The sequence below is a fragment of the Streptomyces meridianus genome (genome assembly GCF_023703325.1).
Taxonomy (GTDB): domain Bacteria; phylum Actinomycetota; class Actinomycetes; order Streptomycetales; family Streptomycetaceae; genus Streptomyces; species Streptomyces meridianus.
The window spans coordinates 57,672-114,241 of sequence record NZ_JAMQGM010000016.1 but is presented as its reverse complement, the minus strand read 5'-3'; the positions used below and the strand labels follow the sequence as shown (position 1 = coordinate 114,241).

The 56,570-nt window shown below is 70.9% G+C and carries 52 protein-coding genes and 1 pseudogene (2 of these 53 cut by a window edge); 18 read left to right on the top strand and 35 right to left on the bottom strand.

The genetic code is table 11. The annotated features are described in order from the left end of the window. The 10 genes from M1E25_RS07590 to M1E25_RS07545 form a co-directional block, all read right to left on the bottom strand. Positions 1–270, bottom strand: the 5' end (the start) of a protein-coding gene (locus M1E25_RS07590; protein WP_251411638.1) for a S1 family peptidase. The gene continues 612 nt to the left of window position 1, outside the view; only the first 270 of its 882 coding nucleotides appear in the window; its start codon is at positions 268–270; the stop codon falls past the left edge of the window. Positions 271–463: 193 nt separating this feature from the next. Then, positions 464–1,723 (bottom strand): Tm-1-like ATP-binding domain-containing protein, encoded by a 1,260-nt coding sequence (locus M1E25_RS07585; protein WP_251411636.1) that lies wholly within the window; start codon positions 1,721–1,723, stop codon positions 464–466. A gap of 78 nt (positions 1,724–1,801) precedes the next feature. Further along, entirely contained in the window at positions 1,802–2,278 is a 477-nt protein-coding gene (locus M1E25_RS07580) for a (2Fe-2S)-binding protein (RefSeq protein ID WP_251411632.1), read from the bottom strand. A 10-nt stretch (positions 2,279–2,288) separates the two neighbouring features. Then, entirely contained in the window at positions 2,289–4,625 is a 2,337-nt protein-coding gene (locus tag M1E25_RS07575; RefSeq protein ID WP_251411630.1) for a molybdopterin cofactor-binding domain-containing protein, read from the bottom strand. Between the two features lie 187 nt (positions 4,626–4,812). Next, on the bottom strand, positions 4,813–5,853 hold the full coding sequence (locus M1E25_RS07570; protein ID WP_251411627.1) for a M36 family metallopeptidase: 1,041 nt from the start codon (positions 5,851–5,853) through the stop codon (positions 4,813–4,815). A 98-nt stretch (positions 5,854–5,951) separates the two neighbouring features. Continuing rightward, entirely contained in the window at positions 5,952–6,125 is a 174-nt protein-coding gene (locus M1E25_RS07565; RefSeq protein ID WP_251411624.1) for a hypothetical protein, read from the bottom strand. A gap of 213 nt (positions 6,126–6,338) precedes the next feature. After that, positions 6,339–9,173, bottom strand: a complete 2,835-nt coding sequence (locus M1E25_RS07560) for an NHLP bacteriocin export ABC transporter permease/ATPase subunit (RefSeq protein WP_251411697.1) — start codon at positions 9,171–9,173, stop codon at positions 6,339–6,341. Between the two features lie 64 nt (positions 9,174–9,237). Beyond that, positions 9,238–11,523 carry an NHLP family bacteriocin export ABC transporter peptidase/permease/ATPase subunit gene (locus tag M1E25_RS07555; RefSeq protein ID WP_308290401.1) on the bottom strand — a complete coding sequence of 762 codons (2,286 nt, stop codon included), beginning with the start codon at positions 11,521–11,523 and terminating at the stop codon, positions 9,238–9,240. Beyond that, positions 11,520–12,323 (bottom strand): HlyD family efflux transporter periplasmic adaptor subunit, encoded by an 804-nt coding sequence (locus tag M1E25_RS07550; protein ID WP_251411621.1) that lies wholly within the window; start codon positions 12,321–12,323, stop codon positions 11,520–11,522. Before M1E25_RS07550 ends, M1E25_RS07555 begins: the two co-directional genes overlap by 4 nt. 224 nt (positions 12,324–12,547) lie before the next feature. Further along, positions 12,548–12,772 carry a type A2 lantipeptide gene (locus M1E25_RS07545; RefSeq protein ID WP_251411618.1) on the bottom strand — a complete coding sequence of 75 codons (225 nt, stop codon included), beginning with the start codon at positions 12,770–12,772 and terminating at the stop codon, positions 12,548–12,550. A gap of 847 nt (positions 12,773–13,619) precedes the next feature. Between M1E25_RS07545 and M1E25_RS07540 the strand changes: the two genes are divergently transcribed. Beyond that, the gene (locus tag M1E25_RS07540; RefSeq protein ID WP_251411616.1) at positions 13,620–14,450 is read left to right on the top strand and encodes a ferritin-like domain-containing protein; all 831 of its coding nucleotides are present in this window, start codon (positions 13,620–13,622) and stop codon (positions 14,448–14,450) included. After that, positions 14,447–14,965, top strand: a complete 519-nt coding sequence (locus M1E25_RS07535) for a hypothetical protein (RefSeq protein WP_251411612.1) — start codon at positions 14,447–14,449, stop codon at positions 14,963–14,965. The genes M1E25_RS07540 and M1E25_RS07535 overlap by 4 nt, the downstream gene beginning before the upstream one ends. 218 nt (positions 14,966–15,183) lie before the next feature. Here M1E25_RS07535 and M1E25_RS07530 read toward each other — a convergent pair whose 3' ends face one another. From M1E25_RS07530 to M1E25_RS07520, 3 genes are all read right to left on the bottom strand, one after another. Beyond that, on the bottom strand, positions 15,184–17,142 hold the full coding sequence (locus M1E25_RS07530; protein ID WP_251411610.1) for an ABC transporter permease: 1,959 nt from the start codon (positions 17,140–17,142) through the stop codon (positions 15,184–15,186). Positions 17,143–17,155: 13 nt separating this feature from the next. Next, positions 17,156–17,869, bottom strand: coding sequence for a molybdate ABC transporter substrate-binding protein (gene modA / locus M1E25_RS07525; protein ID WP_285830512.1), 714 nt, complete (start codon positions 17,867–17,869; stop codon positions 17,156–17,158). 142 nt (positions 17,870–18,011) lie between these two features. Beyond that, positions 18,012–18,416 (bottom strand): TOBE domain-containing protein, encoded by a 405-nt coding sequence (locus M1E25_RS07520; protein WP_251411605.1) that lies wholly within the window; start codon positions 18,414–18,416, stop codon positions 18,012–18,014. Between the two features lie 213 nt (positions 18,417–18,629). On the opposite strand from M1E25_RS07520, the gene M1E25_RS07515 reads away from it, so the two are divergent. After that, the gene (locus tag M1E25_RS07515; protein WP_251411602.1) at positions 18,630–19,052 is read left to right on the top strand and encodes a TOBE domain-containing protein; all 423 of its coding nucleotides are present in this window, start codon (positions 18,630–18,632) and stop codon (positions 19,050–19,052) included. 91 nt (positions 19,053–19,143) lie between these two features. On the opposite strand, the gene M1E25_RS07510 is transcribed toward M1E25_RS07515, so the two are convergent. Then, the gene (locus M1E25_RS07510) at positions 19,144–20,169 is read right to left on the bottom strand and encodes a polyprenyl synthetase family protein (RefSeq protein ID WP_251411599.1); all 1,026 of its coding nucleotides are present in this window, start codon (positions 20,167–20,169) and stop codon (positions 19,144–19,146) included. A gap of 206 nt (positions 20,170–20,375) precedes the next feature. Here M1E25_RS07510 and M1E25_RS26005 point away from each other — a divergent pair. Continuing rightward, positions 20,376–20,649, top strand: a pseudogene (locus M1E25_RS26005) (IS5 family transposase); the annotation flags it as partial. A gap of 24 nt (positions 20,650–20,673) precedes the next feature. Here the strand turns inward: M1E25_RS26005 and M1E25_RS07500 are convergent. The 3 genes from M1E25_RS07500 to M1E25_RS07490 all read right to left on the bottom strand — a co-directional run bounded on the left by M1E25_RS07500 (position 20,674) and on the right by M1E25_RS07490 (position 23,829). After that, positions 20,674–21,204 (bottom strand): GNAT family N-acetyltransferase, encoded by a 531-nt coding sequence (locus M1E25_RS07500; RefSeq protein ID WP_251411596.1) that lies wholly within the window; start codon positions 21,202–21,204, stop codon positions 20,674–20,676. 192 nt (positions 21,205–21,396) lie between these two features. After that, complete coding sequence (locus tag M1E25_RS07495; protein WP_251411593.1) at positions 21,397–22,977, bottom strand: IS1182 family transposase; 1,581 nt, start codon at positions 22,975–22,977, stop codon at positions 21,397–21,399. A 69-nt stretch (positions 22,978–23,046) separates the two neighbouring features. Further along, positions 23,047–23,829: a phosphodiesterase gene (locus M1E25_RS07490; protein WP_251411590.1), complete on the bottom strand. Its 783-nt coding sequence runs from the start codon at positions 23,827–23,829 to the stop codon at positions 23,047–23,049. An 88-nt stretch (positions 23,830–23,917) separates the two neighbouring features. Here M1E25_RS07490 and M1E25_RS07485 point away from each other — a divergent pair, with 88 nt between their 5' ends. Continuing rightward, positions 23,918–24,625 carry an RNA-guided endonuclease InsQ/TnpB family protein gene (locus M1E25_RS07485; protein WP_505016599.1) on the top strand — a complete coding sequence of 236 codons (708 nt, stop codon included), beginning with the start codon at positions 23,918–23,920 and terminating at the stop codon, positions 24,623–24,625. 34 nt (positions 24,626–24,659) lie between these two features. On the opposite strand, the gene M1E25_RS07480 is transcribed toward M1E25_RS07485, so the two are convergent. The 7 genes from M1E25_RS07480 to M1E25_RS07450 all read right to left on the bottom strand — a co-directional run bounded on the left by M1E25_RS07480 (position 24,660) and on the right by M1E25_RS07450 (position 31,132). Beyond that, positions 24,660–25,910 (bottom strand): cytochrome P450 family protein, encoded by a 1,251-nt coding sequence (locus M1E25_RS07480; protein ID WP_251411588.1) that lies wholly within the window; start codon positions 25,908–25,910, stop codon positions 24,660–24,662. Next, entirely contained in the window at positions 25,907–27,139 is a 1,233-nt protein-coding gene (locus M1E25_RS07475) for a cytochrome P450 (protein ID WP_251411691.1), read from the bottom strand. The genes M1E25_RS07480 and M1E25_RS07475 overlap by 4 nt, the downstream gene beginning before the upstream one ends. A 41-nt stretch (positions 27,140–27,180) precedes the next feature. After that, positions 27,181–27,789: a GTP-binding protein gene (locus M1E25_RS07470; protein ID WP_251411585.1), complete on the bottom strand. Its 609-nt coding sequence runs from the start codon at positions 27,787–27,789 to the stop codon at positions 27,181–27,183. Beyond that, a complete protein-coding gene (locus M1E25_RS07465; protein ID WP_251411582.1) occupies positions 27,761–28,108 on the bottom strand; it encodes a DUF742 domain-containing protein in 348 nt (115 codons plus the stop codon). Before M1E25_RS07465 ends, M1E25_RS07470 begins: the two co-directional genes overlap by 29 nt. Further along, a complete protein-coding gene (locus M1E25_RS07460; RefSeq protein ID WP_251411579.1) occupies positions 28,105–28,497 on the bottom strand; it encodes a roadblock/LC7 domain-containing protein in 393 nt (130 codons plus the stop codon). Before M1E25_RS07460 ends, M1E25_RS07465 begins: the two co-directional genes overlap by 4 nt. After that, positions 28,494–29,924 carry a histidine kinase gene (locus tag M1E25_RS07455; RefSeq protein ID WP_251411576.1) on the bottom strand — a complete coding sequence of 477 codons (1,431 nt, stop codon included), beginning with the start codon at positions 29,922–29,924 and terminating at the stop codon, positions 28,494–28,496. Before M1E25_RS07455 ends, M1E25_RS07460 begins: the two co-directional genes overlap by 4 nt. A 266-nt stretch (positions 29,925–30,190) precedes the next feature. Continuing rightward, positions 30,191–31,132, bottom strand: a complete 942-nt coding sequence (locus M1E25_RS07450) for a 2-hydroxyacid dehydrogenase (RefSeq protein ID WP_251411573.1) — start codon at positions 31,130–31,132, stop codon at positions 30,191–30,193. Positions 31,133–31,336: 204 nt separating this feature from the next. On the opposite strand from M1E25_RS07450, the gene M1E25_RS07445 reads away from it, so the two are divergent. Then, a complete protein-coding gene (locus M1E25_RS07445) occupies positions 31,337–32,503 on the top strand; it encodes a methyltransferase (RefSeq protein WP_251411570.1) in 1,167 nt (388 codons plus the stop codon). A gap of 43 nt (positions 32,504–32,546) precedes the next feature. Here M1E25_RS07445 and M1E25_RS07440 read toward each other — a convergent pair whose 3' ends face one another. Further along, a complete protein-coding gene (locus M1E25_RS07440; RefSeq protein ID WP_251411567.1) occupies positions 32,547–32,873 on the bottom strand; it encodes a plasmid stabilization protein in 327 nt (108 codons plus the stop codon). Between the two features lie 181 nt (positions 32,874–33,054). Between M1E25_RS07440 and M1E25_RS07435 the strand changes: the two genes are divergently transcribed. Continuing rightward, positions 33,055–33,687 (top strand): HhH-GDP family DNA glycosylase, encoded by a 633-nt coding sequence (locus tag M1E25_RS07435; RefSeq protein ID WP_251411564.1) that lies wholly within the window; start codon positions 33,055–33,057, stop codon positions 33,685–33,687. Between the two features lie 46 nt (positions 33,688–33,733). On the opposite strand, the gene M1E25_RS07430 is transcribed toward M1E25_RS07435, so the two are convergent. Beyond that, positions 33,734–34,714, bottom strand: a complete 981-nt coding sequence (locus M1E25_RS07430) for an SDR family NAD(P)-dependent oxidoreductase (protein ID WP_251411562.1) — start codon at positions 34,712–34,714, stop codon at positions 33,734–33,736. A gap of 154 nt (positions 34,715–34,868) precedes the next feature. Here M1E25_RS07430 and M1E25_RS07425 point away from each other — a divergent pair, with 154 nt between their 5' ends. The 3 genes from M1E25_RS07425 to M1E25_RS07415 all read left to right on the top strand — a co-directional run bounded on the left by M1E25_RS07425 (position 34,869) and on the right by M1E25_RS07415 (position 38,311). Continuing rightward, complete coding sequence (locus tag M1E25_RS07425) at positions 34,869–36,053, top strand: zinc-dependent alcohol dehydrogenase (protein WP_251411559.1); 1,185 nt, start codon at positions 34,869–34,871, stop codon at positions 36,051–36,053. A gap of 90 nt (positions 36,054–36,143) precedes the next feature. After that, complete coding sequence (locus tag M1E25_RS07420; RefSeq protein WP_251411556.1) at positions 36,144–37,295, top strand: carboxylate-amine ligase; 1,152 nt, start codon at positions 36,144–36,146, stop codon at positions 37,293–37,295. Next, positions 37,292–38,311: an iron-containing redox enzyme family protein gene (locus M1E25_RS07415; protein ID WP_443735586.1), complete on the top strand. Its 1,020-nt coding sequence runs from the start codon at positions 37,292–37,294 to the stop codon at positions 38,309–38,311. The genes M1E25_RS07420 and M1E25_RS07415 overlap by 4 nt, the downstream gene beginning before the upstream one ends. Here the strand turns inward: M1E25_RS07415 and M1E25_RS07410 are convergent. The 3 genes from M1E25_RS07410 to M1E25_RS07400 form a co-directional block, all read right to left on the bottom strand. Further along, a complete protein-coding gene (locus M1E25_RS07410) occupies positions 38,294–38,485 on the bottom strand; it encodes a CDGSH iron-sulfur domain-containing protein (protein WP_372500537.1) in 192 nt (63 codons plus the stop codon). The two genes, M1E25_RS07415 and M1E25_RS07410, sit on opposite strands and share 18 nt — an antisense overlap. A 112-nt stretch (positions 38,486–38,597) precedes the next feature. Beyond that, positions 38,598–39,281 (bottom strand): HemK2/MTQ2 family protein methyltransferase, encoded by a 684-nt coding sequence (locus M1E25_RS07405; protein ID WP_251411553.1) that lies wholly within the window; start codon positions 39,279–39,281, stop codon positions 38,598–38,600. 39 nt (positions 39,282–39,320) lie between these two features. Next, positions 39,321–39,857, bottom strand: a complete 537-nt coding sequence (locus M1E25_RS07400) for a cysteine hydrolase family protein (protein ID WP_251411550.1) — start codon at positions 39,855–39,857, stop codon at positions 39,321–39,323. Positions 39,858–39,957: 100 nt separating this feature from the next. Here M1E25_RS07400 and M1E25_RS07395 point away from each other — a divergent pair, with 100 nt between their 5' ends. After that, positions 39,958–40,977 (top strand): TAXI family TRAP transporter solute-binding subunit, encoded by a 1,020-nt coding sequence (locus M1E25_RS07395; protein ID WP_251411547.1) that lies wholly within the window; start codon positions 39,958–39,960, stop codon positions 40,975–40,977. Here M1E25_RS07395 and M1E25_RS07390 read toward each other — a convergent pair. Together M1E25_RS07390 and M1E25_RS07385 are read right to left on the bottom strand one after the other, a co-directional pair. Further along, complete coding sequence (locus M1E25_RS07390) at positions 40,916–42,325, bottom strand: sensor histidine kinase (RefSeq protein ID WP_251411544.1); 1,410 nt, start codon at positions 42,323–42,325, stop codon at positions 40,916–40,918. The genes M1E25_RS07395 and M1E25_RS07390 overlap by 62 nt on opposite strands. Positions 42,326–42,327: 2 nt before the next feature. After that, the gene (locus M1E25_RS07385; RefSeq protein ID WP_251411541.1) at positions 42,328–43,002 is read right to left on the bottom strand and encodes a response regulator transcription factor; all 675 of its coding nucleotides are present in this window, start codon (positions 43,000–43,002) and stop codon (positions 42,328–42,330) included. Between the two features lie 122 nt (positions 43,003–43,124). Here M1E25_RS07385 and M1E25_RS07380 point away from each other — a divergent pair, with 122 nt between their 5' ends. The 4 genes from M1E25_RS07380 to M1E25_RS07365 all read left to right on the top strand — a co-directional run bounded on the left by M1E25_RS07380 (position 43,125) and on the right by M1E25_RS07365 (position 48,749). Next, the gene (locus tag M1E25_RS07380) at positions 43,125–45,311 is read left to right on the top strand and encodes a TRAP transporter permease (RefSeq protein ID WP_251411538.1); all 2,187 of its coding nucleotides are present in this window, start codon (positions 43,125–43,127) and stop codon (positions 45,309–45,311) included. Positions 45,312–45,342: 31 nt separating this feature from the next. Continuing rightward, positions 45,343–46,344: a TAXI family TRAP transporter solute-binding subunit gene (locus M1E25_RS07375; RefSeq protein WP_251411535.1), complete on the top strand. Its 1,002-nt coding sequence runs from the start codon at positions 45,343–45,345 to the stop codon at positions 46,342–46,344. A gap of 93 nt (positions 46,345–46,437) precedes the next feature. After that, positions 46,438–47,616: an acyl-CoA dehydrogenase family protein gene (locus M1E25_RS07370; protein ID WP_251411532.1), complete on the top strand. Its 1,179-nt coding sequence runs from the start codon at positions 46,438–46,440 to the stop codon at positions 47,614–47,616. Then, complete coding sequence (locus tag M1E25_RS07365) at positions 47,613–48,749, top strand: CaiB/BaiF CoA transferase family protein (RefSeq protein ID WP_251411529.1); 1,137 nt, start codon at positions 47,613–47,615, stop codon at positions 48,747–48,749. The genes M1E25_RS07370 and M1E25_RS07365 overlap by 4 nt, the downstream gene beginning before the upstream one ends. A gap of 52 nt (positions 48,750–48,801) precedes the next feature. Here the strand turns inward: M1E25_RS07365 and M1E25_RS07360 are convergent, their stop codons facing one another. Further along, positions 48,802–49,914 (bottom strand): N-acetylmuramoyl-L-alanine amidase, encoded by a 1,113-nt coding sequence (locus M1E25_RS07360; protein WP_308290400.1) that lies wholly within the window; start codon positions 49,912–49,914, stop codon positions 48,802–48,804. A 583-nt stretch (positions 49,915–50,497) separates the two neighbouring features. Between M1E25_RS07360 and M1E25_RS07355 the strand changes: the two genes are divergently transcribed. After that, on the top strand, positions 50,498–52,552 hold the full coding sequence (locus M1E25_RS07355; protein WP_251411526.1) for an elongation factor G: 2,055 nt from the start codon (positions 50,498–50,500) through the stop codon (positions 52,550–52,552). A 313-nt stretch (positions 52,553–52,865) separates the two neighbouring features. On the opposite strand, the gene M1E25_RS07350 is transcribed toward M1E25_RS07355, so the two are convergent. The 3 genes from M1E25_RS07350 to M1E25_RS07340 form a co-directional block, all read right to left on the bottom strand. Continuing rightward, positions 52,866–53,531, bottom strand: a complete 666-nt coding sequence (locus M1E25_RS07350; protein WP_251411523.1) for a DUF3995 domain-containing protein — start codon at positions 53,529–53,531, stop codon at positions 52,866–52,868. Positions 53,532–53,576: 45 nt separating this feature from the next. Beyond that, positions 53,577–53,765: a hypothetical protein gene (locus M1E25_RS07345; protein WP_251411521.1), complete on the bottom strand. Its 189-nt coding sequence runs from the start codon at positions 53,763–53,765 to the stop codon at positions 53,577–53,579. Between the two features lie 127 nt (positions 53,766–53,892). After that, positions 53,893–55,074, bottom strand: a complete 1,182-nt coding sequence (locus tag M1E25_RS07340; protein ID WP_251411518.1) for an ROK family transcriptional regulator — start codon at positions 55,072–55,074, stop codon at positions 53,893–53,895. 120 nt (positions 55,075–55,194) lie between these two features. Between M1E25_RS07340 and M1E25_RS07335 the strand changes: the two genes are divergently transcribed. Then, on the top strand, positions 55,195–56,355 hold the full coding sequence (locus M1E25_RS07335) for a Gfo/Idh/MocA family protein (RefSeq protein WP_251411515.1): 1,161 nt from the start codon (positions 55,195–55,197) through the stop codon (positions 56,353–56,355). Further along, positions 56,352–56,570, top strand: partial view of a sugar phosphate isomerase/epimerase family protein gene (locus tag M1E25_RS07330; protein ID WP_251411512.1) — the beginning only. It continues 702 nt past the right edge of the window; the window shows 219 of its 921 coding nt (coding positions 1–219); its start codon is at positions 56,352–56,354; its stop codon lies off the right edge, out of view. Before M1E25_RS07335 ends, M1E25_RS07330 begins: the two co-directional genes overlap by 4 nt.

Sequence of the window (56,570 nt, the reverse complement as noted above, 5' to 3'; positions counted from 1 at the left end):
TTTCGCCTTCTCGGCGCCGGACACGGTGCTGTCGACGGTCACGACGACGCGGCCGGACTTCTCGTCCACGTGCCAGGCCGTTCCGCCGACATCCGCACGCTGCACCGCATCACTCACGCGCTGGAGTTGGTCCGCACTGTACGTCGCGCCCGATGCAGCGTTGGCGCTGGGAACCCCGAACGCCGCGACCGCCACGAGCCCGGCTGCCGCGGCAAGAAGCCCGGCGCTCCGGGAGACACCTGAACGAGAAGTGCTGCGCTGGATCCTCACTGCTGTCCTCCTCAGACATGGGAGGGCCCGGGGGGTGAGAGGCCCGTGGTGCCGTGCGCAGGCGGGAGACGCCGTTACGAAAACTGGCGTGCTCCTGACAGGCGCTGTTGGAGTATCGGCCGTGCAGCCCGCTCGCACAAGAGGGCAGGAGCACGGTGCGGGACGCGAGGACGGCGCCCCCGTCACCCCCGCATCAGAAGGCTCCCGGAGCCCCCTCGGTCTCACCGATCATCGCGTGCAGCCGTTCGGCCGCTGCCCGGCCGAACTCCGGATCATTGAGGTCCGTGTCCATCGACGTCACCTCGACCGGACTCCCGGACAGGCCCTCGCGGAGTGCCGTGAAGAGGGCTTCGTCGGCGTCCGCGTCATGGTACGGGCCGCCGGGCGCCCCCAGGGTGGACAGTCCCCGCAGCGGAAGACGCAGGGCCGTCGCCCCCTTCGCCTCCCGCAGTTTCGCCGCGACGTGCCTTCCGAGCCGGGCGCATTCGTCCGCGGACGTCCGGATCACCGTGATGGAAGGGTTGTGCACCAGAACGCGACGGTCGCGGACGTGGTCCGGAAGGGAGTCCAGCGGCCCGTACTTCACCATGTCGAGCGCACCCGGCGCTGTCACCTGCGGAATACCCCGGCGCCCCGCGGCGCGCAGCCGGTCCGGGCCGGCGGAGAGCTTGCCGTCCAGCAGATCGTCCGCGATCTCGCAGAGCGTCAGGTCCAGCACGCCGGCCAGCAGCCCCTGATCCGCGAGAGCTTCCATCGACCGGCCGCCGGAACCGACGGCGTGGAAGACCAGTACCTCGTAGCCGAGTTCGACGAGCCGCTCCCGCGCCGCGTCGACGCCCGGGGTCGTCACGCCCGCCATCGTCGCCGCCACCAGCGGTCTGCCGTCCGAGGCGAGGTCCACCGACCGTTCGGCGCGAGAGGCGGCGTAGCCCCGGGCCATTCCGGCCATCGCGTCCGCAGCGTTGGCGAGGATCGGCGCCGAGACCCGGTTGACGCCGGCGATGTCGACGATGCTGAACATCATCGCGATGTCGCTCGCCCCCACGTACGGCGCCACATCGCCGGAGACCATCGACGACACCATCAACTTGGGTACGCCCAGAGGGAGTTCGCGCATCGCGCGGGTGGCGATCGACGTGCCGCCGCTACCGCCGAGCGCCAGGAGCCCGTGCAGGCCGTCCGCTGCGTGCAACCGGCGGGCGATCTCCGCTGCGCCCCGCGCCATGACGGTCACCGCTGCCCCGCGGTCCCCGTCGGCCCGCAGCACTTCGACGTCGGCGCCCGCGGCGCGGGCCACCTCGCCGCGCTCGATGTCGGGCCGCACCCGCGGCTCCCCGTAGGTGCCGGCATCGATGAGGACCGTGCGCACCCCGGCGGCGTGCAGACGGTCCCTCAGCCAGCCGTACTCCACGCCTTTGGTGTCCATGGTCCCCACGAGCGCAACGATCGCCATGACCCGTAGTGTTCGGGATCTTCCCGAACGTGACAAGGGTGCCGTCGACCCCGCCCCGGACGGCGCGGCCGACGGGTGTCACATGTTCCTTGCGCCCTCCACGATGGCCTCGCGGATCCGGTGGTAGGTACCGCAGCGGCAGATGTTGCGGATCGCGTCGAGATCCGCCTCTCCGACTTCACGGCCCTCCTCCCTCGCCTTCCTGACCACGGCGACGGCCGTCATGATCTGGCCCGGCTGGCAGTAGCCGCACTGTGCGACGTCCCGTTCCAGCCAGGCCCGCTGCATCGGGTGCAGTTCCTGGTCCGAGGTGTCCGCGAGACCCTCGATGGTGGTGATCTCGTCCCCGGGGTCGACGTCCTGGACCCGTACCGCACACGGGTTGAACGCCTTGCCGTTGATGTGGCTGGTGCAGGCCCGGCAGACCTCCAGTCCGCAGCCGTACTTGGGCCCGGTGACGCCGAGGATGTCCCGCAGGACCCAGAGCAGGCGTACGTCGTCCTCGGCTTCGACCGTGACCTGCTCGCCGTTGAGTGTGAAGGTGTGGGTGGGCACGGCTTGCTCCTCAGTGGGCGTGCTCGAGTCCGTCGGTGGGCGACTGCGGGATCGGGGGCTGGACCGGCTCCGGCTCGAAGGCGAGTTCGTCGTCGTGGTTGATGGGGAACGTGGTCGGCATCGTGCCGGTGGCCCTGGCATAGGCACAGGCGACGGCAGCCATGGCGGCGGGAACTCCCAGCTCTCCGGCGCCGCCGGGCTTGCCGGTGGTCGGCGGCATCACGATGATCTTCAGCTCGGGCGGTGTGTTCCACTGGCGGGTGTAGAAGTAGTTGTCCCAGCTGCCCTCCAGGAAGTACCCGTCCTTCAGATGGAGGCTGGAGGTGAGCGCCAGCGCGATCCCGTCCATGATCCCGCCCATCATCTGGGCCTCCAGGCCACGGGGGTTGACCGCCAGACCCACGTCGACGGCGCACACGACCTTGGTGACCCGCGGCCCGGTGACTCCGTCGCGCACCTCCCGGTCCGTCGTCTCGGGCCGGCAGTCCATCTCGACGAGCGCCGCGACGACGCCGTGGTACTCGGGGTGCACGGCGATGCCCTGCGCCGTGCGGGACGGCATCGTACGGCCCCAGTCACCGGCCTCGGCCACCTTCTCGAGCACGGCGAGGGCGCGCTCGTCCTTGAGGAACTCACGGCGGAACCGGTAGGGGTCCTTCTTCATGCCCGCGGCGAGCCGGTCCACGACGAGTTCCTGGGCGACGCGGACGTTGGGCGAGTAGATGTTGCGCATGCTGCCGGTGTTGAAGCCCTGGTCGACCTCGGACAGCAGCTGCGTGGTGGCGCCGAACCGGTAGGGCGACTGCTGGGTGAGCGTGAAGATCGTCTCGGCGAAACCGAGGTTGCCGGCCGGCAGCTTGGATGCCATCCGCGTGATGATCTCGCCCAGCCCGTGCGTGAAGTCCGTCGAAATGCTCGTGTGCCGCTGCTCGTAGCTGAGCACGTTGCCTGCGGCGTAGGTGGCCCGGACCCGGGAGGTGCACATCGGGTGGGTGCGGCCCTGCCGGAAGTCGTCGGTGCGGTGCCACATGAGTTTGACGGGTTTGCCCATCTTCTGCGAGATCTCGGCGGCCTCGATCGCCGCGTCGAAGAACAGCTTGCGCCCGAACGAGCCGCCGCCCTCGGTGACATGCACGGTGACGGCGTCCTGCGGCAGCCCCAGCTTCTTCGCGATGGTCTGCTGGGCGACGATCGGCGACTTGAGCCCGGACCAGATCTCGGCGCGGTCGCTGCGGACGTCGGCGACGGCGGAGTTGGGTTCGAGGGCGCTGTTGCTGGCGAAGTGGAAGGTGAAGTCGCCCTCGACCGTCTTCGTCAGCGGGCCGAGCTTCGGCACGGCCGGCGGGATCTCGGCCTTCCGCAGCTCGCTCAGCACGGAGGCGTCGGACTTGCCCTCCGCCGATCCCGGGCCCCAGGTCACCCGCAGGGCGCGGACGGCGTCGATGCACTGGCCGAACGTCCTGCCGCGCACCGCGACACCCGTGCCGACCACGGCGACGTCGGTGATCCCCGGCATCGCCTCGACCTCGGCCCGGTTGCGAACGGACTCCACTGTGCCGTTGATCGTCGGCGGGCGGCACACCATGGTCGGCAGCGCGCCCTCCACCCGGAGGTCCGTCGCGAACTTCTTGCGGCCGGTGACGATGTCGACGGCGTCGATCCGGCTGCGCGGGGTGCCGATGACCGTGAAGTCCGAGCGTTCCTTCAGCTCGACGGACACCTGCTTCGTCGCGACGCTCGCGGCCTTCTTCGCCAGCGACCCGTACGTGGCGCGTCGTCCGCCCTCGGAGGTGATGACGCCGGCGCGGCCGGTCAGCCGGGACACGGCCTCGCCGAACTCGGCGGCGGCGGCCTCCAGCAGCCGGCCCTTGGCCAGGGCGGCCGCCACCCGGATCGGGGTGTAGGTGGAGATGGTGGTGTTGGACGCGCCGGTGAGCTGGTTGAACAACAGCTCGGGGCGGGCGTCGGCGAGGGTGATGCGGACCTTGTCCAGCGGCAGGTCGAGCTCCTCGGCGACCAGCATCGCGCTGGAGGTGGTGATGCCCTGGCCGACCTCGGCACGCGGCAGGTCGAGGGAGGCCGTGCCGTCGGAGTGCAGCCGGACACTGATCAGGTTGGCCGTCGGCAGGGCCGCATCCGTGAGCATGTCGTTGAGGTCGTACAGCTCGGGCGGCTGGGGAGGCGTGGGGATCGCCGCCTGGGCGGTGCCGGCAGCCGGCCCCCAGTCCCCCAGTTCCGCTGCGGCGACCAGGGTCGGCGCCGCCAGCAGATAGCCGAGGAACCGGCGTCGGCCGCTGCCGGCCGGCTGGGACTCGTCGGGCGGAGGTGTGGGGGGCGGGGTGCCCATGGGGGATCCTCTCGACGGACCTGGAGGCGCGGATCCGGAGGACACGGCAGTCGGCCCACCCGGAGCGCGCAGCCATGATGCGCAGGCCGACGGTCCGGAGTACACCCACGGAACAGCGATTTTTCGGGTGGGCGACGGGAGCGGCGTCCCCGGGAAGGTCCCGGGGACGCCGGTGTCGGGCCGGGGATCAGACGCCGGGGATGCCCCGATCGGCGAACGCCTGCCGGACCGTGTCGGCCTTCCGGTCCCCGTACATCTCACGGGCCGTGGCGATCGTCTGCCGAGCGGCGGCGGCGAAGCTCGTGTCCGGGGCGAACCCGAACTGCGCGTTGACGATGATCCGGTCGGCGGTGCGGGCCCCCAGGGCGCCCCGGATGTCGAACAGCGCCCGGGACCAGATCTCCCCGTCGGCGTGCACGCTGCCGGTCCGGTCCGCGTACACCTTGTCCGTGTCGGTCCGGCGCAGGCAGTGCGGGGCCGCGGAGGTGTAGCTCACCGAATCCCAGTCCGCGACGCAGGCCAGGTCGGCCCGGCGCGGCCACCCGTACGCCGTGCGCGCGTGCTCCCCGACCGTGACGGCGAGGTAGTCGCCGAAGCCCTCCCCGATGGAACCGGCCTCCACGGACGTTCCGAAGCCGGGTACCTGGGCGTGGTGCACCGCGTGACCGTACTCGTGGACGATCACCTCCGCGTCCTCGGCGTCGTCCACCCCGCCCTTGCCCAGCCGGATCTCTGCCTTCTTGTCGGTGAAGAAGGAGTTGTCGGCTCCCCACTGGTTGATGCGCACCGGCTGCTGCCGGGCGTTCGCACCGGGCAACTCGCTGCCGAAGCCGAGGCCTTGCAGGTACTCCTGCGCCTCGTTGACCCAGAAGTACGCCATGACCTGCTCGAACTGGTCGGCGGACCGGTCGTACGCGTAAGCGCCGCCGACGGGCCGGGCCGGTGCGCCGGTCTCGGAACGTATGGAGACCCATCTGCCGTCGAGCGCGCCGCTGCCGTCGAGGTTGCGCAGCCGCGCCGTGGCGTAGGCGGTGGCCGGTACCGCGTCGGACGCGTCCTTGCCGTCGGTCAGTTGCTGGTCCCCACCCGACTGCACCGGGTTGACCATGAACACCTGCGCCGACGGGTCGCCGTCGGCCGAGGCGACACCCGCCGGCGGACCGAGGGTGGTGAGCGCCAGTGCGCCGATCGACGCAGCCAGCAGGCGGCGGTTGATGCGGTGGAACATGCTGTCCTCCGTGTGACCCGGGTGGGGGGTGGCTCACGCAGCGGAAGCATGCCTCGGGCGGGCCCTGTTGACCAGGGTGCGCCCCTCCCGGGGCGGGCTCAGGCCCGGGGACGGCCGCTCTGGCCGGAGTCGCGCCGGCTCCAGTCCAGAAGTTCGCCCGCCGTGCGCTGCGTCTCGTCGGCCGTCGCTCTGGCGGCGGCGACCACGTCCCCGTGCTCGTGCACCAACTGCTGGTAGATGGGCGATTCGACGTCTGCGAGTGTGCTGTTCACGCTTCCTGCTTCCTTCGTGGGTCGGGGGCTCGCCTGCTCCGAGCCGGAGTTCCCGTCGCGGGCCGGTGCCGTCCGCCGGCAGCCGTGGGGTGTCGATCCGGCGATCGCATTCCCTGGCCCCGGGTGTTCATGCGGCAGTGGGGATGCGGTGTGCGCCACGGGCCGACCTGCGGACCAGCACTTCCGCGGCCGGTCCGGTACCGGACCGGCGGATCAATGGATCTGGCGGCGGACCAGCTCGTGGAACATGCCACCGGTGTCGGCCAGCAGGTCGTCGGGCCGACCCTGCTGGAGGACCCGGCCCTCCGACATGACGACCACCCGGTCGGCGTCCATGACGGTCGACAGCCGGTGGGCGATCACCACCCGGGTCGCCTGGAGCTTGCGGGTGCTCTCGATGACCACGCGCTGCGTCTCGTTGTCCAGCGCGCTGGTCGCCTCGTCGAAGAACAGGATGCGGGGCTTCCTGATGAGTGCCTGGGCGATCATGAGGCGCTGCCGCTGGCCGCCGGAAACGGTGCCGCCGCCGTCGGAGAGCATGGTGTGCATCCCCATCGGCATGGCCTTGATGTCCTCCGCGAGGCCCGCCATGGCCGCGGCTTCCCACGCCTCTTCCAGCGAGAACATCTCCGATCCGCAGATGCAGTCGAGGATCGACCCGGTGAAGGGCTGCGAGTTCTGCAGCACCACGCCGCACTGCCGGCGTACGGCGGCCTGGTCGAGGGCCGTGAGGTCCTGGCCGTCGTAGGTGACGTCGCCCGAGGTGGGCCGGTCGAAGCCGATCAGCAGACGCAGCAGGGTGGACTTGCCGCAGCCGCTCGCCCCGACGATGGCGACGAACTCGCCCGGCTGGACGCGGAACGACACGTTGTCGAGGACCAGCGGGCCGTCGTCGGAGTAGCGGAAGGAGACCTGCCGTGCCTCGATCGCCCCTGACAGGGTGCCGGGCTGGGTGCTGCCGCCCTTCACCTCGGGGAGCTCGTTGAGCACCGGCTTGATCTGCTCGAACATCGGCAGGACGGCCGCGGCCGAGATGAGCGCGCCGGTCAGCTGGGTGACGGAGGTCAGCATCATCGTGACCGAGGTGTTGAAGGTGAGGAACGCGCTCGGCGACAGGCTTCCGCGGGCCGGCCCCGCGAGCAGCATGAACATGATGAGCGCGCAGAGCGGCAGGTAGACCGCGTTGACGACCGTGATGATGTTGCGGATCCGGCCGACCCGTTGCTGGAGTTCGCGGCTGCGCGCGAACTCCCCGGCCCAGGCGGCGTAGGCGAAGCTCTCCGCGGCGGCCACCCGGAGCTTGGGAAGACCCCGCAGCGTCTGGAACGCCTTGTTGTTGAGCTTGTTGTTGAGCTCGACCAGCTTGCGCTGCCACCGCAGCTGCCACAGCCCCATGCCGAGGAAGACGGCTCCGATGACGAGCAGCATGGCGATGGCCGTCAGGGCGAGCGGGACACTGAACCAGAGCAGCAGCACCAGGTTCACCGCGCCGACCGTGCCCGACTGCACCGCCACCGAGCTGATGCCCGACAGCACCCGGCGGATGGTGCTGATCCCCATGGCGGCCTGGGCCAGTTCGCCGGTGGAACGCCGGCTGAAGAACCGGGTCGGCAGCCGCAGCAGCCGGTCCCACACCGCCGGTTGGAGGGTGGCCTCGATGCGGCCCTCCATGCGGAGGATCGAGACGTTCTGCATCAGCCCGAACGCGGCCGCGGCGATGCTCGTGATCACGATCGAGAGGGAGACCTGCACGATCAGGTCCGTCTCGGCGTTCGGCACGTAGACGCCGAGCACCTTGCCGGTCGCGATGGGCACCAGCGCGCCCAGCAGGACCGTGACGAGCCCGCCCAGCACCAGGTTCCGGACGTCCGTGCGGGTACCGCGCAGGCTGAAGCGCAGCAGCCGCCGCATGCCCACCGGCTCGTCCGGCAGGGGGCGGTAGAACATGACGGCGCGAGGCTCGAACGCGTTCGCGTTGTCCTTGTCGATTCTTCGCCGCCGGCCCGAGCCGGGGTCGACCGCGTCGTAGCCGCCGCGCCGCCACATCAGGGCGACGGGGGCCCCGGTCTCCTCCAGGTAGCCGACCAGCGGGCCCGCGTACTCCCGCCACCAGCGGTCCGAGAGCTTCACCACCCGAGTGCGGAACCGCGAGCTCAGTGCGATGCGTTCGACGGGGCTCAGCCGGCTGCTGAGGCTGCCGCCGTCGGTGGGCGGCGTGAACGCGATACCGGACTCCTCGGCCACCATGCGGCAGACGGCGATGGTGGCGTCGTCGGCGCGGGCGCCACGGCGGGAAGCCGCGCCGGCGGACTTGTTGATCGAGGCCAGCAGAGCCTGGTCGGCCTGGGCGCGGACGGCCTTGCCGGCCCGGATGCCCTCGGCGGCGCGGTCCTCGTGGGCGCGCTCGAGCTGCTCGATCCAGTGGTCCAGCGCGAACAGCAGCCGGGACTGCTGGTTGACCATGCGCTGCCAGGTCGATCCCTCGACGAGCAGGTCGGCGGCGGCGTCCGCACTGTACGCGGCGCCGTACTGGACGCTGCCCGGGTCCAGCGGCATCCACTGGATCTCGTCGTCCGGCGAGTCGTAGTCACCGCCCGCCAGGGCACCGCCCGGCGCCGCGTCGCCGGGGCCGCGTCCGTGCCGTCCGTCGGCCGGGGCCTCGAAGAGCACCCGCATGCTGCGCCCGATACCCCGGGCGAACGCCTGCTCGAGGGGGCTGAGCATGCCGTCGGCCCCGGTGAAGGACCAGGCGCCGGTGTCGTCGACGCCGTACTCGTGCTCGGGCCGGTACAGCTCGCGCAGCTGGATCCGGCGCAGCACCAGGCCCTGGAGAGGCCGTGCGGCGAGGGTGTGCTGGGGGCCCTCGACCGGGCCCATCAGCAGGGTTCCGGTGCGGAGCCGGCCGAGGAAGTGCCAGTGCCCCTGCTGGGCGGCGTCGATCGCGAACAGGTCCATCGCGCCGTCGACGACGAGCCACAGGACGTGCGGGCCCTCCAGCGAGAAGCTGCGCAGGCCGGTGCAGTCGATCGACTCGCCGAGGCCCCCCATGGCGCCGACCACCACATCGCCGGGACCACCGCCGGCGGCCACGGGATGGTGAACGGATGTCACGTCAGTGCTCCTTGACCAGTTCGGCGTACGCCCCTCCGGCGGCGACGAGGTCCTCGTGCCGGCCGCGTTCCACGACCGTTCCGCTGTCGAGGACGACGATCTCGTCGCTGTCGCGGACCGTGCTCAGCCGGTGCGCGATCACCACGCAGGCGCAGCCGCGCCGCCGGAGGTTGTCGATGATGGTCTGCTCGGTCTCGGCGTCGAGGGCGCTCGTCACCTCGTCGAGAACGAGGATGCTGGGCCGCCGCACCAGGGCCCGCGCAATCTCCAGGCGCTGTCGCTGGCCGCCGGAGAAGTTGCGACCGTCCTGTTCCACCCGGCTGTGGATGCCGCCGGGACGTCGGGAGATCGCGTCGTGGATGGCGGCGTCCTTCAGGGCGGCGACGACGGCCTCGTCGGTGATCGAGGGGTCCCACAGTGCGACGTTGTCGCGGACGGTCCCCTCGAAGAGGAAGACGTCCTGGTCGACGAAGGAGACAGAGGCGGACAGCGCGCTGCGGGAGATTTCGTCCAGCCGCTGGCCGTCGATGCGGATGACGCCCTCCCACGGACTGTAGAGGCCCGATATGAGGCGGGAGACCGTGGACTTGCCGCTGCCGGATCCGCCGACCAGGGCGACCTGGTGCCCCGGCCCGACCGAGAGCGAGAAGTCGGTGAGAAGGGGCTTGTCCAGCGGGTTGTAGCCGAACGTGATGTTCTCCAGCGTGACGTGCCCCTTGAGACGGCGCGTGCTCGCATCGGGTTCGCGCCGGGTGTAGAGGGCGTCGACGGGGAAGCTCTCGACGTCCTTGAGCCGGGCGACGTCTGCGGCGAAGTCCTGGATCCGGCCGGCCACGCCGTTGAGCCGGGTGATCGGGGCCGTGAAGCTGGTCACCAGTGCCTGGAAGGCGACGAGCAGACCGACCGAGAGGTGGCCCTCGACCGCCCGCATGCCGCCGATGAGCAGGATCATCGCGCTGTTGAGGGCCGCGAGTGTGGGGGCGACGACGGCCAGCACGGCGCTGGGCACGCCGAGTCGCTGCTGCGTGTCCAGGGTGGTGGCGTGCTGCCCTGCCCAGCGGCGGAAGTAGCCGTTCTCGCCGCCGGTCGCCTTCATCGTCTCGATGAGCTGGAGCCCGCTGTAGGACGTGTTGGTCAACTGGGCGCTGTCCGCCCGCAGTTTCTGGGTCCCGGTGGCCCTGATGCGGATCACGATGCGCATCGCGACCACGTTGAGCAGGGCGATCAGCACGCCGACCACGGTCAGCTGCGGGTCGTAGGTCCACAGCAGGAACGCGTAGAGCACGACGACGACGGTGTCCACGCCGGCTGCCGCGAGGTCACGGGCGAGGGTCTCGGCGACGGCGTCGTTGGACTGCAGCCGCTGGACGAGGTCGGCCGGGTTGCGCTGGGCGAAGAACGTGACGGGCAGTCGGAGCAGGTGCCGGAAGAAGCGGGCGCTGCTCAGCGTCGAGGAGATGATGCGTCCGCGCAGCAGGTTCGCCTGCTGCAGCCCGGTGAGCACGGCTGTGAGCACGACGGCGGAGCCCATGGCCGCGAAGAGAACTCCGAGCATCGACGTCTGGTTCCCGAGCAGGAACATGTCGATGTAGGTGCGGCTCAGGGCGGGCACGGACGCGCCGACGACGACCAGCAGGAAGCTCGCGATCAGCGCGGCCAGCATCGTGCCGGAGGTGCCGCGCAGGCGCGCGGGCATGGCGCTCATGACCCCGGGCTTGCGGCCGCCCTTGCGGAACGAGGGGCCGGGCTCGAAGGTGAGGACGACGCCGGTGAAACTGCCGTCGAAGTCCTCCATCGACACGACGCGGCGGCCCTTGGCGGGATCGTTGATGTAGACGACCTGCCGGCCGAAGCGGCTGCCCATGCCGTCGTAGACGACGTAGTGGTTGAACTCCCAGAACAGGATGGCCGGCCCCTGGACCTCGGCCAGTGCGGCCGGTTCCATCTGCATGCCCTTGGCTTGCAGACCGTACGAGCGGGCCGCCTTGAGGACGTTGCTCGCCCGTGAGCCGTCGCGGGAGACACCGCAGGCGATGCGCAGTTCCTCCAGCGGCACGTGGCGGCCGTAGTGGCCGAGCACCATGGACAGTGAGGCCGCGCCGCACTCCACCGCCTCCATCTGGAGAACGGTGGGGGTGCGCACCCGCCGGGGTTTGCGGCCCTTGGGTACGGGCTCGGTCCTGGCCCGGGTCGGACGGCGGCGGTTGCCTCCCTGGGGCGGGCGGCGGCGGCTGCGGGGCGCGGGCGGGCGGTGCTGCGAAGTGGCGGGTTCCTTGGGCGGTGTCACGGGAGGAGCCAATCGACCGGACGCTGTTCCGACAGGTGGATGGCACCGCTGACCGGAATGGTGGAGTCGAGCTTGTACGGCGGCCCGTTCTCGGACGACCAGCGGTAACCGGACTTCGTGGTGGACGAGCGCTCGAGCTGCACGAGCACCGCCACGGGCTTGCCCTGGGCGGCGAACTGCGCGCCCAGTTGGCTGTCGCCGAGGAAGTTGGTGATCTGCTGACGGGTCTGGGGCCTGCCGACCGCCTTCACCTTGCCGCGGAGGACGCCGAACTGCTGGGTCGGCACCGACTGCACGGTCAGATCGACCTGGGTGCCCACGGGGACGGACGCTCCGTTGTCGCCCGGCACGTAGAGCACCGCGACGAGGGGGTCCCGGGCGTTGCTGATCTTTTCGATGGTCGCCACGTCGGCTCCGGGGGTGACGACGGATCCGATCTTGGCGGCCATCGTGGTGACCCGGCCGGAGGCGACGGTACGGACGGCGCGGACGCCCCGGTCGGTCTGCACGCCGAGGAGCGGCGCGCCCTGGGGCAGCATGTCGCCCTCTTCGGCAAGCACCTTGGTCACCTGGCCGGCGACAGGACTCTGGAGGACATAACTGCCCTCCTGATGGGTAAGGATCCCGGGTGCGTTCACCTTGGAGGAGATGGTTCCGGTGACGGCCCAGAAGGACGCAGCGGCCATGACCGCGATCGTCACGAGGAGCACGAGCCGGCCCTGCGGCCGGGCGAAGCGCACCGGTACGTCGAGCTCCTCGGGCGACTGCAGCTTGGAAAGCGCCTTTTGGCGGAACTCCACGAACTATTCCTTCAACTGCATTCATCTCGGGCGGGCACGGCAGTGCCTGACCGTAACACAGGGCCCGACATGCGCAGATGGCCCCGTCAAGCGTCGGCAGAAAGCAGACATGGGCCCCGAAACAGGATGCTTCGGGGCCCACGGTTCAGCACCGTCGGAATTTCATCGAATCCCGACGTGGCGAACAGAGCCGCAGGCTCGAAAGCCGCGCGGCGAAGGCGTGCTCAGAGGCCGGCGATGCCGGTGACGCCGGAGACCTGACCGGCCACGCCGGCAACGTCGACACCGGTGGTCTGGCCGACCAGGCCGGTGACCTCGGCGACCGGGAGCGCACCCTGCACGGCACCCAGGGCCGGGTCGAGGTTCACGCCGACGCCGCCGGACACGTTGTCCAGGTCGCTGTCGGCAATCTCGCGGGTCTCGACCTGGGGGGTGAAGTCCTGACGCATGACTTGACTTCCCTTCGTTGTTTGGGGGTTGTGAACGGTGTCGGCCGAGTCGGCAAAGCCGATCCGGCCGGTACAACGGTCGTCTGAGGCCCGTGTAACCGGAGTCCTGTTTACAACTTCCGCGTGCCGCAAGGAAATCACGACCGAGACCCAGCAGGCCACCCGAAGGCCTGACTCTGCGTCACCGCATCCGCCCGAGGTGCACCGTTGGCCACCGGATAGTGACGATCTCTTCACATCGCCTTGTGGCCAATTTCCGCGAACACCCCCTCGCCGGCAGTCCAGATGGGACATAAGCGGACCGAATTTTGCACTCGTGGCGACCCGCCGGCACCAATGCCGGGATTCGTGCTCCTCTCGCATTCGAGATGTGAAGGTTCGATGAAAGCGACATTGGGTGTCGAGCGTCACCGAGCCATGCGCATTTTGACCTTCGATGAACCGTTCATCCCAGGATACCGAGGGTCGGAATCAGGTGCCGACCGCGCAGGACGGTAGGGCTCGAAAGGTGAACAACCGCCCTCCACGGGGCACTTCCGGGACAATCGCCGAGCACCTCCGAATTCCCCACGACCCGAAATGGACATGTCCGGCAGAAGCCCGACCGAAATCCTTTTCAGCTGCAAAAGCGATCGACTTCGCTTTTGCCTGGATCGGCGGACGAGTCGGGCAGCGTTCCGCGCGCGCCGCACTCCCTGCGCACCGACCCGGCCGGGCCACCGATCGGACACAACCCCCATACGGCCGAAAAACAGTGTCCATTTCGCCTTTCCACTCGTTCGCAGCCGTCGATCACGCGGCCCGGGCCCATTCCCCTCCGCCCGGGCCCGACCAGGAAAGGTGAGCCATGGGCCCACACACCCCGATGGGACTGGCCGGGGAACCGGCACAGCACCTGTCGTCCACGGAACCCGAGATCAACGACATCGCGGGGCTGCACCGCGCTCTGCAGACCGCACTCGCCCTCGAGCACGCCACCATCCCCCTGTACCTGTACGCCCTCTTCTCCATCAAGCGCGGACGCAATCGCGAGATCGCCGAGATCATCCGCAGCGTCGTGATGGAGGAGATGCTGCACATGGCGCTCGTGGGCAACATCCTCAACGCCGTCGGCGCCACACCCAGGATCGGCCTCCCGGACACCGTTCCCCAGTACCCGGGACCGCTCCCCGGAGGCGTTCAGCCCGGACTCGTCGTCCCGTTGCGCAAGTGCTCGGTCGAGCAGATCCGCGACATCTTCCTGACCGTCGAGCAGCCGCACCTGCCCGTCCAGCACCACGTCCGCAACGCGCTGAAGGAGGTCGAGCAGCTCGGCGTGGCGGTCGACGACAACGGGATGATCGAGATGCTCGGCCAGGAGGAACTCGACGCGCCGCGGCGGTTCTTCCTGGCCGCCACCTTCGAGGACCACACCATCGGCTGGTTCTACCAGCGGATCGCCCAGGCCATCATCGACCTCGACGAGACCCAGGACCTGTTCACCGGCGACCCCGCGCGCCAGGTCGTCTGGCGCGGCGCGCCGGGCCGGCTGTACCGGGTCACCGATGCCACAACCGCCCTGTGGGCCGTATTCGAGATCATCCGCCAGGGCGAGGGAACCCCCACCGACCCGACCACCGGGCCCCTGCCGCCCGTTCTCGACCCCTCGCTCCGGCCCACCGGGAAGGAAGCCTCATGACCACTCCCATCAGCAGGCGTGCAGCGCTCCGGGCAGCCGCCCTGCTCACCGCGTACGGAGCCCTCCCGCAGAACTCCCCAGCGCACGCCGCGCCCGGGCCGGCCGGCCCTGCCGCCGACCCCGACGACCTGGCCCACTACTACCGGTTCCGCGAGATCGTCGAAGGCCGCCGGATGGTGCAGTCCGAGGACGGCTGGACGTTCAACGGTCCCGCCATCCCCTTCGACCCGGACGGCGTGCATCCCGTGGTCGACAGCCCGGACACCGCTTCCCTGCCGGAGGGATCCCCCCAGCGTGCGGCGTCGGAGGAGTGCGACCGCGCCTACACCGACATGCTCCGTGCCCTGAACCGGGTGTTCGACGGCCACCCCGGCGAGCTCCACCACGTCACGGCCATGATGTTCGCTCTGGAGGGTCAGGCCAGGAAACTGCTCACCATTCCCAGCGCTCCGGGCGCAACGACCGTGCTGGGCCCCGCTTTCCGGCTCGTGGACGGCGACGGCCCGGAGAACTGATCGCCGATCCTGCGTGCAAGCCCCGTCCTCGAGGACGGGGAACACATCAAGGGTGGACGACCGCGCCCCGGGCCAGGGCTCGGCCCAGGGCGCGGCCCAGGTTGAAAGCCTCACCGATCGGCGGCAGACGGCGAATGCCTGCGGGATGTCGCCCGGTTGGTCCCGGTGCGCCCGATCTCCTCGGCATGGAGCCCCGGATGGTGGGGACGTCTCAGATCTCAGATCGGGACGACGACGACCTCCGTGGCCTTGATGCCGGTCCAGACGGACACCCCCTCGGCGAGACCGAGTTCGGCGACTGCGGAGGGCGTCACCTCTGCGACGACGTCGGGAGCACGGTCGGAGACGACCAGGATCCGCAGTCTGCTGCCGACGCCGGTCACCTCGGCCACCGTGCCCGGCCTGAGGTTGCGGGGGCTGCCGTCGGGACGGCTGCGGTAGAGCGTCACCGCTTCCGGGGCGACCACGGCCAGCGCCCGCTCACCCTCGGCCGGGGGTTCGGCGGCCGTCAGCCGCCCGCCGCCGTCGAGTTCCAGAACCCCGCCGGTCACGACTCCCGCCCAGGCGTTGCGCCCGAGCATACGGGCCACCCACGGTGTCCGAGGGCGCCGGGTCACCTCGGCCGGCGGCCCGTCCTGGACGAGACGGCCCCCGTCGAGGACGACCACACGGTCCGCGAGGGAGACGGCCTCGACCGGGTCATGGGTGACGACGAGGCAGACGCCGCCGAATCCGCCGAGGTGGGTGCGCAGGGTGTGCCGGACGTGGGCGCGGGTGGTCTGGTCGAGCGCGGCAAGGGGTTCGTCGAGGAGCAGCAACCGCGGGCGGGCGGCCAGGGCGCGGGCCAGGGCGACCCGCTGGGCCTGGCCTCCCGAGAGCCGGGCGGGCCGGTGGCCGGCGAGGTGACCGACGTGGAGCCGGTCGAGCCACTCCTGGGCGGTCCGGCGCGCCTCGGCCCGGCCGGCGCCCTGGGCACGCAGTCCGTAGGCGGTGTTGGCTCGCGCGGTCAGGTGCGGGAACAGTGCGCCGTCCTGGGGGACCCAGGCGATACCGCGCCGGTGCGGAGGGAGCCCCGTGACGTCGCGATCGCCGATGCGGACGGTGGCGTGTGCGTGTGCGGTGAGGCCGAGGAGTGCTCTGAGCAGGGTGGTTTTCCCGGCGCCGTTGGGTCCGACGACGGCGATGGTGGTGCCGGGCCGGGCGTCGAGGACGAGCCGGTCGAAGCCGGTGACCTCGGCGTGCACCGGCCACTCCTCCCCCGGGCCGGCCTCTTCGGGGGGTCTGCGGACGGCCGGTTCGGGCGGCGACGGCCGGGTGGCTGCCCCCTGCGCAGCGGTGCGGCGGAGGCCGGAACCACCCCGGCGGTCGGCGGCGGGCCCGGCCCAGTGTCCGCGCAGGGCGATCAGCACGGCCATGGCGACACCCAGGAGGAGGAGCGAGACGGAGGTCGCGGCCTCCGGCCGGTTCTGCAGCAGCAGGTAGACCTGGAGCGGCAGCGTCTGGGTGGTTCCCGGCAGGTTGCCGGCGAAGGTGATGGTGGCGCCGAACTCGCCGAGGGCCCGGGCCCAGGTCAGGGCGGCGCCGGCGACGAGGCCGGGGGCGACCGCGGGCAGGGTGACGGTGCGGAACACCCGCAACGGCGATGCGCCGAGGGATGCGGCGGTCTCCTCGTACTGGGGGCGCAGTCCGGCGATGCTGCCCTCGAGGCTGATGACCAGGAAGGGCATGGCGACGAAGGTGGCCGCGACCACGGCGCCGGAGGTGTGGAACGGAAGGGTGACGCCGAGCGCGTCCTCCAGCCAGGGGCCGAGGAGTCCGCGGCGGCCGAAGCCCAGCAGCAGCGCGACACCGCCCACGGTCGGCGGCAGCACCATCGGCAGCAGGACGAGCGAGCGGACGAGTGCCTTGCCGCGGAAGTGGGCGCGGGCCAGCAGCCAGGCCAGGGGGACGCCGAGCAGCAGGGACAGGCCGAGCGCGCAGAGCGAGACGGTCAGGGACAGCGTGAGCGCCCGGGTGACGTCCTCGTCCGCAAGGTGCGTGCCCAGCCGGGACCACGGGGTACGGGCGAGGATCCCGGCGAGGGGCACGACGAGGAAGACGACGGCCAGTACGCCGGGGACGGCCAGGGCCAGGGGTGCGCCGGTGCCTGGCGGCCGGCGGGTCCGTAGGGGTCTCACCGTGCGGCTCGGCTCACGGCTTCCGGAATCCGGCGCCGCGCAGGATCTTCTGCGCCTCCGGACTCTTCAGCCAGCTGACGAACCCGGCCGCCTCGTCGGCGTGCCGGGAGTCGCGCAGGGTGGCTGCCGGGTAGGAGGCGACGGCGTTCTCGCGGTCGGGGATCTCGACGGCGTCGCACTTCTCCGGCACGGTCGCGGCATCGGTGGCGTAGACGATTCCGGCGTCGGCCTCGCCGAGTTCGACCTTGCTGAGGACGGCACGCACGTTGGGTTCGAGCGAGACGGGATCGACGTCGATCCGCTGTGCGTCCAGGACCTGCTTGCTGTAGCGGCCCACCGGGACCTCGGCCGCGGCGAGGACGACCTTGGCGCCCGGGGCCGCCAGGTCCCTCAGGTTCTCGATGTGCTTCGGGTTGCCTTCGCCCGTGGCGATCACCAGACGGTTCCCGGCGATGACGACGGGTTTCCCGGTTTCGCCCCGGAGCCCGTCCATGGTCTTCAGGTCGGCGGTCACCAACGCGTCGGCAGGGGCGCCCTGTTCGACCTGGGCAGCCAGCTCCTGGGAGCCGGCGAAGGAGAACGTCAGCTTCGTGCCCGGGTGTTCCTTCTCGTACACGGCGGCTGCGGCCTCGAACACGTCGGTGAGCGACGAGGCGGCGAGCACCGTGAGCTCGGTCCTGCGTGTGCTGCTGCCGCCGCCGGCGCAGGCGCCGAGCGGTGTCAGCAGCGCCGCGGCCAGTGCAGCCGTGGCGGCGCGGCGGACGGTGGGGGCTCGGTTCACGTCGTGGTCTCCTCGGCTGTGCCGCCGGTCTCCCGGGCGGTGTCGGCGTCCGCCGGAGGCGTTGCCCACCGGCCTGTGCGCCCTTCCGTCAGGTGCGATCGATGTGGACGTTGGTGGACTTCACCCGGGCGGTGGCCTGCATGCCCACTTCCAGCCCGAGTTCCTCGACGGCCTCCCGGGTGAGGAGGGAGACGAGCCGGTGGGGACCGGCCTGGATCTCCACCTGGGCGGCGATGTCGCCGAGCTTCACCGCTGTGACGATCCCGGGGAAGGCGTTGCGCGCAGAGGTGCGGGCGGTCTCTTCCTCCCCCGGGACGCCCGGAGCGTCCTGTGCCGCCTCCACCGCGAAGGCGGCCAGGTCCCTGCCGTCGACGAGACGGCGTCCGGTCTCGTCCCGGTGCGTGGCGAACCGGCCGGCGTCGGCCCAGCGACGGGCGGTGTCCGGGCTCACGCCCAGCAGCCGAGCCGCCCGGCCGATGGTGTAGGACTGCATGTGCGCAAAACTAGGCCACATCATCTTGCATCTGCAATACGATCAGCCGTTTTCGGCTTGCACATGCATCGGCATCCACGAGGAAATCCCGGGCCCGTCTTCGACACTCCGGGCCTCCCGGACGTCCACGCGCCCTGCGATCCCATGGGAACCACGGACAATGGGAACGAGGATGCACGGAACAGGCCTGTCCCTTCCTGTGAGGCGGCGCTCGTGAACCTGAGTACGCGCAACCGGATCTCCGGAACCGTCAGCCGTCTCGACATCGGCGAGGTGATGGCTTCCGTCACGGTGCGCCTGCGCGGCGGCCAGGAGATGACCGCCGCCGTGACGCGCGAGTCCGTCGAGGAACTCGGCCTGGCCGAGGGCTCCCCGGTACAGGTGCTGGTCAAGTCCACCGAAGTCGCGCTCGCCACCGGCTCCGTCGACGGCCTCAGCATCCGCAACCGTCTTCCGGGAACCGTCACGGCGGTCTCCCCCGGTGCCGTCATGACGTCGGTCAAGGTGGCCGTGCCGGGTGCCACCCTGACAGCCGTCGTCACCGGGGACGCCGTCACCGACCTCGGCATCACCGTGGGCTCCCCGGTGACCGCTCTCGTCAAGGCGACCGAGGTCTCGCTCGCCTCGATGCGCTGATCCCGGGCGGACGAACCGGCTCGGAACGCCGGGGCACCCGACCCGACGGGCCGGCGAGGGCTCGACGCCGCCGGCCTCCGGACCCGGACCGTCAGGGGAGTTCGTCGGCGAGGGCGCGCACGAAGGCGGCGAGCAGGCCCTGGGCGACGGGGTCCGCAACCGCGTCCGGCAGTGCCTTCTCGGCCAGGGTGACGTGCTCCCGGATGCGCGCCTCCAGCCAGGATCGGCCTCCGCAGTCCTCGACGAGGTCGGCGACGCGCTCGAGTTCGCGGAGGTTCGGCTCTCCGGAACCCGCGTAGAAGGCGGCCAGCTCGTCACGGGCCGGGCGGCCGGATTGCAGGGCAATGGAGACGAACGCCCGGGCCTTGCGCCGGCGCAGGTCGGCCAGCGGGTCCTCGAGTGCCTCCCGGGACGTCCCCCAGACGCCCTCCCAGTCGTCGTAGAAGGCCATGGCCATTCCGGCGTGGAAGCCGAACCGCTCGGCTGCCGCGACCTCGTCGTCCTCGGCCTCCCGGACCAGTGCGCCAACCATCGCCACGCCGGCGGTGGGCACGGCGATGGTGCTCTCCAGCAGGTCGAGGGATTCCTGGAGGTCCGGCTGCGGTTCGCCCTCGGCCTGGAGGTCGCGGATCTGGCCGGAGCAGCACTCACGGATGGCGAGCGCAGCCCGGCGGCTCAACTCGACGGCAACACGCGGCGGTTCGTTCGCCAGAAGTTCGAAAGCCAGGCAGTGCAGGGCGACCCCGACCTGGATCGCCGCGTCGGTGCCGAAGGCGTTCCAGAGCGTGGGGCGCCCTTTGCGGAGCATCTCGCGGTCCTGGACGTCGTCGTGCACGGTGCCGGCGGCGGACATCAACGTGCCGGCGACGGCCGCGTTGCGCACCCTGTCCCACGCGTCCTCGGTGCTGCCCGCGCACAGCAGCGCCATCAGGGCGGGGCGGCGGCGGAAGCCGATCGGTGTCGTGGCCCGGCCGTCGGCGTCGACCCAGCCGAAGTGGTACTCCGTCATGCGTCTGACGGGTTGGCTGAGCATGCGGGTCGCCTCGCGCAGCGCGGGCTCCATGTAGGCGATCACGTGCTCGGTGATCTGCTGCGCCGTTCGTTCGCTCTGCACCACGCGGCCTCCGTCTGCTCATCGGGAACGAGTGCGGTCGCAGATCGTGCGGACGGGGCGCCGAGGTGGGGCGGGGGACGGCACCGGCCGACGGGACCTGACGCGACCGGACTATCACTCTCTGTTACCCACATGGAGGTCGTTCCACGCCTGCGTTCACCCGTTGGAGCCCTGTGCCGACCGGCGCAGGCCGTTCGCAGCGGACTCGCGCCTACGGCTCCCGCGCCAACCGTTCCTGCCTACGCAGACGCCGGATCCGCTGCACCATCCCCGAGAAGGCCGACCAGGTCCGCAACCGCACCGAACGCGGCTCCCGCGGAGGGCGGCCACCGAAGTTCGACAAGAACGACTACAAGGAGCGCCATGCCGTGGAATGCGGGATCAACCGGCTGAAGCGCCACAGGTCCGTGGCGACGAGGTACGACGAACTCACGGGTCCGGTACGAAGCCACCGTGTTGATCGCAGCTGTCAACGAGTGGCTGCAACCGGCACAGTCGTACCACTGCTCACAGAGTGATCCAGTAGCGGCGCTTGATGCCCGCGTCAGTCGTGCGGACATCTTCCAGGACACCACCGTTACGTTCGATGCTGCGTGCCGACCCGATGTTGTCGTCGTCGCAAGTGACGAGGACTCGATCCAGGCCGAGCGCCCGGGCCTCGGGTAGAACCGTCCCGAGAGCCCACGTTGCCAGGCCGCGTCTCCGGAAGGAGGGCCGGATGCTGTAGCCGATGTGCCCGCCGACGTCGAGCAGAAGGGCGTTCAGGTAGTGCCGCAGATCGACGGCTCCCAGGTAGCTGTCGCCCTCGACGATCCACCAATGGGTGGCATGGACGCGCTCTTCTCCCACAGCAACTGACCTGTCCGACTGCTGTTGCAGTCGTTCGACCCACTCCAAAAAAACGGCGGGGCTGTCGAGGTCGGCATCAGGTGCGAGACGCAGGCCTGTCCCGTCCTGGTGGGCGCCTGGAGGCCACTCGTCACGCGCTGCGAGCCACGAGGATTGCAGCCGGCCTGTGGGTACGATCAGTTCAGGCATGCGGCCGAAGCTAGCACTCGTTCGTCCCCCGGGATCACAATTTTTGCGCTGATCCGGAGCCACGGCTGCTCGCCGTCATACCGCGTGGGACGTGACCATCCACGACCTTGATCCACTTTCGCAACAGGCCCTAGAAGACTCATGAAGATCTTGCGAGGGGCCGTCCGGTCGTAGGCCGGGTGGCCCCTCGATCTATGCAGTGACCGGGTTGATCGTCCAGGTGCCGTTGGTCCGGGTGAGTCCGAGGTTGATCAGTCGTCGGAGGTTGAGGGCGGCGGCTCGGGTGTGGAGCCAGGTGTCGTTGGCGATGGTGCCGCGGTAGCGGAGTTTGCGGTTGCCGTGGTGGACGAGCCAGGCAACAGCGCGTTCGACGGGTGGTCGCCAGCGGCGGTAGTCGGCTTGCCAGTCGGGATCGGTGGCGGCCTGGCGGCGAGCGGCGGTCAACAGGTCGTGGTGCGGGCGGATGGTCAGGATGCGGCCGGTCCTGGCCTTGGTGCATCGCTCACGCAGGGGACATCCAGTGCATAGTTTCCCGAAGGTGGCCTTGCGCTGGTGGTGCTGCCCGCCGGGATCCGACAGGGAGACGGTGTGTCCGTTCGGGCAGGTCACCGTGTTGGCGGTGGTGTCGATGACGAAGTCGTCGAGCGTGAAGCCGCCGGGGACGGCCGGCCGTAGCGGGGCGGGTTTGAAGAACAGCCGGTGCCCTGCTGCTTCGAGGGCCTGGCGGGCGTCGCCGGTAGAGTAAGCGGTGTCGCCGAAGGCGTCCACCGGTTGTTCCTCTTCGGCGAGCAGGTCGATGCCGACGGCGGCCTCGTGGTGCTCGGGTCCGGCCCCGGGAGTCAGGGCAACGGCGGTGTATAACCCGGTCTCGGGCTCGGTGGCCAGGTGGGCCTTGTATCCGTCCTGCTGGTGGGTGCGGGTCTTGTGCACGTGCCGGGCTTCGGGGTCGACGGTGGAGACCATCCGGTTCGGTGCAGTTCCCCTGGTGATACGCCAGCGCCCGTCGCGGCCGTCGGAGTCCTGGGCCGGCTCCACGTCCTGACCTGCGACCAGGGCCAGGATGCCGACCGCGTTCGCGGCCTTCTCGCCCAACTGCTGCTCGGGCAGGTGTCCCAGCAGCCGCAGCGCGTCTCCGACCAGGGCATCGACCAGCCCCGCCCGGGCCTGCTCGTCGTTCCAGGCGATACGGGGCTTGCCGGGGTCGGTGTAGTCGTGCGCGGTGCACTGCGCCGCGGCCACCTCGGCGGCACCGGGGACCTCACGGATCACCGCCCGGACGGCGGCAATGATCTGCGTGACGGTGTCCTGGGTGGCCACCGCATCGTCAAGCACAGTGGAGTCCAGCGCCCGCCGATGCTTGCCCCTGAGCACCCCGGTGGCCTTCACGACCTCGCGGACGGCCTCGAAGACCCGGTTCGGCCGGGCCGAACGGCTCAGGCGACGGCGGAAGTAGGCCAGCAGCGACGGATCGAACGCCATGTCGTTGAGGCCCAGCCCGCAGGCGGCCTTCCACCGCAGGTCACACCGCAGTTCCTGGACCGTCTCGAAGTCCGACAGCCCGTTAAGGGCCTGCAACGTGACCGCCGAGGCCAGGATCTGCGGCGGCATACTCGGCCGCCCGTTCGCCGACGGGTACATGTCCGCGAACATCTCCGCCGGAAACAGCGCACCACGATGCTCGGCCAGAAACGCGAACACACTCCCAGCCGGAATCAACTCCCGGCAGGTCTCCCACACATCCGGCCCGACCGTCTCCCCGGCCCATTCCCCCATCACCACAAAATGAGTCTGGCCCCGCCGCACACACGGCGGGGCCAGAACCCCAAGATCTTCATGAGTCTTCTAGTAACAGGCGATCGGTGCCGCGGCGTGACTGACGGGGATCGTGTGGGTCACCCAGGAAGGACCGCTGCCGAGGTGCAGCAGGAAGGACGTCGGCTCCGGAAGGTAGTCGGGGACGCCACCGTCCAGTGCCAGACCGCTTTGGAGATGGGTGCTGGGGGCGCTGCACAGGGTGCTTCCCGCGAAGGCCGCGGTGACAGGGCGGTGCACATGGCCCGCCAGAACCCGCGCGACATTGCCGTGCCGGGCGAGCAGGACGGCCAGGTCCTCACCGTCGTCCAGGCGCATACCGTCCAGGAACGGGATGCCGACCGCGATCGGAGGGTGGTGCAGGCAGACGACCGCCGGTCTCTCCGGCCTGCGGGCGAGTACCCCGTCGAGCCACTCCAGCTGTGCGGCCCCCAGATGCCCTCCCGGCGAGCCGGGAACCGCCGTGTCGAGGGCCATCAGCGTGAACGCCGGGAAATCCACTGCGTAGTGCGTCCGCGCCGCGCCACCGAGGAACCGTGTGCCGCCGAACTCCTCCAGGAGCGTCCCGGGGTCGTCGTGGTTGCCGGCCACCACGTGCAGCGGCAGAGGAAAACGGCCGATCACCTCGCGCAACGCCCGGTACTCCTCCGGATCACCTCGCTCGACGAGGTCTCCGGTGATCACGACGCAGTCGGGCCGCGGGGCGAGCGTGAGCACGCGGCCGAGCGCCCGGTACAGCCCTTCCGCTGGGGGGCCGGCGAGCGGGCCGGTCGTGATGTGCGGGTCACTGATGTGCGCGACGGATGCGGTCATCCCCGCACACTCCAACACCGCTGCGACGACGGCAATCGGTCATGCTCAGGGCGAACCACGATCACCGGAACTCCCACCGGGAACAGGCGTGTCGGGCAGCACGCGGGCCGGCGCCGGCCCGTTCGGTCTCCCTGCCTGCCACCGTGACGGCGGTGCGTCCACCTCTTATCTTGGCCAGGGCTCCGCCCTTCAGGGCGGGGCCCTGGAACAGCGCGCCGCTCAGCGCAAGCGGCACCGCAAGCCCGGCGAACGCACCAGCCGCCGACTGCACCACACCTACGACCAGATCGCAGGACTCCGCGCGAAAGCCAAGCGCAGGGCCCTGGACTGGCAGCACCAAACGACCACCGCCATCGCCCGCACATACGGCACGATCGTGGTCGAAGCACTCACCATCACGAACATGGTCAAGTCGGCCAAGGGGACCATCGAGGAGCCGGGGAAGAACGTTGCCCAGAAGTCCGGGCTGAACCGCTCCATCAGCGGGGAGGCATGGGGCCGGACGGTCACCCTGCTGACATACAAGACCGCCCGGCACGGCGGCACCCTGCACAAAGTCCCCGCACCCGGCATCTCCGGGCGCTGCTCAGCGTGCGGCTTCACCACGCCCGGCAGCCGGGAGACCCAGGCCGTGTTCGTGTGCAAGAACCCGGACTGCGGCTGGTCAGGCAACGCCGACCGCAACGCAGCCCGGAACGTCTTGCACCTGTACCGGATGGGCCTCGCGCTCATCCCGGCTGCCGGGTGGGCAGTCGTCAGGCGCGCGAAGCGCGTCAGGCCCGCTACCGCAAGGTAAGCAGGAATCCACCGGCTTCAGCCAGGAGAACACATCAAGGAGTCGGGTTCCCTCCTCCGCCGAGGCGCACCGGCAGGGTGCTCGCGCTGTTGGAGAACATCGAGGGCACGGGCGGGAGCTCGTCCGGTTCGGCCGCCAGGCTCAGGTCCGGGTACCGGTCGAAGAGTGCCTCCAGGGCAGTGGTGGCCTCCAGCCGGGCGAGGGGGGCGCCCAGGCAGACGTGCGGCCCGTGGCCGAACGACAGGTGGCGCTGCTGGGTGCGCGTGATGTCGAAGCGGTCGGCGTCGGGGCCGTGGTGGGATGCGTCGCGGCCGGCGGCGCTGTAGGGGGCCATGATCGCCTCGCCCGCGGGGATGACGGTGCCTGCGATGTCGATGTCCTCGAGGGGATAGCGGGCGAGGAAGTTGCCGATGGGCGCGTCCCAGCGGAGGGTCTCCTCCACGACCTCCGCCCAGGAGACCTCGCCGCGCCGGACGAGGGCGAGTTGGCCGGGGTGGGTGAGCAGGGCGCGCACGGCGTTGACGATCAGGCTCAGGGTGGTTTCGTGGCCGGCCGCGAGCATCAGCAGCAGGGTTCCGACGAGTTCCTCCTCGGTCAGCGCGTCCGGATCGGCGTCCCGGGCCGCGACGAGGTCGCTGGTGAGGTCGTCCCCCGGATCCTTGCGGCGGGTTTCGACGACCCGGGCGAGGATCTTGTAGAGCTCGATCTGGTTCGCGAGGACCGTCTCGGGATCGAGGTCGGAGCGGAAGATCTTGTCGACGGCGTCCCGCAGCGGCGGCCGGTCGTCCATGGGGACACCGAACAGGTCACTGATCACCTGCATGGGCACGGGGTAGGCGAAGTGCGGGCGCAGGTCTACCGTGCCGTCAGGACCGGCGTGCCCGGGGAGTTCGGAGACGAGCCGTTCGACGATCTCCGCGACGGTACCGCGCATGTCCTCCACCCGGCGGGGAGTGAACGTCTGGCTGATGAGCTTGCGCAGCCGGCGGTGCTCCTGGCCGTCGGCGGTCACCATGTTGGTGACCTTGACCATGCCGATCAGCGGCCATCCGTCGGGGATCTCACCGCGTTTGATGGCGTTCCAGTTGCGCCAGTCCTTGGAGACGCGGGGATCGGTGACGAGGTCGGCGATCAGGTCGTGGCGGGTGACGCTCCATGCGGTGACGTCTCCGGGCAGGGTGATGCGGACGACGGGGCCGAGCTCGCGCAGCCGGGCGGCCTCGCCCTGGTGGTCGGCTCCGGCGGGGTCGAGGGTCAGGTGGGGCACCTGGGCGGGGTCGGTCATGAGGAGTCCTGCCTTTCTGGGCGGCGGCGTGCGGGGTCGGACGTCCGGTAGTGCGGTTCCTCGAAGGTCACCGGCAGTGCGGCGGGGCAGCGGGTCCAGGGCGAGGGGTTCCAGGTGATGTCCGCGGCGGGGACGGTGAGGGTGAGACCGGGCAGCAGGTGGAGTGCGGTGCTGACGGCGGTGCGGGTGATGACGCGGGCGGTGGTCCGCGCCGGGCACATGTGCGGGCCGGCGGAGTAGGCCATGTGGCCCCGGTTGCCCTGGGGCCGCTGGTCGGCCGTGCCCAGGCCCGGGTCGCTGTTGGCGGCGGCCAGGCCGAGGACGAGGACGTCGCCGCGCCGGATGCGGCGGCCGCCGAGTTCGGTGTCCCGCAGGGCGTAGCGGGCCGGCATGTGGGTCATGGGCGGTTCGCGCCACAGCACTTCGTCGAGGGCCTCGTCCACGCCGAGCCGTCCGCCCCGCAGGCGTGCGTCGAAGCCGGGGTCGGTGATCATGCGGTAGAGGGTGTGGGCGATCCAGCAGGTCGTGGTCTCGTTGCCTGCAGAGATCATCACGACCATGGACTGCAGGATCTCGGAGTCGTCGCGCAGATCGGGGTGTTGGAGGAACTGGCTGGTCAAGTCGTTTGTGGGGCGTTTCCGACGCTGTCGCAGGGTGTCGTGGAGGATCTGTTCGAAGCTGCGGTTGCCGGCCTGGGAGTCGTCCTGGCTGCCGAACAGCGCGATGAGGGCGCGGCGCAGTTCGTGGCCCTGGGCGGTGTCGAGGCCGAAGAGGCGGGCTACGGCGAGCATGGGGACGTGGGCGGCGAAGTCGGCGACGAGGTCGGCCCGGCCCTCCTGGACGAAGCCGTCGACGAGTTCGGTGCACAGCTCCTGGACCTCTCGGCGCAGGGTACGGTGGTCGATGTGGGCGACTCCGTCGTCGAGCGGTTTCCTGAGCCGGCGGTGCTCGTGCTGGTCGGCGCCGATGACGTTGGGCCGGTAGGCCATCATCGGCAGCAGGCCCGAATGCGGGGACACCAGGCCGTCGTTGAGGTCGCGCCAGTTGCGGGCGTCGCGGGAGAACAGCGGTTCGCGTTCGGTGATCTGCCGGATCTCGTCGTAGCCCATGACCAGCCAGGCGGGGACGCCGGGTTCGAGGGTGACGGGTGCGACGGGACCGTGTTCGGCGCGCAGGTGCCGGTAGACGGGGTGCGGGTCGCGTGATCCCGTGATGGCGATCAGGGGCATGCGGCCGGAGGCGGGGCATCCGTCGCCCGGGGCGTGGGTGGTCACGCGGTGCTCTCCAGAGGGGTGTGCCGGGCGGCACTGGCCACCAGGGCGATGAGGGCTTCGAGCGAGGAGTCGTGGTCGCGGGCGTCGAAGGAGACGACCGGGGTGTCGGGCAGCAGGTCCAGTGCGGCTCGTAGTTCGTCCTCGCTGTAGTGCTTCGAGTCGGGGAAGTTGTTCACGGCCACGGCGAAGGGCATGCCCTGTTCCTCCAGTTGGTCGAGGACTTCGAAGCTCTGGGCCAGCCGCCGGGTGTCCACGATGACAAGCAGCCCGATCGCCCCCACGACCAGTCCTTTCCACAGGTCCCAGAAGCGGCGCTGGCCGGGCGCACCGAAGAGGTAGAGCACCAGGTCGTCGGTGACGGTGATGCGGCCGAAGTCCATGGCGACCGTGGTGGTCCGCTTGGTCTCCAGGCCGGAGAGGTCGTCGATGTCGACGCTCGCCTGGGTGATGCGCTCCTCGGTGCGCAGCGGTTCGATCTCGCTCACGGAACCGACGAGCGTGGTCTTGCCGACACCGAACTGGCCGACGACGACGATTTTGGCGGACTTCGTGGCTGTCGGCGGCAGATACTGCGGTTCAGACGCTGAGCCGGCTGCGGAGACCATGGAGAACCTCGAGAAGCGTGTCGGTGTCGGGTGGTTTCGGTCCGGGCGAGCGTCTCGTGAGGTGACCCGATGCGAGCAGGTCGCAGGCGAGGATGGTGGTGACGCTGATCGGCAGGCCGAGGTGGACGGCGGCTTCGGCGAGCGAGAGGCGTTCCCGGCACATGTGCCAGAGCCGTCGGTGGTGCCGGCTCGCCGTCAGGGGCAGGGTGTCGACGGCGCCGGTGGCTTCCAGCAGGGTCTCCACGCCGAGCCGTAAGGGGGCCTCCGAGCGGCCCCCGGTCAGCACGTACGAGCGGACGGGTCCACCGGGGCCGGTCACGGCGTCGACTGCCCCCGGGCCGGAGTTGCCATGTGCTCGCCGAACCGCTTGATCTGCAGGACCATCTGGGAGGCGATCAGCCCGGGGTCGATGTTCCGGTCGGTCAGCACGGCCAGCCGGGAGCCGTCGCCGGAGCTGCGGAGGAAGAGGTAGTGGCCGCTCCACTCGATCATCTGCTGGGTGATCTCGCCGCTGCCCATGAGCTCGCCGATACCGGCCGCGAGGGAGTGCAGGCCGGAGGCCGCAGCGGCGATCTTCTCCGCGTCCGGGTCGGCGAGGTCCGGTGAACGGTGTTTGACCATGCCGTCCATGCTGAGCACCAGGGCGTGCCGCACGCCGGGAAGGTCGACGACCTCGCTGATCATCCAGTCGTTGCCGGTGTTGGTCACTGGTCTCCCTCGGGGGCCTCGGGGGCGGGCGAGCCGCTCAGGAACTGATGCATGAACCGAGCGCACTGCTCGGCGTCGGCCTCTGCGCCGGCATCGGCCGCGGCGGGCGCCGGCCGGCCGTTGTCCGACGGGGGCGGGGCCGCTGTCCGGCTCCGGCGGGAGGTGCGCTGAGGCAGCCCGGAGGGGGTCGAGGTGTCGGCAGCCGTTGCGCTGGAGCGGTTCGTCTCCGTTCGCGCCACAGGTGCGTCGCCGGGCCTTCTCGTTACCGCCGGGGCACTCTGCGCGGGCCGTTCGGCGGTGGGCACGGCGGGGTCGACCACCTCCAGCAGGGTCTGCGGGACGAGGACGACGGCCCGCACACCCCCGTACGGGGAGCGGTCCAGGCCGACCTCGATGTCGAAGCGCCGGGCGATGACACCGGTCACGGGCAGACCGATCTGCGGTGTGTCGAGGTCGCGCAGGCCGACCACGAGCCGTCCCGAGGCGATGCGGTGCGCGGTCTCCAACTGGCCCTCGTTCATGCCGAGCCCGCGGTCGTCGATCTGGATGACCGCCCCCCGCTGGACGAGTTCGACCGACGCGCTCACACGGTGCCGGGGGGCGGAGAACAAGGTGGCGTTCGACAGCAACTCGGCCACCAGGTGGATCACCCACTCCGCCGCCTGTGCTTTCACGCCCATGTCGATCTCGCCGGTGATGTCGACCCGGCGGAATTCGGTGATGCGTCCGGCGGCGGCTCGGACGACGTCGGTGAGCGGAACGGTCTCGCGCCACTGCTGGCCGGTCCACTCGCCGCACAACAACCGCAGGCTCTGTGTCAGGTGGGCGAGGAAGGTGGCCTGGTGGTCCATCTCCATGCCGAGCGAGACGAGATCGGGGTCCCCGCTGCGGGTCAGTGTCTCGGCCTTGTTCTGAAGTTGCAGGGCGCCGCTCTGCACGCGCTGGGTCAGGAAGACGACGGCGTGTTCGTAAGTCTCCCGGTCGGTGTCCTTGGCGGTGCGCACCTCCTTCAACAGGCCCTCGAGGACTCCGGCGAGTTCGCCGTCCGTCCGGTAGCCCCCCGGGACGGCCGGTGCGGGGTCACGGTCGTCGAGCACGGCCCGCAGGCGCTCGCTCCACTGCGCGAGCGCGGCCCGCAGCGCGGCCGTCCGCTCCTCGGCGGCGGCAGCCGCCTCCTGCCGGGTCCGTTCCTCCTGCCGACGGGCCCGGTCGAGTGCACGGAGGCCGGTGATGTGCCGCCGCCACAGGAGCACGACCAGGACCGGCAAGAGCGGCGCGGCGAACGCGGCTCCCCCGGCTTCGGAAGACCACCAGCCGGCTGCCGAGCCGAACTGCGCGACCGCGGTGGCGGTGCCGAGGAGCAGCGCGGCGAGCCACAGCACCCGCGACGGTGGGGAGGGACGGGGAGAAGGTACTCGTAAGTGCATGGCGTACATGCCGCTTTCACAGTGGGGGCATCGCGGTCAGGTCTGCCGCGCAGGTGGGGGCGGCGCACCCGTCATCATCAACTCCGTTGATGATGACGGGTAGTTGCGATGGTAGCGACCATTGGCCACAGCTGTCCCCCAGCGCCACTGGATTCACATCCGCACCACGCACAACTCCGGCCGGTCGTCGTGGAATGACCCTGTTCCAACAGCCCTGTCCCGGCGGCCCCGTTCCGACCGGTCTCCGCCGGCGACGCCCCGCGGTATCAGTCCCGCAGCACGGGGTTGAGGAGCGGCTCCCCGACGGCGAAGCGGCGCACCTGCTCCACGATCAGCCGGTCCGCGCGCGGCCAGTAGCAGGCCGACCCTCCGGCGACGTGCGGGGTGATGAGAACGCCGGGAGCGCTGCGCAGCGGGTGGTCCCCGGGCAGCGGCTCGGGATCGGTGACGTCGAGTGCGGCGCGGAGCCTTCCCGCGGTGACCTCGGCCAGCAGGGCGTCGGTGTCCAGCGTGCGCCCCCGGCCCACGTTGACGACGAGTGCGCCGTCCGGCATCGCCGCAAGCTCCTCGGCCCCGAACTGCCCGATGCTGGACGGGGTTTCGGGAAGAATGAGGACAGCGATGTCCACCTCGGGCAGCAGCCGCGGCAGTTCCGTCACGGCGTGCACGTCCTCGTCCGGCCTGGCACGGCGTGCGACCCGCACCACTTCGGCGCCGCAGGCGAGCAGCCGACGTTCCAGAGCAGTGCCGATGGACCCGTAACCGACGACGGCGACCCGGGAGTCGGTGAGCGAGCGGGTGAAGTGCGGCTCCCAGCGCCCCTCCCGCTGGTCGGCCACCCACTGCGGCAGGTCCCGCTGTGCCGCGAGGATCAGGGCGAGCGCGTGCTCGGCCGTGCTGTCGTCATGCAGCCCGCGGCCGTTGTGGAGGGCGACACCGTCGGGTATCAGCGGCAGCAGCTTCTCCACTCCGGCGCTGAGGGACTGCGCGCAGCGCAGCGACGGCAGCCGCTTCAGCAGGCGCTCCGCGCCGGGCACGGCGTAGGGCAGCACCCACAGCCCGATCCGGTCGAGCACGTCCTGGGGCAGGTCGTCCTCGGAGGTCAGCCCGTCCCAGACGTGCACGCGCACGCCGTCCGGCCACGGTCCGTGGCGCTGTTCGAGGTCGCGCCGGGGTACGAGGACGTCGAGGCCGTGCGGCTCGCTCATCGGTCCGTTCTCCTTGTCGATCAGCGGTGGCGCTGTGCTGAGCGGCCCGCCACCCCGGCCGTGGGTCTCTGCGTCCAGTCCTAACAGGACGGGCCTCGCCGTGGAACCGCCGGTCGGCACCGGCCCCCGGGAATTCTGCTGCTCAGGGGCCTGCTCCGGCGCCGGAGCAGGCCGCGGCGGCGGCTCGGCTAGCCTGAACGGACCATGAACCGCTTGACGACGTCGTGGGGGGCTTTCGACCTCACCCGCTTCCCCGAGAACCCCAGTGATCCGCTCCGCGCCTGGGACGCGGCGGACGAGTACCTGCTCCGGTACCTCGCGGGGACGGACGGCGACCCGGTGGACCTGTCGGGCACGGTGGTCGTCGTCGGCGACCGGTGGGGGGCGATCACCACCGCCCTGGCCGGACACGGGCCGGTCCAGATCACCGACTCGTTCCTCGGCCAGGAGGCGACCCGCGCCAACCTGACACGCAGCGGAGCCGGCACCGGAGCGGCGCGGATGCTGTCCACCCGCGACACCCCGCCGGAGCGCATCGACGTCCTGCTGGTCCGGGTGCCCAAGAGCCTGGCCCTGCTCGAGGACCAGCTGCACCGGCTCGCCCCCGCTCTGCACCCGGGGACCGCCGTCGTCGGCACGGGCATGGTCAAGGAGATCCACACCTCGACGCTCGAGTTGTTCGAGCGGATCGTGGGCCCGACCCGGACTTCCCTCGCGGTGAAGAAGGCGCGTCTGATCCTCAGCGCGCCGGATCCGGAGCGCGACCCGGGCCCGAGCCCCTGGCCCCTGCGGTACGACCTGCCGGGCGGGATCGGCCCGGTTTCGGGCCTCCGGGTCACCAATCACGCCGGGATCTTCTGCGCCGACCGGCTCGACATCGGCACCCGGTTCCTGCTGGCCAACCTGCCGCGGCGCAGCGGGCCCGAGGAGGTCGTCGACCTGGGGTGCGGCAACGGCGTGGTGGGCCTCGCGGCAGCACTGGACAACCCCCGGGCCCGGGTGACGTTCGTCGACGAGTCGTACCAGGCGGTGGCGTCCGCCGAGGAGACCTTCCGGACGCACGCCGACCCCGGCGGCGGCCGGGCACGCTTCCTGGCGGGAGACGGACTGGCGGACGTGCCGCCGGAGTCGGTGGACCTGGTGCTGAACAACCCGCCGTTCCACTCTCACCGGGCGACGACCGACGCCACGGCCCGCCGCATGTTCCTCCAGGCCCGCGCGGCGCTGCGGCCCGGCGGGGAGCTCCGGGTCGTGGGCAATCGGCACCTGGGGTACCACGTGACGCTGCGGCGGATCTTCGGGAATTGCGAACTCGTCGCGGGCAATCCGAAGTTCGTCGTCCTGCGCGCCCGGCGGCACGCAGCGGCCTGACCGGGCCCGGGGGGGCGAGCAGGCCGGCGCAGTGCGGGGCCCGTCAGCGGCCGAGAGCCTTCGCCAACTCGTCCTTGGTCATCTTGGAGCGGCCTTCGACACCGCGCTGCCTGGCCTCGTTGTAGAGCTGGTCGCGGGTCGGCCCCTTGGGGCCGCTGTGCGAGCGCTGTCCGCCGCGCTGCGAGGCCGACTTCGGATCACGGAGCGAGGACTTCGACGCCTGCTTCGACTCCCCGGCGCGGGCCCGCTCCTTGTTGACCGTGCGCGCGGCGATCTCCTTGGCGCGGCCGGGCGGCGTACCGCGCTTCTCGGCGCCTTCCTTGATGTGCTCGTACTGCCGCTCCCGCTTGCGGCCTGCTCCCTGCGGCATCACGCACCTCCTGTGCTCGGTCGTCGAGGGGGAAGCCTCTTCGTGCGCCCGGTTTCCCGCGCGACGCGACCCGAAACGGTACGAGGCGGGTGGAGTGGGTGGCACCGTCACAGGGGACCCGTCAGGGACCGGAAGGTTTTCCTCCGGATGGGCGACGAGCGACGAGGCAGGTGACGCCGTCATGACCAAGAGGGACGAAGCAGTGGTGCGCGCTCTGCTGGCGCAGCAGGGCAGAACGTACGCCTCCGAGGCGGGGATCACCCTGCGCGACACTCCCGTTCCCCTGTTCCGGCTGCTCGTGCTGGCCGATCTGCTGTCGGCCCGGATCAGGGCGGACGTCGCGGTCGCCACTGCCCGGGCCCTGTTCGGCGCAGGCATGGGCGATCCACGCGGGATGGCCGACGCCACCTGGCAGGAGCGGGTGGACGCGCTCGGCGAGGGCGGATACCGGCGCTACGACGAACGGACGGCCACGCAGCTCGGCAAGGTCGCCGAGCTGGTCCGCGACTCCTACCGGGGGGACCTGCGACGGATGCACGAGAGCGGTGACCTCGCACGGCTGCTCCGGGAGTTTCCCGGCATCGGCCCGGCCGGGGTGGACATCTTCCTGCGCGAGGTGCAGGGCATCTGGCCCGAAGTCGCGCCCCACCTGGACCGCAAGGCGCTCGACGGCGCGGAACGGCTCGGCCTGCCATCGAAACCGGAGGCCCTCACGCGGCTGGTGGCCCCGGGGGATCTGCCCCGGCTGGCGGCCGCGCTGGTTCGCGTCGCGCTGCGCGACGAGGCCGCGGAGTCGGTCCTCGAAGCGGCCTGAGACGCCGTATCCCGGCCGGACACGTCTTCCGGCGGGCCGGAACGCCTCAGGCCGGCCGCTGGTTGAAGCGGTCCGCCGCCCTCTCGTTCAGCCGGCTGCACAGACCGACCAGCCTCGACCGGGCGGCGGATCCCGGCATCGTGACATCCGCCCCCCGCACCGGGACGCCCCCCGGCGCGGTCCCGTCGACCGCCGGCAGCAGACGGGCCAGAACGGAGTTGGCCCGGGTCACCAGCACGGGAGCGACCCCGTGCGCCCGGGCCGCCAGCCGGGCGGCAGGGGTGAGGACCAGGCGCGGCCTGCGGCGCTCGACGGCTCCGACGATGCGGGCCGCCGCGCGCTCGGCGTTCATCGACAGGACGGGCAACCCGGCCAGGGAGGCGAACCAGGCGTACTCGCGGCCGGTGTCGCCGGTGAACATCGCCTGCAGATGCGATCCGGTCCGCATGAGCCCGGGATGCACCGCGGTGACGCTGACACCCCGGTGCGCCATCTCCTCCCGCAGCCCTTCCGCCAGGGATCCGATCGCCGACTTCGCACAGGAGTAGGGCAGCAGGTGCGGCACGGCCATCAGACCGCCGATGGAGCCGGTGAGGGCCAGCCTGCCGCCCGCAGGACTCCGCCGCAGATACGGCAGGGCCTCCAACGAGGTGTGGAGGGCGCCGAAGAACATCGTCTCCATCGCATTCCTGAACTCCCCGACGCCGACCGCGCCGTCGCCGACCGGGCCGACCTGGATGACACCGGCGTTCGCCAGGACGACGTCCACTCCCCCGGCCCGTGCGGCGGTTTGTGCCATGAGCTCGTGCACGGCGTCGCGATCGCGTACGTCGCAGACCAGTGTGCGGACCTGCACCCCGTGCGAGGCGGCCAGCAGACCCGCCGCCGCGGCGAGCTCCTTTCCGTCGCGGGCGGCGATGGTGACGTCGCAGCCGGCCCGACCCAGTTCGCGGGCCAGGAGCAGTCCGAGACCGCGCGAGCCCCCGGTGACCACGGCGGACAGTCCCTGCAGTTCGGAGGCGGGCATGGGGCCTCTTTCCGGAGACGGCGGAACCCTCACACACTCCCTCGCCGACAGCCCTCACGCACGTCGGCAGGACCCCACCGATGCCACTGTTTCCCGTTGCCGCCCGCGGGAACCCCGAAGGCGTCACGACCCGGGGGTTCGCGGAGGAGGCGCCATGAGGGCCCTGACCTGGCACGGAAAGCGCGATGTCCGCATCGACACCGTTCCCGATCCGAAGATCGTCGATCCGACGGACGTCATCGTGCGGATCACGTCCACCGGCATCTGCGGCTCGGACCTGCATCTCTACGAAGTGCTCGGCCCGTTTCTCGACCCCGGTGACATCCTCGGCCACGAACCGATGGGCATCGTCGAGGAAGTGGGCCACGAAGTCACCGCGCTCGCGCCCGGGGACCGCGTGGTCGTGCCGTTCAACATCTCCTGCGGCACCTGCTGGATGTGCAGCCGGGGCCTCCAGTCCCAGTGCGAGACCACGCAGGTGCGGGACCGGGGCATGGGGGCCTCCCTGTTCGGGTTCTCCAAGCTCTACGGCCAGGTCCCGGGGGGCCAGGCGGAGTACCTGCGGGTGCCGTTCGGCGACACGCTGCCCATCAAGGTGCCGCACGGTCCGCCGGACGAGCGCTTCGTCTACCTCTCGGACGTTCTGCCGACGGCCTGGCAGTCTGTGGAGTACGCGCACATCCCTCCGGGTGGCAGCGTGACGGTGATCGGGCTCGGGCCCATCGGCGACATGGCGTGCCGCATCGCCCTGCACCGGGGTGCCGGGCAGGTGATCGGCATCGACCTCGTGCCCGAACGGCTCGCACGGGCCCGGGAGCGCGGCGTGCACACGCTCGATCTCCGCGAGCACGGCAAGGACACCGGGGAGGAGATCCGCCGGCTCACCGACGGCCGCGGCACCGACTCCGTCATCGAGGCCGTCGGCATGGAGGCCCACGGCTCCCCCGGCGCCAGAACCGCGCAGAACTTCGCGGGCCTGCTCCCCGACGCGATGGCCCAGAAGATGATGACGAAGGCGGGCGTGGACCGCATGGCGGCCTTCAACACCGCCGTCGACGCCGTGCGCCGGGGCGGGACGATCTCCGTCATCGGGGTCTACGGCGGCTCGGTGGACCCCGTTCCGATGCTGACACTGTTCGACAAGCAGGTCCGGATGCGCATGGGTCAGGCCAACGTCAAGCACTGGGTGGACGACATCCTGCCGCTGCTGGACGACGCTGACCCGCTCGGGGTCGAGACCTTCGCGACACACAAACTGCCGCTCGAGGACGGCCCAAAGGCGTACGCGACGTTCCAGGCGAAGAAGGACGGCATGGTCAAGACTCTGCTCACCCCGTGACGTCCCGACACGACGGGTGCGGGCCCTCACCCGGAGGCACGCCCTCCCCGCGGACGTCTCCGGCTCCGCCCCTCCCCCCAGGAGCGCTAGATGGACACCGACAGCCCCGACCTGGGCATCACCTTCGGCGTGGAGGAGGAGTTCCTCCTCGTGGACGCCGCCAGCTGCCGTCCCGTACCCCTGGCGGCAGAGGTTCTGGACCGCGCCGCGCGGGCCGGTCCCGACACCGCCGGCGCCGGATTGCCCGGGCTCAAGCACGAACTGGTGACGAGCCAGGTGGAGACGGCCAGCGCGGTGTGCACGACGGAGGCTCAGCTGCATCTGCAGCTCACGACCGCCCGTCGAGTGCTGGCCACCGCGGCGGGAGACGCGGGCGCCCTCCTGCTCTCCACGGGCACCCCTCCGCTGCCCGGCCGTGTGGCGGCGTCCGAGGGGGCGCGCTTCCGGCGGATCCACCGGCTCTACGCCGGGATCGCGGCCGACTACCAGGTGAGCGGCTGCCATGTACACGTCGGTGTGCCGGATCCCGACACGGCAGTGGCCGTCGTCAACCACCTGCGTCCCTGGCTGCCGACGCTGCTCGCGTTGTCGGTCAACTCGCCCTTCCACGGCGGACGGGACAGTGGTTACGCGAGCTGGCGGACGGTCGAGCAGTCGCGCTTCCCCGGCTCCGGCGTACCGCCGGTGTTCGGCTCCTTCGCCGACTACCAGGAGGACGTGGAAGCCCGCGTCGAGGCAGGCGTACTGGTGGACCCGCGGATGAGCTTCTGGCTCGCCCGGCCGTCACCGCGCTTTCCCACCGTGGAACTGCGGGTCGCCGACGCGGCGGCGAGCGTCGAGGAAGCACTGCTCCAGGCCGTGCTGTCCAGAGCCCTGGTCCGCACCGCGCTCACCGCCCTGGCCGCCGGCCGCGAAGCGCCCACAGTCCCGGAGCGGGTGGCCGCCGCAGGCCTGTGGTCAGCCGCCCGGTACGGGCTCTCCGGCCCGGCGGTTCACCCGCGCACCGGCCGACAGGTCCCGGGCTCCCTGCTGGCCGGAGAACTGCTCGACCTGGTCCGGCCCGCTCTCGAGGAAACCGGGGACGGGGCGACGGTACGCGAGATCGTGAGCGGACTTCTCACCCGCGGAACCGGCGCGGAACGGCAGCGCGCCGCCGTCGCAGCCGGCGGACCGCAGGCAGCCGCTCGCTGTGTCGCGGTGCCGCTGCCCGGGCGCCCGTCGAGGGCGGTGGCCTCCCTGTGACGCTTCCGGCAGGAGCCGAATCTCTGCACGCTGCCGCCACGGCCCCGCTCCCGGAGCCGCGCGGGCGGTTGTCCACGGCGGTGGCCGAGGCGTTGCGGTCACCACCGGACCCGGAGTGTCCCCCGACCTGGCCCGGGACTTCGGGCCGCGACCCGTTCGGTGACGATCTCCAACTGGCACTGCAGATGTGCTACGAGTTGCACTACCGGGGGTTCCGGGACGTCGACGACGCCTGGGAGTGGTCTCCTCAGCTGCTCGCGTTCCGCGCCGGCTGCGAGGCGGTCTTCCTCGACGCCCTGCGCCGCCGGGCCCCGGGCGGTGACGACGTCGGGGCCATCCTGGACGGCCTGCTGCGGGAGCCGGTGGAGGGCACCGGGGTCTCGCACTTCCTGCGCGATCATGGCGAGTGGTGGCACATGCGGGAGTTCTTCGTTCACCGGTCGGTCTACCACCTCAAGGAGGCCGACCCCCACGCATGGGTGATCCCGCGCCTGCAGGGCGGAGCCAAGGCAGCGCTGGTCGCGGTGGAGTTCGACGAGTTCGGCGCGGGACGCGGCGAACGTATGCACTCCCGCCTGTTCGCGGATCTGCTGGCCGGCGCCGGCCTCGACCCGGGGTATCTCGGACATCTCGGCGCAGTGCCCGCCCCGGCACTGGCCATCGTCAACATGATGTCGCTGTTCGGGCTGCACCGGAGCCTGCGGGGTGCGCTCGTCGGGCACTTCACGGCCGCGGAGATCACCACGGCGCCGAGTGCCCGCCGCATGGTGGCGGCCCTGGAGCGGCTGGGCGCGGACCCCGCCTGTGTGCGGTTCTACGCGGAGCACATCGAAGCCGACGCGGTGCACGAACAGGTGATGCGCCACGAGGTGGTCGGCGATCTCCTGGCGCGGGAACCGGAGCTGGCGGCCGATGTGGTGTTCGGTATCCACGCGACGGAACTGCTCGAGCAGCACCTGGCGGAACATCTGTTGGGGGCGTGGAGGGAAGGCCGCGGCTCACTCCACGGACGGTGAGGAGCCCGCGGACGGCCCCGCGTTGCGGTCCGTCCCGGTGCCGTCGGCGGCGTCCGGATCGGCACGGCTCCCGGGCCCGGGGCCGGTGCTCCGCCGCCGATGGCTGGTGTCGCACCAGGGGTGGTTGCGGCTGCGCCGGCATGTACAGATCGCCACCATGAAACGCTCGGACACGGCCTTCGTCCCGTCCGGAAGGGCCACTTCCACGGGCCCCTCGATCAGAATCGGCCCCCCTGGATCGATCAGGACACGCCGGCAGTGGCCGGGCCCCGTACGGCACGGCTCGTCAGGCGGTCGCGGTGTCCCGGACGGATGCGACGGCGTGGTCGGCACGGATGATCACCAGTTCCTCTTCCCGTTGCCCCGGTGCGATCAGGCCCCGGTCCTCCAGCCAGGCGGCACGGCTGTGCAGGACCGGCCCGAACGCCTGGCGTCGGCGTGCCACGACGGTCGCCTTCAGTCCGGAACGGCGCATGCGCTCGAGTGTCAGATCCGGCCCGCACAGAGCCGAATGCACCATCAGCAGTACACCGTCGGGAGCGAGGAGTCCCGGCGCCGCCGCGCACAAGCGGTCGAGATGCACGCGTCCGTCCTCCCCGGCATCCCACGCCCGGGCACTGCGCCTGCGGCGCCGCCCTGTCTCGGGGCAGGGCACGTAGGGCGGATTGGCCGTGACGACGTCGAAGCGGCGCCCCGCCGCGCAGGTCAGGTAGTCACCCCGGCGGACCGTGATCGGCAACCCGCGCATACGGGCGTTCACGCCTGCGGCGAACGCGGCCCGGAGGCTGATGTCCACCGCGTGCACCTCGCCCGCGCCCAGGCGGGCACCGGCGATGGCGAGGACGCCCGTGCCGGTGCACACGTCCAGCATGCGGGCGCCCGCGGGGATTGCGGCGGCGAGCAGGACGTCCAGCAGGAGTCGGGAGTCGCCCTGCGGTGCGTAGACGCCCGGGGGCCGTATGAGTTTCACCGGCGCCGAGTACCTCAGCCGGGGCCCGGGCAAACAGGCTCAGAGTGCGATCCGGTCCGCTGGACAGATCTCCGCGCCCATGTTGCGTTCCATCATGCGGAGCGCGGCGCGGGCCAGGTCGGGGTGGATGTGTGCGACGGCGTCCTCGGCCACGGCCACCTTCAGATGGCGGATGTGGGCGTCCAGGGCCGAGTAGAGGATGCACTGTTCCGTCACCTGTCCGCACAGCACGACGCGGCGGATGCCCTCCTGGCCCAGCAGGTACTCCATGGGGGTCTCGAAGAAGATCGAGTGCCGTGCCTTGACCACGAAGAACGAAGCGTCGTCCGGTCGGATCGGGTCGACCAGGTCGGCGTGGGGGCCCGCGAGTGCAGCGTCGAGGAGTTCGTCGTGGTGCGAGCGCCATCGCCCGAAGTTGTCGTTGGCGTAGATCACCGGGACGCCCCTCGCCCGCGCCCGGGAGATGAGACGGCGCACCGCCGGGAGAGCCGCCCGAGCCGATTCGACGAGCGCGTCGGCGTCTTCGTGGTCATAGAGATTGATCATGTCGATGACCACCACGGCGGAGGGTTCCATGGGGCGGCTCCCGTGACGTGCGTTTCTCCACCGTAAGCCGTGCCGTCACGGCACGCCCGGGCCGGCCGGGCCACGAGCGGCCGGGGATAGCATCCGCCACGTGCCACCGCAACCGAACCGCATCGCCCGGCGCCCGGACGGCGGAGCCCCGGGGACGGCCCCCGGGCTCCCCCGCCGCTCCCTGCTGGCGGGGCTCGTCCTGCCCCTCGCCGGTGCGGCGGGCTGTTCGGCGAGGGACACCGGCGCGTTCCCCCGGACCTCGCTGACGATCGCGACCGGAAACCACGGGGGTGTGTTCGCACGTTACGGCGCGGCCCTGAGCACCGTCATCGAGCACCGGCTGCGCGGGGTCACGGCGACGGCCCGCACGACGGATGCGTCGGTGGAGAACGTGCGCCTGGTGAGCGGGGGGCGCTGCGACCTGGGCTTCTCGCTGGGCGACACCGCCACGGACGCGGTGAGCGGAAGCGGCGCCTTCGGCCGGCCGCTCGACCTGGTCGCGCTGGCCCGGCTGTACGACAGCTTCGTCCATCTCGTGGTGCGCGCCGACTCGCCGGTCCGGTCCGTCGCCGACCTGCGGGGCCGCCGGGTGGGCGTGGGCGCCCGCGGGTCCGGTACGAGGGTGGTGTCCGAGCGGGTCCTGCGGCACAGCGGCCTGGCCACGGCGGACATCGACGTCTCCTCGGGGTCCCTCGAGTCCTGCACCGAGGCGCTGCGCGAGGGCCGGCTGGCGGCGTTCTTCTTCGTCAGCGGCTTCCCGGGCCAGGCGGTACTGGCGCTGAGCCGGCAGGTGCCGATCCGCCTGATCGGGCTGCGCGAGGTGACGGGCGCACTGATCGATGCCTACGGCTCGGAGTACGTCGCCGCGCCGATCCCCGCGTCCACGTACGGTCTTGCCTCGGCCGTGGACACGGTGAGCGTCAGGAATTACCTGGTCGCGGGGAGAGGGATGCCGGACCGGCTGGCGTACGCAGTGACCCGTCTTGTCTTCGAGGCGCGGGCCGAGATCCGCCGGCTGGCGCCCGGCGTCCGCCAGCCGAGCATCGGCGCCGCGGTCTTCACGTCCCCACTGGATCTGCATCCGGGAGCGGTGCGCTGGTTCCGCGAGAACCGGGGCTGAACGGTGGCAGACGGACCTCGACGCGCACGCCGCCGCCGCTCGCCGGCACGACGGTGAACTCCCCGCCGATCTCCACGACCCGGGCCCTGACGATGGCCAGGCCGAGACCCGTGCCCGCAATGTTCTGGTGTCGTCGCCCACGGAAGAAGCGTGCGCCGACCTTCCCGACGTCGTCGGGGTCGAGGCCCGGTCCGTGGTCGCGCACGCTCAGCCGGACGTACCCGCTGCCGTCCCTGTCGACGGTGACGTCGACCGGCGAACCCGCCGCGAACTTCGCCGCGTTGTCGAGGAGGGCGTCCAGGGCCACGTCCACGATGTCCTCTCCGGCGCAGGCATCGGCACGGGCGGGAACATCGACGTTCAGTTCCGTGAACATCGGGGCCCACATGTCGCAGCGGCTGCGCACCCTGGCCGGGACGTCGACGCAGGTGGTCACGACGTCGCGAGCTCCCACCTGGCTCAGGTCGAGCAGCGACTCCACGATCCGGTTGAGACGGTCCGTCTCCTCCAGCACCTTGTCGCACGCTGCGGCTTCGTACGGCGGGGAGCCGAGATTCTCCACCCTGAGCTGGAGGGCGGTCAGCGGGTTCCCGAGTTGGTGGGCGGCGTCCGCGATCAGGTCGCGCTGCTGACGCTGGGAGGTCTGCACGTTGTCGGCCATCTCGTTGAACGACCTTGCCAGGTCACGGAGTTCGGGCGGGCCGGTGTCACTGGGCACCCGGCTGGCGAGATCGCCGCGAGCCAGGCGCCGGGCGGCCCGGTCGAGGTCGTGCACCGGCCGGATGACCCAGCCGACGAGGGGACTCACCAGGCCGGCGGCCGTTGCCACGAGTGTCACCAGGCCGGCCGCCACGAGGAAGAGCAACCACCGGCCGACGCTGTCCCGCACCGATCCGGTCGGCGAGACCATCACCACGGCACCGAGGACCTGGGCGTCGCGGCCGACCGGCGCGGCGATCACGAACGGCTTGTCCTCCCACGGCCAGACGGTGCCCGGCGGCACGGAACCGCTGCCCGAGAGCGCGTCCGTCACCGCCGCCGACACCTCGGGGGAATCCAGGACGGCCCCGGTGTCCGAGGCCGCCACGACGTCACGGCCCGCGTCGGTCACCATGACCGTCCCGCCGTACACGTCGGCGTAGCGCTCCAGATCTGCGGCCAGCGCCCCGGCGCCGCCGTCCTCGATGACGTCCTCGGCAAGGACCGCGAACCTCGTGACATCCGTGAGCCGTTGCACGAACAGGGCCTGAGTTCGGTCCGCCGCGTAGGCGTTGACGAGCGGCGCGGCCAGCGCGACCAGCAACACGCCGACCAGGGACATCGAGACGAGCAGCAGACGGCGGCGCACGGTCAGCCCCGGGCGTCCACGCTGCTGTCCGCGATCCGGTAGCCGACGCCCCGGACGGTTTCGATCAGACCCGAACGCCCCAGTTTCGACCGCAGTGTTGCCACGTGCACATCGAGGGTGCGGGACGCCCCGGCCCACGAGGTGCCCCAGATCGCCTCCATCAGGGCCTCACGCGTGACCAGGTCGCCGCCGCCCTGGATCAGCACGCTCAGCAGGTCGAACTCCTTGCGCGCCAGGGCGACCGACCGGCCCGCCACATAGGCCTGCCGCGCCCCGGGGTCGACACTGAGGTCCCCCACCCGCGTGGTCGGTTCGATGGACTTCTTCCCGGAACGACGCATCACCGCATCGATGCGCGCCATGAGTTCCGCGAGCCGGTAGGGCTTGGTCACGTAGTCGTCCACTCCGGCCCGCAGTGCCGAGACGACCGCCGACTCCTCGCGGCGCGCCGTGACCGCGATGATCGGCACGTCGCTCTCGGACCGGATCTGGCGGCAGACGGCGACACCGTCCTTGTCCGGCAGGCCCATGTCCAGCAGGACCAGATCGGCATCCCGGTAGCGGGCGAGCGCCTCGGCCGCCGTCCGGGCGCGGCGCACCTGGGGGTTGGACCGCTGCAGCGCAAGGGTCAGTGCGTCGACCACACGGTCGTCGTCCTCTACGAGCAGAATGCGCATGTCGCCCTGGTGATTGTTTCCGGCCGCGTCGGGGATGGTTACCGTCCTGTGAACCTTAAGGCTCTGTAAAGTCTCGAAGCCGAAAGCTTGATGTGACACCGTTCACGCCTACGTTACCCGGCATGCCCACGCAGACCCCCGCCCGCGACCGGCCCGAAGACATCGACGTCGAGGCCCTCGCCTCCGAGTACGACGAAGAGCGCCCCGCCCGGCACCTGTCCCCCCGTGTCGACAGGTTCGTGCGCCTGTGGTTCTTCGCCGTGGCACTGTTCGTGCTGCACCAGGTCTTCATGCCGCTCGAACTGGGCAGCCAGTTCTACCTCGTCCTCTTCCTCGCCGTGACCCTTCCGGCGGTCTTCGTCTGCTATCGGGCGCGCGTCTCGCGCAGGGATCCGGCGCCGGCGGACGGGAACGGCGAAGGAACCGGAACCGGCAGCGGGCCCCGCAAGGACGATCCGGGCGTCGTCGACTGGCTGCTGGCCGGCATCGCACTGCTCATCTGCCTCTATCCGGTGCTCCCGGTCCCCCAGTCGTCGCTCGGCTTCGGTGGTTTCGAGGGCTTCCTCGACCGTCAGGGCTCGCTGCTGGTGATCGACGTCACGGCCGGTCTGATCCTGCTGGTGCTCGTCCTCGAGGCGACCCGGCGTACGACCGGCCTGGTGCTGCCGGCGGTGTGCCTGGTCTTCTTCGCCTACGCCTACTACGGCGGCTTCCTCCCGATCTCGTGGGCGGTCGCGCACCCCGGTGTGAACATCGACCAGATCGTCAACGCCCTCTACAACGAGGCCAGCGGCTTCTTCGGTGTCCCGCTCGACGTCGCCGCGACGTACATCGTGCTGTTCACCATCTACGGCGCGGTCCTGGACCGGATGGGCGCGGGCCGCTTCTTCGTGGAGTTCAGCTTCTCGCTGTTCCGCAAGTCCGGTACGGCACCCGGGCGGACGGTCGCCACCTCCGGTTTCCTGCTGGGCACCGTGTCCGGATCGGGCACCGCGACGGCCGTCACCCTCGGCTCGTTCGCCTGGCCCATCCTCAAGCGGGCGGGCTATCCGCGGGAAGCCGCCGGCGGGATGCTCGCAGCGTCCGGCATCGGCGCGATCCTCTCACCGCCCACGCTGGGCGCCGCGGCGTTCATCATCGCCGAATACCTCAAGGTGTCCTACCTCGAGGTGCTGGCCTGGGCGATGGTCCCCACGCTGCTCTACTACCTGGGCATCTTCCTCGCCGTGGAGATCGACGCCCGCCGTTTCGGCGCCCGCCGGGTCGACCTGGACCTGGGCAGCCCGCTGCGCCTGCTGGCGCGTTCCGGCTACCACTTCATCAGTCTCGGCGTGATCGTCTTCTTCCTGGCCGTCGACGTCCCGCCGTTCCGCGCCGTCGTCTACGCCACAGCGGTTGCCGCACTGTTCGGCCTCGGCGAGGCCCTGCTGTCCCGACGGCTTCCGGAGACCGCCGCGCCGGGCATGCCGGGCGCAGGCGGGACGACGGAGGCGCAGGTCCCGCAGCAGGACCGGACGTCCTCGCTCGCCGACTACGGCCGCAGGCTGTTCGACGCACTGGCGGGCGGACTGCGGTCGGGGCTGCCGGTCGTCGCCGTGTGCGCCGCCGCCGGCGTCATCACCTCGACCATCGCCAAGACCGGGCTCGGGCAGATCCTCTCGGACGTCCTGGTGTCGGCAGCCGAAGCCATCGCGCCCAACGACGCCTCCGTGCTGGTCCTCACGACCCTGTTCTCCGCGCTGGCCATCCTGGTACTGGGTCTCGCGGTACCGGTGACGGCCTCGTTCATCCTGAGCTGGGTGATCATCGGTCCCGCGCTCATCACCCTGGGCGCGGGCGGACCGGAGGTCGCGATGTTCATCTTCTACTACGCGGTGCTGTCCGAGGTCTCCCCGCCGACCGCGCTCGCCGCCGTGGCCTCCGCCGCCATCACCGGCGGCCGGGTGATCCCGACCATGATGCAGGCGTGCAAGTACACGCTGCCCGCCTTCCTGGCACCGATGGCCTTCGTCATGTCCGACAACGGTCATCTCCTGCTGGGCCGCGGGGCGTTCACCGGCGTCCTGGGTGCGACCGCCGTCTGTGCCGCGGCCGTCGCCGCACTCGCCGTCGTCACCACCGGGTGGATGTTCGGGCCGACGAGCCGGGTCGAGCGGCTGTTGTGCGCACCGGCTGCGCTGTTCCTGCTCTATCTCGAGCCGATATCCGTCACGATCGGAGGCGCACTGCTGGCAACCGCTGTTCTCGTCCACCTGGCCGTGCGGCGGAAGCGATCCGCCGCCGAGACCGCCGAAGCCTCTGCCCTCTGAGAATCACCGCCGCCGGAAGATTGGGATACACATGAACCGCACGTACCGCACCAGGTCCGCCGCTGCTCTCGCACTGGCCGGCGCCCTCACTCTCAGCGCCTGCGGAGGCCAGCAGGCGGACGGCTCCGCCGGCGCAGGAGCGGACAAGAACGGATGCGATGCCGGTACCGGCCGGGTCACCATCGCGACGGGCAACTCGACGGGCGTCTACTACGTCGTCGGCGGCGGCATCGCCAAGCTCATCAACTCCGAGACGAAGCTTCAGGCGTCCTCCGCCGAGACCGGTGCCTCGGTGCAGAACATCCAGCAGCTCGCCAAGGGCGACTACGACATCGCCTTCTCCCTCGCCGACACGGCAGCGGACGCGGTGACCGGCAAGGAGTCGTTCAAGACCAAGCAGGACGTGTCCAGCATCGGACGCATCTACCCCAACTACACGCAGGTCGTGGTCCGGAAGGACTCCGGGATCAAGTCCGTGGAGGACTTCAAGGGCAAGCGCATCTCCACCGGATCGCCCAAGTCCGGAACCGAGGTCATCGCGAACCGGATGATCGAGGCAGCGGGCCTGAAGGACGGTGACGTCAAGAAGCAACGCCTGGACCTCACCAAGACCGTCGACGGCATGAAGGACGGCTCGATCGACGGTCTGGTCTGGTCCGGCGGCCTGCCCACCCCGGCCCTGACCGACCTGTTCAACTCCCAGGGCAAGAAGGTCGAGTTCATCGACCCGACGCCGCTGCTGCCCGAACTGCAGAAGATCAGCCCGGTGTACGAGAAGGCGACCGTCCCCGCCGACACGTACGGTCTCGGCAAGGACGCGCCGTCCATCGCGGTTCCGAACGTGCTCATGGTGCGCAACGACATGCCGGCGAACCTGGCCTGCGCCCTGACCAAGCTGGTCTTCGGCAAGAAGGACAAGCTCGTCAAGGTGCACCCCGCGGCCGAGGACATCGACGCCGGACTCGCCGCCGAGAGCGACCCCATCCCGGTCCACCCGGGCTCCCTGCGGGCACTGAAGTCCCTCGAGAAATGACCAACGGTGTGTGGGGCCGCCGGCATCCGGCGGCCCCACACACACGTACTGGCACAGCCCCACCCGTCACCGCACCAAGGCCAGGAGCAAGGCATGAGCGACCACCCGATCTCGTCCCCGGAGCACCTGTTCGGCATCGACGCACTCGTCGGCGAGGAGGACCGGGCCATCCGCGACACCGTGCGCCGGTTCGTCGACGACCGGATCCGGCCGCACCTCGCCGACTGGTACGAGACGGCGTCCCTCCCGGCCCGTGAACTCGCCAGCGAACTCGGCTCGCTGGGCGTCCTCGGCATGCACCTCGAGGGTTACGGCTGTGCGGGTACCAGCGCCACGGCCTACGGTCTGGCCTGCATGGAACTCGAGGCGGGGGACTCGGGGCTGCGCTCGCTGGTGTCCGTGCAGGGCTCGCTGGCCATGTACGCGATCTGGAAGCACGGTTCGCCCGAGCAGAAGGACGAGTGGCTGCCGCGGATGGCCGCCGGTGAGGCGATCGGCTGCTTCGGGCTGACCGAGGCCGACTTCGGCTCCAACCCGTCCGGGATGCGGACCCGGGCCCGCCGCGACGGCTCGGACTGGGTCCTGAACGGCAGCAAGATGTGGATCACCAACGGCTCGGTGGCCGACGTGGCGGTGGTCTGGGCACAGACCGACGAGCGGATCCGCGGATTCGTGGTGCCCACCGGCACCCCGGGGTTCTCCGCCCCGGAGATCAAGAAGAAGATGTCGCTGCGGGCATCGGTGACCAGCGAACTGGTTCTGGAGGACGTGCGGCTGCCGCAGTCCGCCGTCCTGCCGGAGACCGCCGGGCTGGGCGGTCCGCTCTCCTGCCTGAACGAGGCCCGCTACGGCATCGTGTTCGGTTCCCTCGGCGCGGCCCGCGACTGCCTCGAGACGGCCATCGCCTACAGCCGGGAGCGGGAGATCTTCGACAAGCCGCTGGCCGCCTACCAGCTGTCCCAGGCCAAACTGGCCGACATGGCACTGGAGTTGGGCAAGGGCATGCTGCTCGCCCTGCACCTGGGCCGGCTCAAGGACGAGCGCGCGCTGAGGCCGGAGCAGATCAGCCTCGGCAAGCTCAACAACGTGCGCGAGGCCATCGCCATCGCGCGCGAGTGCCGCACGATCCTCGGCGCCGCCGGGATCACCCTGGAGTACCCGATCATGCGGCACGCCAACAACCTGGAGTCCGTGCTGACCTACGAGGGAACCTCCGAGGTCCACCAGTTGGTCATCGGCAAGGCGCTCACCGGAGAGGCGGCCTTCCGGTGACCGGGGCGCCCGCAGGCGCCCTGGACGGCGTGCGCATCGCCGACTTCAGCCGGGTTCTCGCAGCTCCGTACGCGACCATGCTGCTCGCCGACATGGGCGCCGAGGTGATCAAGATCGAGCGGCCGGGGGGCGGGGACGAGACCCGCACCTGGGGCCCGCCCTGGTCGCAGGGCGAGTCGACGTACTTCCTGAGCGTCAACCGGAACAAGACCTCACGCGTCATCGATCTCACCACCGAGGAGGGCCGCAGCGAGGCCGGTGAACTGGTCGGCTCCTGCGACGTGCTCGTGGAGAACTTCCGCACCGGGATGATGGACACGTTCGGGCTCGGTTACGAGCAGCTCGCCGCATCGCACCCGGGGCTCGTCTACTGCTCGTTGACCGGCTTCGGCCCCGGAGAGGGCGCCGGACTGCCCGGGTACGACCTGGTCCTGCAGGCTGTCGGCGGACTGATGTCCGTCACGGGCACGGACGAGGCGCACCCGATGAAGACCGGGGTGGCGCTGGTCGACGTCATCACGGGAATGCACGCGGCCATCGGAGTGCTCGCGGCGCTGCGCCACCGGGACCGCACCGGGCACGGTCAGCGGGTGGAGGTGAACCTGCTGTCGTCGATCCTGTCGGCGATGACCAACCAGTCCTCGGCGTACGTGGCCGGCGGCACCGTGCCGCGTCCCCTGGGCAACCGGCATCCGAGCATTGCGCCGTACGAGGTGTTCGGGACCGCGGACCGGCCGATGGCCGTGGCCGCGGCCAACGACAAGCTGTTCGGCCGGCTCGCCGAGGGCCTCGGACGTCCCGGACTGGCGGCGGACCCGCGGTTCGCGACGAACTCCGAGCGGGTGGCGCACCGCGAGGAACTGGCCCGGGAGATAGAGGACTGCCTGCGTCAGGAGTCCGCGGACCACTGGTTCGCGCGGCTGACGGAGCTGGGTGTGCCCTGCGGGCCGATCAACGACGTCGGACAGGCATTCGAACTCGCGGAACGGCTGGGCCTGGAGCCGGTCACGGAGATCGCATCCGGAGACCGTCCCGAGCCCGTGCGGTCGGTGTCGCACCCCATCCGGATGTCCCTGACCCCGGCAGCCCACCGGACGGCTCCGCCACGCTACCCCGGCCCGGGCCCGACGTGACGGGGCGGCGCAGCGGTCCGGCCGCTGCGCCGCCCCGTGCTCCGGGAACCCGCTAACGGTTGACCAGGGCCATGTACGTGTCCCAGTCCCAGCTCGGGCCCGGGTCGGTGTGGTCGTTGCCCGGGACCTCGCCGTGGCCCACGATGTGCTCCCGGTCGCGCGGGATGCCGTAAACGGCGGTCAGGTGGCGGACCAGCGCGGCCGACGCGTTGTACATGGCGTCGGTGAACCACGAGGCGTCCTCGATGTAGCCCTCGTGCTCGATTCCCAGCGAGTGGGAGTTCGCCGACTTGGCGTGCCAGGCGGTGTCGGAGTCGCGGACCATCTGGGTGACGTCACCGTCCGAGGACCGGATCACGTAGTGGGCGCTGGACTCGGCCGCGGGGTCCTGGAACCAGCTGATCGTGCCGGCGTACGAGCCCTGGGCGACGTGGATGACGATGGTGTCGATGGCGGCGGTGCGCCCGGAGGCGTAGTTCCCGGAGTCCGCGGGCACCCAGTGCGCGGCCGGGTAGTCGTCGCTCTGCGCCGCGGTGGAGTCGAGGGAGCGCACGCTGCTGTACTGACCGCGGTCGGGCGTCACCTGCTCGGCCTCCGTCACGACGGTCCCGCCGTCCTCGACCTCGGCCCGCACGCCCTTCTCCACGATCTCGTAGACCGTGTCGGCGTAGAGGCGGGCGAGCGTGGCGTCGCTGTAGCCGCCGTAGCGGGCGACCACCGGGTACCACTCGGCCAGGTCGCCGCGTTCGGCCGCGGTGAGCTTCAGAGCGTCGGCGTACGCCCGCAGGACCGCCGCTCCGCCGCGGATGTTCGAAGCGGTGTTGGTCCTGAGTTCGGAGACGGGCACGCCGGTGAGGTTCGACGCCTTCTCCAGGGTGCTCCGCTGGGGGTTGCTCACCAGGTGCATCACGCCGTACCCGTTCGCAGAGCTCGGCTCGCCGTCGTGGCTGTCGAGGTGCGTCTCCCCGTAGCCGACGGCCACCAGCAGGGCGCGCGGGACCTGGTACTCCGCCGCGGCCCGGGTGAACGCGTCGTTCATGCCGGCCGACCCGGAGGGCTCGGCCACGGCTGCCGCCTGCTGGGCGGTGAGGGCTATCGCGGTGACGGCGACGCCGCAGAGGAGGGCGGAACGTCCTCGCTTCCACGGGAGCTTGCTGGCTTCCATTGGCTTCCTTTCGGTTCCCCGAGGCAGGTTGAGGGTCGCGGGACACAGCGCCGCCCGGCTGCGGGGGTCGATGCGCGCCGAAGGCGGACGGGTGTCCGTGACGCCATCTCAGCGCGCTTCCCCGCAGGTCACCACTTGTGCCCGGGCACGCGCCCCGCTGCCCCGGTCCCCGCTTGCGGGCGCCGCGTCCACGGTGTCCACGGTGTCCGCGGGCCATGACCTCACCGGTCGCGAAGCCGGCGAACCGGGTCCGGCTCAGGCCGCTGCGGCATCCGTGCGCAGTCGGTGTGACGGGGGGAACAGCCGGTTCGGGTGTGGGCCAGGAGTGGACCGGTCGTGGTCCGTACGGGTGACCGGCAAGGCCGGCTGCTGCGCCCGGTTCCGTCGCCGCGTTCCCGGCCTGCGACGGCTGCCCGCCCGCAGCCCGGAGTACGGCAGCCCGCGAAAACCCGTTGCCCCGGGGAACGGGCCTCTGCTGCACTGCCCGACGGCAGCCGATCGACAACCGAGGAGAAACCACCCATGCGAAAGCAGCTCATGTTCGCCCCGACGGAACTCACCTTCTCCGAACAGGACATGACGCTTGACTCGCACCCTCAACCTCGGAATCCTCGCGCACGTCGACGCCGGTAAGACCAGCCTGACCGAACGCCTGCTGCACACGGCCGGCGTCATCGACGAGATCGGCCGGGTCGACGACGGCAGCACTCAGACCGACACCCTGGCCCTCGAGCGGCAGCGCGGCATCACCATCAAGTCCGCGGTCGTCTCCTTCGCCCTCGGCGACCTGACGGTCAACCTGATCGACACCCCCGGCCACCCGGACTTCATCGCCGAGGTGGAACGGGTGCTGGGCGTGCTCGACGGCGCGGTCCTGGTCGTCTCCGCCGTCGAAGGCGTCCAGGCACAGACACGGACACTGATGCGGACGCTGCGACGGCTGCGCATTCCGACCCTGCTCTTCGTCAACAAGGTCGACCGGCCCGGGGCCGACCAGGAGACGGTCCTGGCCGGCATCGGGCAGAAGCTGATCCGTGCCGTGGTGCCGATGGGCGGGGTCACGCGCCCCGGCACCCGCACCGCCCGGGTGAAGCCGTACGGCCCGGCCGACGCCGCTTTCACCTCCCGGCTCGCCGACCTTCTCTCGGAACACGACGACGCGTTGCTGGCCGCTTTCGTGGAGGACGAGTCGGCCCTGTCCCACCGCATGCTGCGGGACGCACTGGCCGTCCAGACCGGGCGGGCCCTGGTCCACCCGGTCTTCTTCGGCTCGGCGGTGACGGGCGCGGGCATCGACGAACTGGTGACCGGTGTGCGAGAACTGCTGCCTGCGGCTCAGGGCGACCCGGATGCCCCGGTCTCGGGCACGGTGTTCAAGGTGGACCGCGGCTCGGCCGGCGAGAGGCTCGCGTACGTACGGCTGTTCTCGGGGACGGTCCGGGTACGGGACCGGCTGCGGTTCGGCGGGAACGGAGCGGCCGCGGAAACAGCCGGTGCGGACGGGCGGACGGAGTCCACCGTCACCGGAATCAGTGTCTTCGAGGGCGGCTCGGCCGTCCGGGGCGCATCGGTACCGGCGGGAAGGATCGCCCTGATCCGCGGGCTGGACGGCGTCCGCATCGGCGACGCGGTCGGAGCACCGGGCACTCGTGCCCCGGGGCGCTGTCACTTCGCGCCGCCCACCCTCGAGTCGGTCGTCCTGCCCTGCCGCCGCGCCGACCGGGGCGCGCTGCACGCGGCGCTGACCGTGCTCGCGGAGCAGGATCCGCTGATCGGGCTGCGGCAGGACGGGATCCGCCAGGAGCTGTCGGTCTCGCTCTACGGCGAGGTGCAGAAGGAGGTCGTGCAGGCGACCCTGGCGGACGACTTCGGCATCGACGTCACGTTCCGCGAGACGACGACGATTCACCGGGAGCGGGTCGACGGCATCGGGGAGGCTGCCGAGTCGATCGGGGTGGAACCCAATCCGTTCCTCGCGACGGTCGGGCTGCGCGTCGGTCCGGCGCCCGCCGGTACCGGGGTGGACTTCCGGCCGGCCGTCGAACTCGGCTCCATGCCCTCGGCGTTCATGAAGGCGGTCGAGGAGACCGCGCGCGAGACCCTGCACCAGGGGCTGCACGGCTGGCAGGTCGCCGACTGCACGGTCACGCTGACCCACTCCGGATACTGGGCGCGGCAGAGTCATGCGCACGGCACCTTCGACAAGAGCATGTCGAGCACCGCCGGCGACTTCCGCCATCTGACACCTCTGGTGCTGATGGACGCCCTCCGGCAGGCCGGGACCACTGTCCTCGAACCGGTGCACCGGTTCCGGCTGGAAATCCCGGCCGACACGTTCGGGTCGGTGCTGCCGCTGCTGTCCCGGCTGGGCGCGGTACCCGACGCGCCGGCCGTGCAGGGGGCGGTGTACGCCCTGGAGGGCAGGATTCCGGCAGCCTCGGTGCACGGGCTCGAGCAGCGGCTCCCGGGACTGACGCGCGGTGAAGCTGTGCTCGAGTGCGCGTTCGACCGCTACCGGCCGGTCCGTGGGGCGGTGCCGGTACGGGAGCGCTGGGACAACGACCCGCTGGACCGAAAGGCCTACCTGCTGCGCGTCGTCAGGCGGGTGGCCGGGCACGGCCGGGACGGTGCGTCATGAGAATCGCACGGCAGGACACCGGGGGCAGATGTACGTGGTGGCTTGGTTCTCGGGGAGGGACAGGTGTCCATGGTCGGGAGGTGTCCCGGCCGGTGACGGCTGCTGTCTCGTCGGCGCTCCGGCACCCGGCACGTCCCGCCTGCTCGTCGATGCGCCAGAGCCGAAGCCGGTCCGGAACTCCGCTGCGCAACGACCGCGAACCACTTGACGGGCTCCCCGGCCTGAGGACAGGGCCGCCACCCGGAATCAACGGTCGACGAACTCGCCCGCCCGGCCGGTCTCTCCGCCGCCTGCAAGGGTGGGAAGGCGGCGGTCAGGAAATCGCGAAGTGCATGTCGCCGAACGAGAGCACGGCACCGAATACGTCGATCACCGCGATCCCCACGATCACCGACACCGACCATGTGCGACGGCCGGCCGGGGTGCGGATGAACTGCCGGGCAGCCAGCGCGAGCAACACGCCCTGGATCAGGAAGCACGGCTCGAACACCAGGATGTCCTGCAGGGCGGAGAGGCGGTTGCTGTCGGCCGCCGTAGCCGCGTCGACACCGGGCACCACGGGGAAGTCGACCGCGCCGTGCCGGCCGTTCAGGTAGAGGATTTTCGTGGCGAATCCGAAGACGGCGTGGGAGACGCACACGACAGCCCCGGCCCAGAGCGGCGCCAGCAGGACGAAGGCGGGAATCCGCCGGCCGACCGGGTGGTTCAGCGCGAGGACCCAGACCGCGCCGATCACCATGATGACGGACACGACCGCGTTGGCCGCCTTGGTCGTGGCCTGCGCCTGCGCCTGCATCACCGCAAGCGGCAGCCCCCAGGTGCCACCGACCGCCCAGTAGACGTGGATCGCCGTGAAGAGAAGCGTGAAAGCGAACGCCGAATGAACCCAGACCGGTCGGGGCGCCGGCCGGACTGCTTCCTGAGAACGCTCACGTGCATGAACATCGCTCTCGGCCGATACGGGTCCTTCGGATGTCATGCGAAATCCTTGCGCCTGAAACCTGATCGGACCGGAAAAACAGTATCAGTCGGCACCGATACGCAGACCGGAATTTTCGACGAGGAAGTCCGTTCCACGGATCGCCGACTCTGCGCTGCCATTGTCGACCGTCTCCCGTTCGACGGCACCGTCCTCTCCCGAAGCGGCCGCCTCGACGCAGGCGGTGGTCTTCCGGCCGGCCGTCGAACTCGGCTCCATGCCGTCGGGGTTCATGCAGGCCGTCGAGGAGACCGTGCGGGAGACCCTGCACCGTAGGGAGGCCGGGTGCGGGGAGGCGTCGTCATGGGCGCCGACGCTACTCCCGGAGCATGGGCACCGCACCGGCTTTCTCCCCGCCGGGTCACCCCTGCCCCAGGAGCCGGCCGAGGCCGGCGGGTGTCAACAGGTGGTCCAGCGCCAGCCGGTAGCCGCCCTCGGTGCCGGCCCGGTCCCCGAGCGAGGAGGTCTCGATGGACAGCGACCGGGTTGCGAGCGGCAGCGCCCGCCGGTAGACGACCCCGCGGATGTCGGCGAGGAGATCCTCGTGCAGGGCCGCCATGCTTCCCCCGAGGACGACGACGTCCGGATTGTGGAAACTCACGGCGGCGGCGAGCACCTCGCCGATGCGTTCACCGGCCGTGCGCACCAGACGGCGGGCCGGCGGGTTGCCCTCGGACACCAGACGGACCACATCCGCGGTGCTGTTCACCTCGAGTCCGGCCTCCCGCAGCGCCGCGACCAGGGCCCGGCCCGAAGCGACCGCCTCGACGCAGCCGGTGGAGCCGCAGTGGCACAGGACGTCCTCGTGACCGGGTACCCGGATGTGGCCGATGTCGCCGGCGGCTCCGGCGGCACCACGGTGGAGCCGGCCGCCGGAGACGATCCCGCAGCCGATGCCGGTGCCCGCCTTGACGTACAGCAGGTGTTCCGCGGAGCCGTGCCGGCCGACCTCGCCGAGTGCCATGAGATTCACGTCGTTGTCGACGAGCACCGGTGCGTCGTAGCCACCGGCGAAGAACGCGGGAACCCGGCAGCCGTCCCAGCCGGGCATGATCGGCGGGCGGACCACCGTCCCGGTGGCGAAGTCCACCGGCCCCGGCACCCCGATGGCCATCGCGCGCACGTCGCCGGCAGTCCGTCCCGTCCTCACCAGCAGGGTGCCGAGGAGGTCGTCGGTCCGGGCGAGGATGCGCTCCGGTCCCTCGCCGATGTCGATCTCCTCCACGGCGTGTTCCAGGACGGCCCCGCCGAGGTCGGTGAGGGCCAGGCGGCAGCGGGTGGCACCCAGGTCCACCGCGCACACCACTCCGAGGTCGGGGCTGATCCGCAGGGTGAGCGGGGGACGTCCGCGGGCGGCGGCCGACGAGCCGCTCTCCACCATGAGGCCGTGCGAGATCAACTGGTCGATCCGCTGGGAGATTCCGGCGCGGGACAACCCGGTGGCGGCCGCCAGGGCACCCCGGGTGGTGGCGGCTCCGGTGGCGACGAGGACGGCCAGCTCGCTCAACGTGCCCAGGTGGCGCTCCCCGATGGGCCCGGCCATGCCGCCTCCGCTCCGCCCCAGCAGGGACCGATCTTTATGTCAAAAACTAGCCGAACTTTTGATGTTGTCAGCCTAATTCACGGCCATTACATTCGGGCAACCGTCGATTGGGAGGCTGCGTTGACCGAAGTTCCCCTGAGGGTGGCCATCGCCGGCGCCGGCATGATCGCCCGCGTGCATCTCGACGCGGCCCGCAGAGCCGGGGCGCGGATCACCGGCATCTCCGCCTCGACCCCGGAACGCGGCCGGGCCGCCGCCGCAGAACTCGGCACCGAACGCGCCTTCGCGGACTCCGAGGAGCTGGTGACCAGCGACGACGTCGACGTCGTCCACATCTGCACGCCGAACGACTCGCACCGGCCGCTGGCCGAACTCGCTCTGCGCGCGGGCAAGCACGTCGTGTGCGAGAAGCCGCTGGCGACCTCCGCCGGGGACGCACGCGCCCTGGCCGACCTGGCCGCGAGCCACGGCGCGGTGGCCGCCGTGCCGTTCGTCTACCGCTACCACCCGATGGCGGCCGAGGCCCGGGCCCGGGTCCGTTCCGGGGCGCTGGGCAAGGTGCGCCTGCTGCACGGCCACTACCTCCAGGACTGGCTGTCCGAACAGGCCGACAACAACTGGCGGGTGGACGCGGCCGTCGGCGGCCCGTCCCGCGCGTTCGCCGACATCGGCTCGCACTGGTGCGACCTCGTCGAGTGGGTCAGCGGGCACCGGATCGCCGAACTCACCGCCCTGACCGACACCGTGCTCGCCGAGCGCAGCGCCGTCGCTGCCAGGACATTCAGCGCCACCTGCGAAGCCGACGAGTCCGGACCGGCCGCGCCCCGGCAGGCAGTGCGCACCGAGGACCTCGCGCACGTGCTGTTCCGCACCGACCTCGGAGCGAGCGGCACCCTGCTGGTCTCCCAGGTCTCCCCCGGCCGCAAGAACCGGCTGTGGTTCGAGGTGGACGGCGCCGACGCCTCGGTGACCTTCGACCAGGAGAACCCCGAATCACTGCTCGTCGGAAGCCGCCGCACCAGCGAGACCGTGGTGCGGGACGCCGCCGTCCTCGCCCCCGAAGCAGCCCGGCTGTCCGTGGTGCCCCCCGGCCATCCGATGGGCTACCGGGACTGCTTCGCCGCCTTCGTCGCCGATGTCCACACCGCCGTGCGCGGCGGCGGTGCCGACGGCGGTCCGTCGTTCCCCACCTTCGAGGACGCCGCCCGCACGGCGGCCCTGACCGACGCGGTGCTCGCCGCCGCCCGGACCCGAACCTGGACAGAGGTACCCACCCCATGAAACTCGGCTTTCTCACCGCCTGCCTGCCGCAGGTACCGCTGGAGCGCATCGCCGCCTGGGCGGCCGAGCACGACTACGACGCCCTGGAGGTCGCGACCTGGCCCGCGACCGGCTCCCGCGACTTCGAGGCCAGCCACCTCGATGTGGCCTCCTTCACCGACCGCGACGCCGAGCAGGTCCGCACCCTGCTCGACGGCCACGGCCTGGAGATCTCG

What these genes read in the sequence shown, in the direction of transcription:
- M1E25_RS07585 (WP_251411636.1), bottom strand. Translation starts at nt 1,723, where the DNA reads ATGGCGATCGTTGCGCTCGTGGGGACCATGGACACCAAAGGCGTGGAG.
- M1E25_RS07575 (WP_251411630.1), bottom strand. Translation starts at nt 4,625, where the DNA reads ATGGGCACCCCGCCCCCCACACCTCCGCCCGACGAGTCCCAGCCGGCC.
- M1E25_RS07570 (WP_251411627.1), bottom strand. Translation starts at nt 5,853, where the DNA reads ATGTTCCACCGCATCAACCGCCGCCTGCTGGCTGCGTCGATCGGCGCA.
- M1E25_RS07560 (WP_251411697.1), bottom strand. Translation starts at nt 9,173, where the DNA reads ATGGGGGGCCTCGGCGAGTCGATCGACTGCACCGGCCTGCGCAGCTTC.
- M1E25_RS07545 (WP_251411618.1), bottom strand. Translation starts at nt 12,772, where the DNA reads ATGCGTCAGGACTTCACCCCCCAGGTCGAGACCCGCGAGATTGCCGAC.
- M1E25_RS07540 (WP_251411616.1), top strand. Translation starts at nt 13,620, where the DNA reads ATGGGCCCACACACCCCGATGGGACTGGCCGGGGAACCGGCACAGCAC.
- M1E25_RS07535 (WP_251411612.1), top strand. Translation starts at nt 14,447, where the DNA reads ATGACCACTCCCATCAGCAGGCGTGCAGCGCTCCGGGCAGCCGCCCTG.
- M1E25_RS07520 (WP_251411605.1), bottom strand. Translation starts at nt 18,416, where the DNA reads ATGCAGTCCTACACCATCGGCCGGGCGGCTCGGCTGCTGGGCGTGAGC.
- M1E25_RS07500 (WP_251411596.1), bottom strand. Translation starts at nt 21,204, where the DNA reads ATGCCTGAACTGATCGTACCCACAGGCCGGCTGCAATCCTCGTGGCTC.
- M1E25_RS07495 (WP_251411593.1), bottom strand. Translation starts at nt 22,977, where the DNA reads ATGGGGGAATGGGCCGGGGAGACGGTCGGGCCGGATGTGTGGGAGACC.
- M1E25_RS07490 (WP_251411590.1), bottom strand. Translation starts at nt 23,829, where the DNA reads ATGACCGCATCCGTCGCGCACATCAGTGACCCGCACATCACGACCGGC.
- M1E25_RS07480 (WP_251411588.1), bottom strand. Translation starts at nt 25,910, where the DNA reads ATGACCGACCCCGCCCAGGTGCCCCACCTGACCCTCGACCCCGCCGGA.
- M1E25_RS07475 (WP_251411691.1), bottom strand. Translation starts at nt 27,139, where the DNA reads ATGCCCCTGATCGCCATCACGGGATCACGCGACCCGCACCCCGTCTAC.
- M1E25_RS07470 (WP_251411585.1), bottom strand. Translation starts at nt 27,789, where the DNA reads ATGGTCTCCGCAGCCGGCTCAGCGTCTGAACCGCAGTATCTGCCGCCG.
- M1E25_RS07455 (WP_251411576.1), bottom strand. Translation starts at nt 29,924, where the DNA reads ATGCACTTACGAGTACCTTCTCCCCGTCCCTCCCCACCGTCGCGGGTG.
- M1E25_RS07450 (WP_251411573.1), bottom strand. Translation starts at nt 31,132, where the DNA reads ATGAGCGAGCCGCACGGCCTCGACGTCCTCGTACCCCGGCGCGACCTC.
- M1E25_RS07445 (WP_251411570.1), top strand. Translation starts at nt 31,337, where the DNA reads ATGAACCGCTTGACGACGTCGTGGGGGGCTTTCGACCTCACCCGCTTC.
- M1E25_RS07440 (WP_251411567.1), bottom strand. Translation starts at nt 32,873, where the DNA reads ATGCCGCAGGGAGCAGGCCGCAAGCGGGAGCGGCAGTACGAGCACATC.
- M1E25_RS07435 (WP_251411564.1), top strand. Translation starts at nt 33,055, where the DNA reads ATGACCAAGAGGGACGAAGCAGTGGTGCGCGCTCTGCTGGCGCAGCAG.
- M1E25_RS07430 (WP_251411562.1), bottom strand. Translation starts at nt 34,714, where the DNA reads ATGCCCGCCTCCGAACTGCAGGGACTGTCCGCCGTGGTCACCGGGGGC.
- M1E25_RS07425 (WP_251411559.1), top strand. Translation starts at nt 34,869, where the DNA reads ATGAGGGCCCTGACCTGGCACGGAAAGCGCGATGTCCGCATCGACACC.
- M1E25_RS07420 (WP_251411556.1), top strand. Translation starts at nt 36,144, where the DNA reads ATGGACACCGACAGCCCCGACCTGGGCATCACCTTCGGCGTGGAGGAG.
- M1E25_RS07400 (WP_251411550.1), bottom strand. Translation starts at nt 39,857, where the DNA reads ATGGAACCCTCCGCCGTGGTGGTCATCGACATGATCAATCTCTATGAC.
- M1E25_RS07385 (WP_251411541.1), bottom strand. Translation starts at nt 43,002, where the DNA reads ATGCGCATTCTGCTCGTAGAGGACGACGACCGTGTGGTCGACGCACTG.
- M1E25_RS07380 (WP_251411538.1), top strand. Translation starts at nt 43,125, where the DNA reads ATGCCCACGCAGACCCCCGCCCGCGACCGGCCCGAAGACATCGACGTC.
- M1E25_RS07375 (WP_251411535.1), top strand. Translation starts at nt 45,343, where the DNA reads ATGAACCGCACGTACCGCACCAGGTCCGCCGCTGCTCTCGCACTGGCC.
- M1E25_RS07370 (WP_251411532.1), top strand. Translation starts at nt 46,438, where the DNA reads ATGAGCGACCACCCGATCTCGTCCCCGGAGCACCTGTTCGGCATCGAC.
- M1E25_RS07360 (WP_308290400.1), bottom strand. Translation starts at nt 49,914, where the DNA reads ATGGAAGCCAGCAAGCTCCCGTGGAAGCGAGGACGTTCCGCCCTCCTC.
- M1E25_RS07350 (WP_251411523.1), bottom strand. Translation starts at nt 53,531, where the DNA reads ATGACATCCGAAGGACCCGTATCGGCCGAGAGCGATGTTCATGCACGT.
- M1E25_RS07345 (WP_251411521.1), bottom strand. Translation starts at nt 53,765, where the DNA reads ATGAACCCCGACGGCATGGAGCCGAGTTCGACGGCCGGCCGGAAGACC.
- M1E25_RS07340 (WP_251411518.1), bottom strand. Translation starts at nt 55,074, where the DNA reads ATGGCCGGGCCCATCGGGGAGCGCCACCTGGGCACGTTGAGCGAGCTG.